Origin of the sequence: Sodalis sp. RH24, from assembly GCF_047324145.1 — a bacterium.
In the GTDB taxonomy this organism is placed as follows: domain Bacteria; phylum Pseudomonadota; class Gammaproteobacteria; order Enterobacterales; family Enterobacteriaceae; genus Acerihabitans.
The window spans coordinates 1,895,730-1,953,400 of the sequence record NZ_CP178729.1 but is presented as its reverse complement, the minus strand read 5'-3'; the positions used below and the strand labels follow the sequence as shown (position 1 = coordinate 1,953,400).

Here is a 57,671-nt window from a genome sequence, read left to right as displayed (position 1 = left end):
CAAGGGTTCCGCCCCTATGTGGTGCCGGTGGGCGGCTCCAATGTGCTGGGCGCGCTCGGCTATGTCGGCTGCGCGCTGGAAATAGCCCATCAGTGCGCCGGCCAGCTCGCCCCCGGTTATGTCGTCACCGCCTCGGGCAGCGGCGGCACCCATGCCGGACTGGCGCTGGGCCTGCAGGCGCTGATGCCGGAAACCCGGCTTATCGGCGTAACGGTTTCCAGGACCGACGCGCAGCAACGTCCGAAAGTGGCCGCCTTGCAGCGGCAATTGGCCGACGCGCTGGAATTCACCGCGCCGCTGGCGCCCATCCATCTTTGGGATGACTATTTCGCGCCCGGATACGGGGCGCCGAACGATGAAGGGCTGGCGGCCGTCAAGCTGCTGGCCAGGCTGGAAGGAATGTTGCTCGACCCGGTCTATACCGGCAAAGCCATGGCCGGGCTTATCGACGCCATCGACCAAAAACGCATCGGCCCGGAGCCGGTGATATTTATCCATACCGGCGGCGCGCCGGCGCTGTTTGCCTATCATCCCGGCGTATAAATGCCGTTGCCGCGCGCGCGGCGGCGTTTGCCTGATGCGGCCGGCGCGCGCTCATGATAATCTGCGCCCTGGGTTTTAAACAGTCGCCCCGCGGGGATAGTGACACGCGCTGATACGATCGGGAGTCGTAATGAGTACTATTGAAGTCAAGCAGCTGGTCAAGACCTTCAACGGCCAACGGGTGCTGAACGGCATCGACCTGTCAGTGAATACCGGCGACGTGCTGGCCATTGTCGGCCCCAGCGGCTCCGGCAAGACCACCCTGCTGCGCAGCATCAATTTACTCGAGGAGCCGGACAGCGGCACCATCCAGGTCGGGTCGATCGTCATTGACGGCGCCAGGCCGCTCAGCGCGCAAAAACGGCAAATCCGCGCCTTGCGCCAGCAGGTGGGCTTTGTCTTCCAAAGCTTTAATCTGTTTCCCCACCGTACGGTGCTGGAGAACATTATCGAAGGACCGGTGGTCGTCAAGGGCGAGCCGCGCGCCGAGGCTATCGAACGCGCCCGGGAACTGCTGGCCAAGGTGGGTCTGAGCGGCAAGGAAGACGCTTATCCCAAGCGCCTCTCCGGCGGCCAGCAGCAGCGGGTGGCCATTGCGCGCGCGCTGGCCATGCGCCCCGAGGTGATCCTGTTTGACGAACCCACCTCGGCGCTGGATCCCGAACTGGTGGGCGAAGTGCTGAACACCATCCGCGCGCTGGCGGAAGAAAAACGCACCATGATTATCGTTACCCATGAAATGAGCTTTGCCCGCGATGTGGCCGACCGGGCGATATTCATGGACCACGGCGTTATCACCGAACAGGGGTCGGCCAAGGCGATTTTTACCCATCCCGAGCACGAGCGAACCAAACAATTCCTGGATAAGTTTATTAATGCCCATTAATGTTTAGAGCATTTTTCTCTGGTTTTTCAGCAACAAAAGCCATGCGGGACGCCGGCTGGGCGGGGTAGATTACAGTTATTTACCTGATACCCATCCCATTTTGCCGGTAATTTTGCTACAATCCGTTCAATAGTTTTTGTCCGTTCACCATGGTAAGGCTTTGCCTCCCATCTGATTATCCCCCTGAGCGCAGACTGGACAGGCGACGTCGGGGCGGATCTGGAGTTTTTCATTATTATGTCATTTGAATCACTTGGCCTAAGTGCCGAGATTTTGCGTGCGTTATCCGAGAAGGGCTATGACAAGCCGACTCCGGTACAATCCCAGGCTATCCCGTTTGTGCTGCAAGGCCGCGATATCATGGCCAGCGCACAGACCGGCACCGGTAAAACCGCCGCGTTTACCCTGCCTATTCTGCAACTGCTGACCCAGCAGAGCCCGGCGGTGAAAGGTCGCCGTCCGGTACGGGCGTTGATCCTGACCCCGACTCGCGAGCTGGCCGCGCAGATTGGCGAAAATGTCGTGGAATACAGCGCCCATCTTTCCATCCGTTCGCTGGTGGTTTTCGGCGGCGTGAGCATTAACCCGCAGATGATGAAGCTGCGCGGCGGCGTCGATGTGCTGGTCGCCACCCCCGGCCGTCTGCTGGATCTGGCGCAGCAGCGTGCCGTCGATCTGTCCAGCGTGGAAATTCTGGTGCTGGACGAAGCCGACCGTATGCTGGACATGGGCTTTATCCACGATATTCGCCGCGTCATGAAACTGCTGCCGGCGAAAAAACAGAGCCTGATGTTCTCGGCCACTTTCTCCGATGACATCAAGGTGCTGGCCAATACCCTGCTCAGCAATCCGGCCGCGGTTGCCGTCGCACGCGACAATATCACCGCCGACCAGATTGAACAGCGTGTCCACCTGGTGGACAAAAAGCGCAAACACGAGCTGCTGTCTTATATGATTGGCAAGCACGACTGGCGTCAGGTGCTGGTATTTACCAAGACCAAGCATGGCGCCAATAAACTGGCGGAAGCGCTGAATAAAGACGGTATCACTTCGGCGGCGATCCATGGCAATAAAAGCCAGGGCGCACGTACCCGCGCCCTGGCCGATTTCAAAGCCGGCCAGGTGCGCGTGCTGGTGGCCACCGATATCGCCGCGCGCGGCCTGGATATCGATCTGCTGCCCCATGTCGTCAACTATGAGCTGCCGCTGATTGCCGAAGACTATGTGCACCGCATCGGCCGTACCGGCCGCGCCGCCGCCACCGGCGAGGCGCTGTCGCTGGTCTGCGTTGATGAACTCGGCCTGCTGCGCGATATCGAACGCCTGCTGAAAAAACCGATCCAGCGCATCGCGGTGCCCGGCTATGAGCCGGATCCGACCATTAAGGCCGAGCCGCTGCAAACCGGCCGCGGCAGCCGTTCCGGCGGACCGTCCCGTGGCGGCGCTTCCCGCGGTGGCCCGTCGTCCGGTAACGGCGGCGGCGCCCGCGACAGCGGCAACAGCGCGCGCGAAGGCGGAGCCCGCGAGGGTCGTCCGCCCCAGCGCCGCCGTACAGGCGAAGGCGCCTCGCAGCCGGGACGTGGCGCCGCGCCGCGCCGCCCGGCCGGCGGTTCCTCCGCTTACGCGGGTTCAGGCGCACGCGACAGCCGCGGCAAGAAATAAGCCGCGCCCCCTGGCCTGAAGCCCTGGTTTGACCCAGGGTTGCAGGCGGATCCTGGCGCCGCTTACCCGCGTTGGGCATCCGGTCATGCGACCGGCGGTATCCGCCCCGTATTTACCCCTGACACCCGATCAGCAGACCGCCCGCGCAAGCGCGGCGGTTTTTTTATAGGCGCCATTTGCCGCCGGGCAGGGCGGTAAAAGCGTTGATTTTGCCACCCCTCATCACCTACTATGGCGCTTCTTTCCGGCCGGGTACTTTATGCGCGTATTATTGGCACCGATGGAAGGCGTTCTCGATTCGCTGGTGCGGGAACTGCTTTGCGAGGTTAACGATTACGATCTCTGCATCACCGAATTTTTGCGGGTGGTGGACAGCCTGCTGCCGGTCAAATCCTTTTATCGCCTCTGTCCGGAACTGCATCATGCCAGCCGGACGCCCGACGGTACCCCGGTGCGGGTTCAGCTGTTGGGTCAATATCCCGAATGGCTGGCGGAAAACGCCTGGCGCGCGGTGCAGCTCGGCTCGCTGGGCGTGGATCTCAACTGCGGCTGTCCCTCCAAGACCGTAAACGGCAGCGGCGGCGGGGCCTCGCTGCTGAAAGATCCCGAGCTTATCTACCGGGGCGCCAAGGCCATGCGCGCCGCCGTACCGGCCCATCTGCCGGTGACGGTAAAAATCCGCCTGGGGTGGGATACCCCGCACCGCAGCATGGAAATTGCCGACGCGGTCCAGCAGGCGGGCGCCACTGAACTGGTGGTCCACGGCCGGACCAAGGAAGACGGTTACAAAGCGGAATGCATCGACTGGCCGGCGATTGCGGCAATCCGCCGGCGTTTAACCATCCCGGTGATCGCCAACGGTGAAATCCGCGACGGGAAAAGCGCCAGCGACTGCCTGGCGGTAACCGGCTGCGACGCGGTGATGTTGGGGCGCGGCGCGCTAAGCCTGCCGAACCTGAGCCGGGTAATAAAATATCGTGAACCCAGGATGCCGTGGCCGGACGTGGTTGATCTGCTGCAAAAATATGTGCGCCAGGAAAAGCAGGGCGACACCGGCCTGTACCATGTGGCGCGCATCAAGCAATGGCTGGGTTTCCTGCGCCAGGAGTATGACGAGGCCGCCACGCTGTTTGGCGACATCAGGGTTTTAAAAACCTCCGCGGACATCGCCCGGGTGATTGGCCGCCAGACGCAAGCCGGGAGCCGCTGCGCGTAACCATGCCGCCGCCATAGGCATTTTTTCCCTTCAAAAAGCCAACGTTTTGCTATGGTTATACAGGGTGTTAATCGGGGTTAACCCGGCTTTGCCGCCGGCATGGCGCGCGGGTCCGTTTGGCGGCACCAGGCCCACCGCGCAAGACCATAAACCTGATGGCCGTAACCCTCAAGGCCGCTATGGCCCATCGACACACTCTCCCTTTAACCTGTGGTGCATCAGGAGTATCTATGCTGCGTCGTCTGCTGTCCTTTCCCGGTATTACCGGTGTGGTTATCGCTCTTTTCGGCCTGGCGTTTATCGGGCTGGGAACCTGGCTGGCGACGCTTGGCGGCACGTTTTATTATCCGCTGGCTGGTGTGGCGCTCACCGCCTCGGGGATTATGATTGCCCGTCGGCAGGCGGCCGGCTGGTGGCTGTATCTGCTGGCCTTTATCGCCACCCTGGCCTGGGCGGTCTATGAAGTCGGCTTTGACGGCTGGCAATTGCTGCCCCGCCTGCTGGTGCCGGCGCTGCTCGGCTTGTGGTGCAGCATGCCGTTTATCACCCGGCCGGTATTCCCGTTGCGTTCCGACAGACGCCGGGCCACGGCGGCCGGGGTGATCTACCTGGCCGCTATCCTCGGCATTTTTGGGGCCGGCTTCCACGTCACCGAGACCCGGTTTGTCCATAACGCGGCGGTTGCGGCGCCATTGCCGCAAACGGCGACGTTCCCGGACGCGCAGCGTAACCAATGGCTCTATTACGGGCGCAATGCCGCCGGCGAGCGCTTTTCCCCCCTGGCGCAATTGACCCCCGCTAACGTCGGCCAATTGCAGCCCGCCTGGCGTTATGATACCGGCGATCTGCCGCGCGAGGGCGAGGATAAGGACGGCCGGGAATTTAATTTCGAGGTAACGCCGATTAAGATCCGCGATCGTCTGTATCTGTGTACCCCGCATCGTCGCGTTATCGCGCTGAACGCCACCACCGGCAAGCCCATCTGGAGCTATGACCCGCATACGGATACCGCCGCCAACGAATATCTCGCCTGCCGCGGCGTGGCGTATTATGCCGCGCCGGCCGATACGGGACAGGCCTGCGCCCGCCGCATAATCACCACCGCCGGCAATGCGCAAATGATGGCGCTGGACGCGGATACCGGCCGCCCTTGTGACGATTTCGGCGATCGCGGATTTGTCAGCCTGACCGACCAGATGGGCGATGTGCCGCCCGGCTTTCATTTTATTACCTCGCAGCCGCTGGTGGTGAAGGACCGGGTGGTGCTGGGAGGGTGGATTTACGACAACCAGGCGCGCGGCGAGCCGTCGGGCGTAGTGCGCGCCTATGATCCGGTAACGGGCAAACTGGCCTGGGCCTGGGATATGGGCCGGCCGGATCCCACCGCGCCGCTCAAGCCGGGCGAGACCTACACGCGCGGCACGCCGAACGGATGGGGCACCTATACCGCCGATACCGATCTCGGGCTGGTGTATATCCCGCTGGGCAACGCCACGCCTGATTACTACGGCGCCGCCCGCCGTCCGTTCGATAATAAATACTCGAGCGCGCTGGTCGCGCTGGATATCGAGACAGGCAAGGAGCGCTGGCATTTCCAGACCGTGCATCACGACGTCTGGGACTTTGATTTGCCCATCGGCCCTTCGCTGGTCGATTTGCCGTCGCCCGACGGCGTCGGCAGCGTGCATGCGCTGGTGCAAACCACCAAAATGGGCCAGCTGTTTTTGCTGGACCGCGCCACCGGCAAACCGCTGGCGCAGGTCATTGAAAAACCGGTGCCGACGCAGCCCTTGCTGCCGGGCGATACGCTGTCCCCCACCCAGCCGGACTCGGTGGGTATGCCGAACCTCTCGCCCGCCGATTTGAAAGAGCAGGATATGTGGGGCGCCACGCCGCTCGATCAGCTGTGGTGCCGCATCCAGTTTAAACGCGCCATCTATCATGGCCAGTACACGCCGCCCACGCTTGGCACCACTATCGCGTATCCCGCCTTTGACGGCGTGATGGACTGGTACGGCGCCTCCATCGACCCGGCGCGGCACCTGCTTATCGCCAATACCAGCTACATCCCCTTTACGGTGGAGACCATGCCCGCCGCCGAGGCGATCAACAAGGGGCTGATGAAACCCTGGGCGGGCTGGGGCAGCAAACAGCCCTATCCCAAACCCAAAGATTTTTCCGTCGGCCCGCAGTACGGCACCCCGTACGCGGCGGTGGTCAAACCCTGGCTGACCCCGCTCGGCGCTCCTTGCAGCGCGCCGCCCTGGGGGAAACTGGTGGCGATTGACCTGCAGACCCGGAAAATCGCCTGGGAGCGGCCGGTGGGCACCACGCGGGATATGAATATCTTTAATACCCATACCAATGCGCCGTTGCCGACCGGTATCTTCAGCATCGGCGGCAATATCATCACCGCCGGCGGCCTGGTCTTTATGGGCGCCACGGCCGATAACTATCTGCGCGCCTTTGACGAGGCTTCCGGCAAACAGCTTTGGCAGGCACGCCTGCCGGCGGGCGGCCAGGCGACGCCGATGACCTACCTGGGCGGGAACGGTCGCCAATATGTAGTGATTGCCGCCGGCGGCCATGGCGGCCTGCGTACCGAGCCGGGAGACGCCATCGTCGCTTATGCCCTGCCCAAGGATGCGGCGCGCTAGGCTATCCCGCGCCGGACCGATTTCTATCCGGACGCGGGACGCTAACGGCATGACGTCGGCCGCACCCTCCTTCGCACGGCCCTATCCGGCGTTAAAGGAACTATATTACCGGCGGTTCCTTGTCTTTTTCACCGGCAGGCTCTATTTTACGCTCATCCCCGCCGTGCCGGGTGCCCGGGGCCCTTGCCGCGGGCCAGCCGGTTATCGCCACGTTTACTAAGGTCCGGCCAGACACATGCGTTTTCTCCATCCCGTTAAGCACTATTTTACCGCGCGGCCCCGGCTGCTGATCGCCATCGCCGCCGGCGTGATCTGCTACTGGTGCCTGCCCGCGCAGTTTTCCACGCTGCTGCGCCTGATGATAAGCTGGAACGCCCTCGCCTGGCTGTATTTAGTATTCCTGTGGTGGGAGATGATGCGCGCCGGGCCGGAGGATATGCACGCCATCGCCTTGCGCCAGGACGAAAGCGCCAGCACGGTGCTGGCGTTGGTGACCTTGACCTGTATGGTCAGCGTACTGGTGATCCTGCTGGAGCTGAGCACGGTGAAACAGCTTTCCGGTTCGGTGAAAGCCTGGCATTTGATCCTGACCGGCGTGACGCTGGTGGTCTCCTGGGCGCTGCTGCCCACGGCGTTTGCCATGCACTATGCCCATCTGTTCTACCGCGATCGGGATGTTGCTGAAGTGCCGTTGCTGTTTCCCAAAGACCCGGAAAAACCGCTGTACTGGGATTTTCTCTATTTCTCGTTCACCATCGCCGTCGCCTCGCAGACCGCGGACATCGCCACCGGCACCACCGAGGCGCGCAAGGCAGCGCTGCTGCAATCGGTCATCTCTTTTATCTTCAACCTCGCCATCCTCGGCCTGTCGATAAACGTCGGCGCCGGCCTGCTGGGATAGCCTTGCGTCCATCTCCTGGCGCCTGCGGCGCCGCCCCGGCATCGTAGCGCGGTAGCTTCCGCGGCCGGGGATCTTGATTCCGTCATCTCATTGTCTTAAAACTGTCAAGCATGGCCCTTAGCATAGGGGCCACTTGCTGAAGCTGTGCAGAAGTCTATTTATGTTAAAACGCCTGTTTCCCTATTTGCTGCTCGCGCCCACCCTGATATTTTTAGCCGGCTTCACCTATTTTCCCCTGTTGCGCTCGCTGGTGGATAGCCTGTATGACTCGCGGCTTGCCACCGATAACCCGCCCTTTGTCGGCCTGGATAATTTTGTCCGCCTGTTCCAGGACCGGGTGTTCTGGCTCTCGGTCGGCAATAATCTGCTCTATATCCTGGTGACGGTGGTGCCCGGCGTGATCCTGGCGCTGTCGCTGGCGGTCTGGCTGGCGCGCAATACCCGGTTCAACCGGCTGCTGCGCGCGGCGTTTTTTTTCCCCACCATTATCCCGCTGGTCAGCGCCGCTACGCTTTGGACCTTTATCTTTATTCCCAACCTGGGCCTGCTGGACTATTACCTGGCTAAGGTCGCCGGCCCCATGGGCATTAATTACCTCGGCATGGGCAATAGCGCGCTGTTTGCCCTGGCGCTGGTCGGCATCTGGAAATTTGCCGGCTATTATATGCTGTTTTTCCTGGCCGCCCTGCAAGGCCTGCCCGCGTCGCCGCGCGAGGCGGCGCTGATGGAAGGGGCGTCGGAACGCCAGATATTCTGGTACATCCAGCTGCCGCTGCTCAGGCCGACGCTTAACTTTGTCATCATTATCGCCCTGGTGTATTCCATTACCCAAATCGATCATGTGGCCATCATGACCCAGGGCGGGCCCAATCACGCCAGCTCGGTGCTGTTGTATTACATCCAGGATCTGGCCAATAACAGCCATGATTTCGGCAAAGCCTCGGCCGCTACCTTTTTTACCGTGGTGGCGCTGTTTGTGATTTCCATCCTGAATCTGCGCACCCTGGAAAAAGGGGTGCACTATGAGCGCTAACCCGTCGTTTCCGCTGCGAACCTTATCCCTGCTGCTGGCGTGCGCCGCTTTCCTGTGGCTGTCGCCCCTGCTGTGGATGTTTTCCGCCGCCATCAGCCCGGACAGTTTTTCATCCGCGATGGCCTCGCTGGTGCCGCGCCGGCCGCTGACGCTGGCCACGCTTGCCGGGGCCTGGGACAGCGCCGACTGGCTGCGGCTGTATGCCAATACGCTGATTTTCGCGCTGGGGACCTTCCTGGTACAGCTGGTCACCATCACCACCGCCGGATATGTGTTCGCCTACCATGAATTCCGCGGTAAAACCCTGCTGTTTTACCTGCTGTTGATCCAGCTGATGATCATGCCGGTGATGCTGATGGTGCCCAATATGATGACCCTGCACCAGCTTGGCCTGCTCAACACCCTGACCGGCGCCATGATGCCGTACTTCGCGTCGGCCTTCGGCGTCTTCCTGATGCGCCAGGCCTTTCTGAATATTCCGCGCGAACTGGAGGATGCGGCCCTGATGGAAGGCAGCCGCTGGTGGCAGGTGGTGCTGTATGTGCTGCTGCCCATGACCCGTCCCGCGCTGATGGCGTTTGCCGCCGTGACCATTACCTATCATTGGAACGAATTTCTCTGGCCGCTGATGGTGCTTAACGATCCCGATAAGCAGGTGCTTACCGTGGGGCTGGCGTCCTTTGCCATGGGGGCGGAATCCGGCGGGCAGTGGGGCATGATCAGCGCCGGTTCGCTGATGGTCTGCCTGCCGCTGATGGTGGCGTTTATCTTATGCCAAAAGCACTTTCTCAGTGGTTTTGGTTTTTCCGGTATTAAATAAGGGGATAGCGATGTATCTCGCCCAATTGTCCGACATGCATTTCCGCAGCCGGGGAGCCCGGCTGTATGATTTTATCGATGTTAACGCCATGAACGCGGAAATCATCAACCGGGTCAACGCCCTCGCGGAACGTCCCGACGCGGTCATCATTACCGGCGATATGGTCAACTGCGGCGAACCCGCTGAATATCGCCTGGCGCGCCATATCCTCGGCCAGCTTGACTATCCGCTGTATCTGATCCCCGGCAACCATGACAATAAGGCCTTGTTTCTGGATGCCTTCAGCGAACTGTGCCCGCGGCTGGGCCACGATCCGGACAATATGGCCTATGAAGTCGATGAGTTCCCGGTGCGTCTGCTGTTTATCGATACATCGGTGGCCGGAGCGTCCTGGGGGCACCTGAGCGATTTTACCCTCGACTGGCTGGAAAAGAGCCTTTCCCGCGACGATAAGGAAAGCTACGTGTTTATGCACCACCCGCCGGTGGCGTTCGGCTCGGCGCAGATGGATCCCATCGCCTGCCGCAACGGCGAGGCGCTGCTGGCCCTGATAGAACGGTTTCCGCAGCTGACCCGGGTATTCTGCGGCCATGTCCACCGGATGATCGCCACCCAATTTCGCCAGGCGCTGATTTGTTCCGCGCCCGCCACCGTGCACCAGGTGCCCTATATGCATACCGATCCGCGTCCGCTTTACAGCCTGGAGCCGGGAGCCATGATGATGCATAACCTGGTGCCGGGCGTCGGCCTGGTGACCAGCTACCATTCCCTGGCCAATTACGCCGGTCCCTGGCTCTACGACTCGCGCATCAGTTGTCCGGGCGAGGGCTGCTGATGTCGGCCATTGTCGTCCAAGGCTTAGGAAAAAAATTTGGCGGGACCGATGTTCTGCGGGATATCGATCTGGAGATCAGGGACGGGGAGTTTCTGGTGCTGGTGGGACCGTCCGGCTGCGGCAAAAGCACGCTGCTGCGCCTGCTGGCCGGGCTGGATAGCGCCACCAGCGGGCAGATTCTGCTGGATGGCGTGGATATCAGCGCGCGTCCGCCCCGGGAGCGTAACTTTTCGCTGATCTTCCAGAATTACGCCCTGTTTCCCCATCTGACCGTCCGGGACAATATTCTGTTCGGCATGAAAATGCGCGGCGAGCCGAAGGCGCAGTTCCCGCAGCGGGTCGAGAAGGTCGCCGGGCTGCTGCAACTGCAGGCGTTGCTGGATCGCAAGCCGGCGCAGCTGTCGGGCGGCCAGCGCCAGCGGGTGGCCATGGCCCGGGCCATCGTGCGCGAGCCGGCGCTGTTCCTGATGGACGAGCCGTTGTCCAATCTTGACGCCAAGCTGCGCGGCGAAGTGCGCGACGGCATCATGGCGCTGCACCATACCCTGAAAACCAGCACCGTCTACGTGACCCACGACCAGATCGAGGCCATGACCATGGCCGACCGGATCGCGGTGCTCAACGACGGGCGACTGCAGCAGACGGGCACGCCCGAGGCGCTCTACCGGCAGCCGGCCAATATGTTCGTGGCCGGCTTTATCGGTACGCCGGCGATGAACATCCTGCGCCTTCCTGTGCATGACCAGCAGGTCTGGCTGATGGGGCAATCGATTGCCCGGCTGCCGGACTATGGTGAAGACGCGGTGTTTTTCGGTATCCGGCCGGAGCATTTGACGGAACACCCGCAGGAACCGGGTGCGGCGCTGCGGGGCCGGGTGCTGCGGCGCGAACTGCACGGCGCGGAATACCTTATCACGCTGGATACCCCGGCGGGGCGGGTGCAGTACCGTCGGGAAAACCGCGGCGCGGTTGCCGCCGTAGGCCAGGACCTGAACCTCTCTTTTTCGTCCCGCGACAGCTATCTGTTCGCGGTGTCGAGCCAACGCAATTTATTACAGGAGCAGTAAATGAAAAGATATGGCTGGCTAGTGATGCTGACCGGCATGGCGTTAAGCCATGGAGCGCTGGCGAAAGACACCATTGATTTTATGTTCCCGGCGCCGGTGGACGGCAAGCTGACCACCGAGATGACCCGCGTCATCAGGGAATACAATCAGTCGCAGGATCAGGTGGAGGTACGCGGTATTTTTACCGGCAACTACGACACCACCAAAATGAAGGCCGAATCGGCGGCCAAGGCTGGTTCGCCGCCGGCGCTGGTGATTATGTCGGCCAATTTTACCGTCGATCTGGCGCTGAAAAATGAAATCCTGCCGATGGACGAATTGTTTAAATTTGCGCCGCAAAAGCAGTCGGCCACCGACTTCCTGCAAAAAAACTTCTTCCCGGCGGTACAACAAAACGCCCAGGTGATGGGCCAGACTTACGCCATTCCCTTCCACAACTCCACGCCGATTCTGTATTACAACAAGGACATGTTTGCCAAGGCTGGCATCAGCCATCCGCCGCGCGACTGGGCGGAACTGGTGGCGGATGCCAAAAAGCTGACCGATAAAAATACCGGGCAGTGGGGCATCATGATCCCTTCCACCAACGATGATTACGGCGGCTGGATGCTCTCGGCGCTGACCCACGCCAACGGCGGTAATTTTAATAATGCCGCCTATCCGGGCGAAGTGTATTACAACAGCGCCAGCACGCGCGGGGCGTTGCAGTTCTGGCAGAACCTGGTGTATCGCGATGAGGTGATGCCGGCGGGAGTATTGAATTCCAAACAGATAGGCGCCGCGTTTTTCTCCGGCAAGCTGGGCATGGCGCTGCTCAGCACCGGGGCGCTGGGGTATATGCGGGAAAACAGCCGCGATTTCACCCTGGAGGTCGCGATGCTGCCGGCCAAGGAGCGGCAGGCGGTAATTATCGGCGGTGCCAGCCTGGTCAGTTTCAAAGGTATCAGTGAAGCGCAGAAAGAGGCGGCCTACCGGTTTATGACCTACCTGGTCAGCCCGGAGGTCAACGGCGCCTGGAGCCGTTTTACCGGTTATTTCGCCCCGCGCATGGCGGCCTACGACACGCCGGAAATGAAAGCGTACCTGGCCCAGGACCCGCGCGCGGCGGTGGCGTTGCAGCAGTTGCAATACGCACATCCCTGGTATGCCACCTATGAGACCGTGGCGGTGCGCCAGGCCATCGAAAACCAGCTGGCATCGCTGGTGACCGACAAATCGCGCAAGGTGGACGACGCGGCGCGCGATGCCCAGCAGGAGGCGGACGGGCTGATGAAACCCTATGTGGATCAAACGGCGCTGAAACTGCCGTAAGCACTTTATATTTCAGCGCGCGCCGCTTACGGCATCCCGTTGCGGCCATGGGCCAGATAGCCCGGACGCTGGCTGAGCCGTTCATAATAAGCGTTGACGGCGGGCAGTTCCGGATGGGTGATGGGGGTGGAGAACCAGCGGTTCACCGACAGGCCGATGGGAATATCCGCCAGCGTAAAGGCGTCTCCCGCCACGTAAGCGCCGGTGGCGGCCAACTGCCGGTCGAGGATGGTCATCGTCCCCGACCAGGCGGCGATCGACCCGGCAATGCGCTGCGCGTCGTTATGCGTGGCGAAGCGTTTTACCAGGGCGGTGAAGGCGTAGCTCCAGGACGGGTTGAGTTCGGCGGCCTGCCAGTCGATCCACTGATCCACCCGCGCCCGGCTTTTCGGCGGCGCCGGATATAACGCCTCGCCCCGGTAGGCCCGGGCCAGATAGCGGATAATGGTATTGGACTCCCACAACACAAAATCCCCGTCCAGGATGACCGGCACCATGGCATTGGGATTTAACGCCAGAAAAGCCGGGTCATGGGGATCTTTAAATCCGCTCCCCCAGTCTTCCCGTTCAAAATCGATACCCAGTTCCACGCAGGTCCATAAGACCTTGCGCACGTTGATGGAAGTTGACTTGCCCAGAATTTTCAGCATAGATGTCCTTCTAGTCGCCACGGTGCCGGTGAGATCGATATGGCATAATGGCATTGTTTTTCGCCAGATTAAATAGCCCGCGCGCGCCATGCCTATCCCGTCGTCCGGCGGGTTGGCGCATTTCCCCGCCGTGCGCGGCGCCTGAACTTGCAGCATAAGAGGGTAATATGACCACGGCATTACTGATTATTGATATGCAAAACCATATTCTCCACGGGCTGGCCGATGCGGCTCGCCAGCCGCTGCTCGATCGGCGGTTAGGCGAGGTGGCGCAGCGGCTGGCGGCATTGCAGCTGCGGGCGCGCGCCGCCGGGGCGCCGGTTATCCTGGTGCAGCACGACGGCGACGGCGATCACCGGCTGGCGCGGGGCGGGGAAGGGTGGCGCATCCGTGCGGACCTGGGGCCTGCGCCCGGGGATATCGTGGTGCATAAGCGCAGCTGCGATTCCTTTTATGCCACCGATCTGGCCGATTGTTTGCAGCGCCTGGGCGTCACGCGCCTGGTGGCGGGGGGATGCATGACGCAGTTTTGCGTCGATACCACCGTACGCCGCGCGGTTTCCCTGGGGTATGACGTGGTCCTGGCCGGCGACGGCCATACCACCGCGGACAGCGGCGCCCTCGGCTTTGCACAGATCATCGCCCATCATAATGCCCTGCTGGATGGATTTAACGCCGGGCCGCATAGCGTAAGCGTACGCCAGGCCGGCGAAATTGAGTTTTAAGGCGGTAATCGTCCCGCGCCAGGCCTATTGATAACAGGTTACCGTCATGAGGAAAGAATGATGCAGCAGTCCTTGATTATCGTCATGCCGCTTTACCCCGGCGTTACCCAGCTGGATTTCACCGGCCCGCACCAGTTCTTTTCCCGTCTGCCGGATACCCGGGTGATTGCCGCCTCGACGGCCGGCCGGCCGGTAAGCGCCGACGGCCTGGTATTTTCCGGCCTGGCCGATCTGGCGGCTATCGCGCGGTGCGATATCCTCTGCGTGCCGGGCGGCGCCGGCAGTACCGAGATGATAGCGGACCCGGTGTTTATGGCCGATATCCGCCGGCTGGCCGGCGGCGCCCGCTATATCACCTCGGTGTGTACCGGGTCGCTGATCCTGGGCGCTGCGGGGCTGCTAGTGGGTAAACGCGCCGCCTGCCACTGGGCCTGGCGTGATCTGTTAACGCTGTTCGGCGCCATACCCGACGCGGGCCGCGTGGTGCAGGACGGTAATATCATCACCGGCGGCGGCGTAACCGCGGGCATGGATTTTGCGCTGGCGGTGATTAACCAGGTCTTCGACCAGGCGACCGCCGAGGCTATCCAGCTGGGACTGGAATACGCGCCGGCGCCGCCGTTTAACGCCGGCCGGCCGGAAACCGCCCCCGGATCGGTGCGGGAACCGGTGGCGGCGCGTATCGCCGCCACTGTGGCGACGCGTCAACCCGTGGTTGCAGCAGCGGCCCGCGCCATGTTCGCCGCCCGGGACGGAAAATAACCGCCCGCAGGCGGCCATGCCGCGCGGCGGACAGGTCCGATCCGCCGTGCCGGCACGCAAGACGGCATCAAGGATGGTGAAAGGGTATGGCGAGCATAAGCCGTGCCCGCAGCCGCCGCGTGCCGCGGATAAACAGATCGGTGTCATTCATGGCTCGCGCCAGCGTTAACGCGCCCTGGATACCGGCGACGGTGTCCTCGGCCAGTTCGCCCGCCGCCGGAACTGCGACGCCGGCCCGTTGCAACGCCTGTTGCAGCGCGCTGATCCAGTGGTGGAAATACACGCCGATAGCATGGCCAAATCGATCGCGCGTGCCGTCCAGGGCAAAGGCCCCCATCAGGCAGATGCGCTGTCCGGACAGGAAATACGCATCCACCGCCCGCCACATGCCGTCAAGCGCGTCCGGCGCGTTATCCCGCGCCAGCGGCTGGAAAATGTGGCGGTGAAACCACGCCTCGACCTGGGTGAGTACCGCCGCCGCCATGGCGTCTTTGCCGCCGGGAAAAAAGTGGTACAGGCTGCCTTTGCCCAGGCCGGTGCGTTCGGTGATACGGCTCAGGGACGCGCCCTCGAAGCCGCATTCACGGAATACGTCGGCTATTTGCGCTACCAGCGCCGCGCTATCCGCGTTGTGGTCGGTCATCTAGAGGCCAAAGTCGGACAGACCGGGGTGATCATCCGGGCGCCGTCCCAGCGGCCAGTGAAACTTGCGGTCGCCGTCGGCGATGGGCAGATCGTTGATACAGGCAAAACGGCGGGCCATTAACCCCGCGGCATCGAACTCCCAGTTTTCGTTGCCATAGGAGCGAAACCAGTTGCCGCTGTCGTCATGCCATTCATAGGCAAAACGCACCGCAATGCGCGCGCCGGTAAACGCCCACAGTTCCTTAATCAGCCGATAATCCAGTTCTTTAGCCCATTTACGCGTCAGGAACGCCACCACCTCGTCGCGGCCGGTGACGATTTCCGCGCGATTGCGCCATTGCGTATCAAGGGTATACACCTGCGATACGCGCTGCGGGTCGCGGCTGTTCCAGCCGTCCTCCGCCATACGGACTTTAGCGGCGGCGGTGTCAGGGGTAAAGGGAGGGACCAGGTTTGCCATGATGGATGCCTTGTCAGGAGAACGGGAATCCTGACTGTACCAATCGGTACAGCGCCGGGCAAGCTATTTTTGTGGCGCGGGCAGGGAGCGGTCAGCGCTACTACCCCGCCCGGGGACGGCCGGCGGAGACGGTCAGTTTACCTGCCATTCCGGCGGCGTATGGGAAACCACATACGTGGCGATATCTTTCAGGTTATCCCAGGCTTCGCGCCAGGAGACCATTTCAACCGACAGCGTGATACCCAGCAGTCCGGTGACAAACCAGCAGGCCATGCTGATGCCGACGCCGCTGAAAATAAACGCCAGCGCATTGTGGCTGCTTTTACGGCAAAAGACATTTAACGTGCTGGCGAAAAACATCATCACCGCGCTGAGCAATTCCCAGCGCATCATCACGAAGCCTGCGGCAAGAGTACCCATGACAACCCACCCCCCATTTGTAAGATGGTGTAATTTTCTCCTGTTTGGTTGCATTGCGCTACAAAAATATGTGATCCAAGACACATTTTTAGGCCGATTTGTGCTTGCGCCTAAGATTGTGGCGATTTATTAGTCAATTGCACCGGCGTGTTTCCCGACTCCGCCGGACCAAAAACCGGGTAGTCGGGCAGCGTCATATTCTGATACGGCTCCCAGCCGCCGCCGAGCGCTTTATATAACGCCACCAGATCTGTGCCGGTCTGCACCCGCGCGCTGGCCGCCTGCTGCCGGGCCTGCGCCAGCTGCCGCTGGGCGTCCAGCACGTTGATAAAAGTGCTGATGCCCTGGCGATAGCTGGCGCTGGCGAGATCGAAGGCATTCTGCAACGAGGCGGCCGTTTGCTCCAGCCCCTCGACCCGCTGCCGATCGGTGCGGTAGCTGACCAGGGCATTTTCCACATCCTGCAGGGCGGTCAACACTGCCTGGCGATAGGCAAGCGCTTCATTGGCCTGCTGTACGCGCGACAGTTTCACGCTGGCCACCAGCCGGCCGCCCTGGAATATCGGCAGGGAAACCTGGGGACCAAAGCTGTAAAAATGGCTGCTCCAGTGGGTGAGGTAGTCCGCATCGGTATTGCGCATCCCGAACTGCCCGGTCAATGACAGATCGGGAAACAACTGCGCCACCGAAACCCCGATATTGGCGGTGGCCGCATGCAGGTTGGCTTCCGCCTGGCGGATATCCGGCCGCCGGCGCGCCAGCGTCGATGGCACGCCCACCGGCACCGCCGCGGGAACCGCCGGCAGGGGTTTGACGGGCGCCAGCTCGTGATCCAGGGTGCCGGGAGGCTGGCCCAGCAGCACCGCCAGGCCGTTCATGGCCTGGCGCTGCTGCGCTTCATACTGGGGCAGTTGCGCCCGCAGCGAACCAAGCTGGGCGTTGGCGTTTTCCACGTCATACTGCGGGGCCAGGCCGTGCTGCTGCTGGCTGCGCGTCAGTTCCGCCGATTGCTGGGCCACCGCAATTTGTGTTTCCAGGGTAGCGGCCACGCTCTGCGCGCCGCGCAACTGCAGGTAAGTCCGCGCCACCTCCGCCTCCAGCGAGACCAGCGCGTCGTTGCGTCCCTCGACCGCGGCCTGGGTTTGGGCGTTCGCCGCCTCCACCGAGCGACGTACCCGGCCCCACAGATCAATTTCCCAGCTGGCGTCGAAACTGCCCTGGTAAAGATTGACCGGCCTGAACAGGCTATCCAGCCCTGAGGCAATCTCCGGGCTGGTATTTTCATCGCTGAGGTTGACGCCGGAGGATTCAAGTTCACCCTTCAGGCCCAACTGCTGCCGGGTAGCCTTGGCGCTGGCGTTTACCGCGGGCAAACCGGCCGCCCCCGCCTGCACGCTTTGTTCACGCGCGCCGGCGATGCGCAGCACCGCCTGTTGCAGCGAAAGGTTGCCGGCGATGGCGCGCGCGATCAGGCTGTCGAGCTGCGGATCGTTGAAACTGCGCCACCAGGACGGGTCCGGCTGCGACGCCAGCGTGACCGCGGCGCCGGATTTATCGCCGGCCGGCGCAAAGGCGGCGGGGGTGACGGGATGGGGCGGCTGATAGTCCGGTCCTACCGCGCAGGCGGCCAGGACGAACGGCGCCACGCCGAGGCTGAAACGCCCTATCAATGAGCGATGCCGCCGCCGGGCGGCCAGGAAACAAACCGGCATATCAATGTGCTCCCGCATTGCCTTCGCTCTTGACGGGCGAAAGCAACAGACAAAAAGGTATAAGGATAAACGCCACCACCGCGCACAGGGAAAAGACGTCGATATACGCCAGGATCCGTGATTGGGATATCATCTGCTGATACATCTGGCCGGTCGCCAGCTGCATCGGATCGCCTATCTGGTGGGAAAAATCGCGGATTGCCGCCGCGGTGCGGTTCAGCGTCTGTTGAAACTGTTCGTTAAGCGGCGACATATTATGCACCATGGCGGCGCTATGGGCCTGGGATCGCTCGGTGATGGCCGCGGTGGACAGCGAAATGCCCACCGACCCCGCCACGTTGCGGAACATGGTAAACAGCGCCGAGGCGTCTGCATTCAGCCGCGGCGCCAGCGTGACGAAGGCGACGGTGGTCAACGGCACAAACAGGAAACCCAGCCCGATGGACTGCGCGCTGCGCATCATCACCAGGGTATTGAAGTCTACGTTGGGCACCAGATGGCGCGAATAGATAAACGACAGCGCCAGCAGCAGGAAGCCAAAGGCCACCAGCCAGCGGGTTTGCACGATCGGCATCAGCTTTAATACCAGCGGGATCGACAGGACAATCAGAATAGCCCCCGGCGACAGCACCAGCCCGGACAGGGTGGCGGTATAACCCAGTTCCTGTTGCGCCAGTTGCGGCATCACCACCGAGCTGCCGTAGAGGATCATGGCCATGCCGGCCATCAGCAGGCAGGCCACGGCGAAATTACGATCCTTCAGGCAGCGCAAATCCACCACCGGCTTTTTGGCATACAACAGCCAATAGACGGCGCCGACGATGCCGATGACGGTAAGCAGCGCGAACAGCCGGATAAAACCGGAGGTGAACCAGTCGTCGTCCTCGCCGCGGTCCAGCATTACCTGCAGGCAGCCCAGGCCCAATGCAATCAGGCCGATGCCGGTAAAGTCGATGCTGAGTTTTTTACCTTTCACCTTACGCTCCCAGGGGGGATCCTCCAGCAACTGGTAAATGGCCAGCAGGGTCAGCACGCCCACCGGGATATTGATCAGGAACACCCAACGCCAGCTGTAGTTATCGGTGATCCAGCCGCCGAGCGTCGGACCGACCACCGGCGCCACGATGATGGCGATAGACGACAGGCCGAACGCCTTGCCGCGATCTTCCGGCTTGAAATAATCCAGCAGTACCGATTGCTGGATCGGCTGCAGCCCGCCGCCGAAAAATCCCTGCAATACGCGAAACAGTATCATTTGCCACAGCTCGGTGGCGATACCGCACAGAAACGAGCACAGGGTAAACATGGCAATGCACAACAGGAAATACTGTTTACGGCCGAACACCCGGCTGAGGAACGCCGAAATAGGCAATACGATGCCGTTGGCCACCAGATAGGAGGTCAGCACCCAGGTGGATTCATCGTAACTGGACGACAGCGTGCCGGCGACGTGGGGCAGGGCCACGTTGACAATGGTGGTGTCGAGGATTTCCATAAACACCGCCAGCGTCACCACCATCGCCACCAGCCAGGGATTGCTGGCCGGCTGCCAGTTGCGTTCACCGCTCATTCCAGCAATACCTTCGGCGCCACCGACAGGCCCAGGGGCAGGGGGGTATTGGCGTCCAGTCCGCTGTCGATAACGATTTTCACCGGCACGCGCTGAACGATCTTGACGAAGTTGCCGGTGGCGTTTTCCGCCGGGAACGCCGAGAAGCGGGAGCCGGTGCCCTGCTGCACGCTGTCCACATGGCCCTGCAGCTTCATATCGGGAAAGGCGTCGACGGTAATCTCCACCTTATTGCCGGGGCGCATGCGTTCGAGCTGCGACTCTTTGAAGTTCGCCATTACCCAAATGTCGGGCGAGACCACTGAAAACAAGGCGCTACCCGCCTGCACCAGCATGCCGGGCTGGACATTACGCCGGGTCACATAGCCGTCGAACGGCGCGCGGACATCGGTATAGGAAAGGTTCAGATCGGCGGTTTCCAACTGGGCCTTCGCCTGGCGTACCTGCTGCTGCCGGGCTTCAACCGTGGCCTCGGCCTGGTTGATCTGCAGGGCGACCTGCGCGGCCACCTCCACCTGGGCGCGGGCGCTGGCGGCATCCGCGCGCGCGGCGCGCACCTGGGCGCTGGCGGTATCGATATTTTGCTGGGTGGTGGCGCGGGGATCCACGCCGCGCTGGCGGCGGAATTCCGCTTCGGCATTTTGCAGATTGGCGTCGGCCCGCGCCTGTTGGGCCTGGGCCTGGGCCAGTTGCGCCGGGTACTGCACCCTGGACAGCGCCAATTGCGCCTCGGCCTGGTGAAGCTGCGCCTCGGCCAGCCCCAACTGGGCCAGGGCCTGATCGTGCTGGGCACGATAATCCCGCGCATCGATTTGCAGCAGCAGGTCGCCTTTATGCACCCGCTGGTTATCCCTGACCGCCAGGTTAACCACGTAACCGCCGACTTTCGGCGCCACGGTCACCGCGTCGCTTTCGGTAAACGCATCATCGGTGGTTTCCTGGTTGCGGGTCGTCAGCCAAAAATAGAGGCCGACCACAATCAGGATCAGCACCACCACCCCAAGGATAATCAACGGTTTTTTACCGGGGCGCTTGCGCTGCGTTTCTTGCGCGCCGTCGCCGTCATCCCCGTGTGCCTCGTTGTCGCCGCCGGCGCTATCCCGTCCTGTGTCGTTATTCCTGCGGGTGTTCTGGTCGGCCCGATCCTGACTTTTTGGCGTCAGGTCGCCGCTGTCTTGTGATTGCCGGCCCGCCTGGCCGGCGTTTCCCTGTTGGTCATCGCCTTGGGCGGCGGCGCGCCTGGGCAATGCGTTATTGGATTCGCTATTGTTATTGCTGTCCATAGGCCTCATCAAAATATCGGCAGCGGAGTGCTGCGCCGGTGTTAAACAAGGGGTTAAGGGGGTAGTGAAACGAATTATAGCAAAGGGAAAAAAAGTCGCGGTTTTCCTGTGCTTGCCTTGGGGGCGTCAACAGGTGATTTATAACCTTATAAAAAACAATTAATTATCCTATTTGGTTTAAAAAGAAAGCCCGCGCGCGGGCAAAAAATGGGAAAAGCGTTAAAATTTATGTCAGGGCGTCAGGGTGCCGCTGGCGAAGAGCTATATGCCGGCCATGACGCGCTGCGATTCTCATGTCGCCGCCGTGGCAAAGGCAGGCGTAAACCGGGGTGTTTTAGGATTTTACTCATCCTGAAAATAAACACGATTAAAAAATATCATTTCTACGACGTTTAGAGTCAATAATGCTTTTCTGGTCTGTTTTATATCATAAATTAATTGCATTCAGAGCCTGAACGGCACATATTAATTTCCGGATTTAAGCCAAATAACCCTGCGTCAGTGCGCCATATAAACGCGGGTTGGCGATGGTTTTATTTTTTTTCTGGCGGCTGTTTTATCCTGAAACGGCGCTGTGCTTTACTTTTATGGCATTAATAAAAGCGCCCAGTCAATCTTTTAAGCTGATTTAAACAGGGTTTGTTACGCTATTTTTTCTGCCATGCTTCCGGGTAACAAGGATTATTTACGTTAACAGGAAGTTCACCGTCCGGGTATTGACGAACTGCTCCGTCTGTCAATTGTTACCGTGGCAAACCGTTAATGACACCCCCTGCGGGATACCGTTAATCATGACCAAGACCGCCATGCCCGCTATTGCCGCCGCCTTCCCCCTGCGTGATGATGACCCCGCGGGCGCGTTGCTGGCCCTGCCCGGGCGCAGCCGGGTGCGCCGGGTGATTATCCTCACCTATCCCGGCTGCTTTCTCGGCGAAATGGTCAAGCTGCTGGAAATGCTGGCGGGCTTAAACGATTTTGCCGTACGGCACGGCGGACAAAAAATACACTTCGTTACGCAGATCTACTCGGCGGTCGGCGGACGTATATCTTCGCCGGCCAGCCGGTTAATCCACGCGGAAACGCTGACGGTGCGCGGGCCGGTTCCGCTCAGTCCCGATCTGCTGATCATCGCCCACGGTACCCGGGCGGCCGCGGCCGCGCCCAATGAATTGTTATCCCGCTGGCTGCAGGCGGCTTGTCCCGGCGCCGGACAGATCGTCGCGCTTGGATCCGGCGTGCTGCGCCTGGCGGCGGCCGGGCTGCTGGACCATCGCCAGGCGACCACCCATTCCGCGCTGGCGCCGTATCTTGCCGAGCATTATCCGCTGGTCAATGTCAATATGCCGGCGGCGCTGCAAATTGACGGCAATATCCTGACCACCAGCGAACATATCAATTTGCGTGAACTGGCGTTGCTGCTGCTGAAAGGGCCGTTGCCGTTGGCTCGTCCCACCCAGGACGGCGAACGAATGCTGCGACTCGGCGATAATACCCCGGTCACGGCGCAGATATTCACCCGTCATGACACGATAGCCCATCGGGTGACGCTCTGGTGGCTGAAGCATATTGACGAGGATTTAAGCATGGAGCGATCGGCGCGGTTCATGACCATGAGCGAGCGCAGTTTTCGCCGCCATTTCACGCTCGAGGTGGGCTATTCGCCGTATCTTTTTTTGCTGCTGCTCCGGTTGGAATTAGCGCGTCAGGCACTGCTCGACAGCGCTTTGCCCATCGACAAGATCGCCCGGCGCGGCGGATTGCACGATGGCCAGCAACTGGCGCGCATGTTCCGCAAGTTTTTTAACGTCAGCCCGCACCAATACCGCACACAGCCCGGCACGCTTACGCCCACGCTTGATTACCCCTTGTATGCGGCCCTGTTTGACGGCCGCGCCATTCCCTCCTGGCTGCGGGAATTACAGGAAAACGCCGTTGTTGAGTAACCGCATTGGTTAATACCGGCAAAATCAAAATATAAACTGTAATTCATTCTATATAAGCTAGCGTAAAATAATGGTCAATCCAGCCGCTATTATTCCCATTCGGCCATTATCCCGCGCAATGGTTAATATTTTCCGCAGACAAAATGATTATTAATGGTTTTGGCCGTTAAAGCAGGTGTTCCGTCCGGATTTGCGATGGTTAACATTACCGCGCCTTCTTTTTAACGGTTAAAATAACCGCGAGAAATGGCCGGTTTAACGCGCCAAATCCATTCATATCGCATATCGCTTCTTTCAAGGAAATATCATGTCCAGCCAACGTCTTTTTAAAGTCGGTGCTTTGTCTCTGTTGTGCCTCGGCGCCACCGTGGCTTCTTCCGCTTTCGCGGCCGGTACGGCCACCACCAATATCGCGGTTACCGCCGAGGTGCAGTCAGCCTGTACTATCGCCACTACCGCCATGGCATTCCCGGCCTATACCGGTACCGACGCGGTAGATACCACCGCCACCTTATCGCTGACCTGTTCTAACGCGGCGCCGTATACGGTTGCGCTGGGCGCGGGCACCGGCACCGACGCCACCACCGCGGTGCGCGTCATGACCGGTTCAGTGGCCGGCTCGACGCTGAACTACGGCTTATACCAGAATATCGAACATACCACCAACTGGGGTGAAGCCACCGGCGACGATACCGTCGCGGGCGTCGGCACCGGCGGTGAGCAGAATATTACCGTGTACGGTGAAATCGCCGCCAACCAGCTCACCTCGGCGGTCGGTGACTATACCGATACCGTCGCCGTAACCGTTACCTATTAATACAAGATCAGCCACTATGCCCCGTAACAATCATTTTATCCGGGCGCTTATGCTGGCAAGCCTGTGGGCCATCGTGCCCCAGGTTTCTGCGCAGGCATTGGCTATCGTTCCCATCCGTCAGGATCTGTCGTCCGCGCACCGATCCGCCAGTTTTACCCTGACCAATAATGCCGATACCCCAAGCGTTATCCAGATCCGGGGATACAGCTGGGTGCAAAAGGGTAATAACGACAGCTTCGTCAGCACCAACAAACTGTCGGTAAGCCCGCCGTTCGCCACTATTCCCGCCGGAAAATCACAAACCGTCAGGCTGCTGCTGCGCGAGCCGGCAAGCAAAGGCGAGGAATCCTATCGTATTATTTTTGATCAGATCCCCGATCGCGCCAACGCGAAAGTGCAACTGGCGATACGCTTTACCGTGCCGGTATTTTCCCTGAGCGCGGAGCCGGCGGCGGCGGATGTGCAGTGGCGGATTGAGCGCCAGGGCGACGGCATGATGCTGGTGGCGAATAACCTGGGCCTTAAACACAGTATGCTCTATAACGTGAGCGCCACCACCGTCGGCGGCGAACGCTTGAAGCTGACCGGCCCCGGCATGCCCTATATCCTGGCGGGCAATCAACAGCACTGGCTTATCAGCGATCCCAAACATGTCTTGACCACCGGGACCCGGATACATGTGCAAAACCCCGGTCCCCAGGATAAATCGGATCAATGGGTCAATGTCGGCCCGACGCATTGACAGCCGCCGGGCGGCGTCGCCGGCCAGGCCGCATGCTGGCCCTGGCGCTGCTATGGCCGATACTGGCGTGGGGCGCTGAAACGGCGCCCGCGGCAGATGCCGGCCAAAGCCTGTTGCTCAATGTCGTGGTTAACGGGCGCATCCACGATAATATCCAGGAAGTCGCCGGCAAGCCGGGCGCCCTGCTGCTGACCCGCGCGCAGATTACCGCCTCCGGGCTGAAACTCACCGGCGCCTATACCGACACCGGCGGCGGCCTGATTGCGCTAAACAGCATCCAGGGCTGGACCTGGCGGCTGGATGAAAACGCCCAGATGCTGTTTTTACAGGTGCCGTCCGGCGACCAGATTGCCCAGCAGTTTTCGTCGGATAGCCTTTCCCCCGACGACAGCGCGCCCCACAGCGATCGGGGCGCGGTGCTGAACTACGACGGGCAGGTGACCGAGTATCATGGCGAAGAGAGCCATAGCCTGCTGGGCGATCTGCGGCTGTTCGGCGATAGCGGCGTGCTGGCCAACAGCGCCATTCAAACCCATAGTCCTTATCTCGACCGCACGGTTCGGCTGGAAAGCACCTACAGCTATTCCGATGTCGCCACCCTGCGTACCTGGAACGCCGGCGATTATATCAGCGGCGGCCTGGACTGGACCCGTCCCGTGCGCATGGGCGGCATGCAGATGACCACCAATTTCGGCCTGCGCCCCGATCTCGTGACGTTCCCCCGTCCGGGCATCAGCGGCGAGGTGGCGGTCCCGTCGTCGGTGGATATCTACGTCAACGGCCTGCATCAGATGACCCGCCAGGTGGATGCCGGGCCGTTTGACATCACCTCGCTGCCGGTAACCACCGGCGGCGGCGACGTCTCCATGGTGGTGAAGGACGCCAACGGCCGGCAGACCACGCAAACCCTGCCTTTTTACGCCAGCAACGCGATGCTGAGACAGGGACTGGAGTCCTTGTCGGTGGAAGCCGGCACGGTGCGGCGTGAGTATGCCAGCCGGTCCGCCGATTATACCGGCGGCGCGGCCTCGGTGAGCTACCGGCGGGGCGTATGGCCGGCGGTGACGCTGGAGACCCATCTGGAAGCCACGCAAAAACTGGTGATGGGCGGCGGCGGCGCCAATTTGCTGATCGGCGATGCGGGGGTATTGTCCGGTTCCCTGGCCGCCAGTCGTTATGGCGAAAAACAGGGGCAGCAGTACGGCATCGGTTTTTCCCATATGATGCACAGCTTCAGCTACGGCTTTAGCGCGCTCAGGGCGAATGCCGGCTTTTATGATATCGCCGCGGCCTATGGCGACAATACCGCCGGCACCACCCTGCGCGCCAGCCTTGGTTTCCCGGTCTATCCCGGCAACGGTTCGTTCGGCCTGGTCTATGCGCGCAAATTAGTTAATTACTACAACAGTTATAATTATGAGTCCCAACGGATAAGAACCTCGACCCTCTCGGCCACGTATTCGGCCCCGCTGCCGGTGTTGGCGGCGTTTGGCTATATCACGCTATTACATGATTTTGATTACGATAAGGGCAATAGCCTGTTTGCCGGCATCTCCATCCCTTTCGGCGCGCGGGCGAATATCAGTACCAGCGTAAGCGTCGGCCAGGGCGACAGCACGCAAACCTTGCAGGCGCAGCAATCAGCGGTACGGCACGGCGATATTGGCTGGAACCTGGCTGAGCAGCACGGCGCGGTGTCGCGGCAAAATGCCGGGCTGGAATATAAAGCCGACTGGGGGCTTATCGGCGCCGACGCCGAGCAGGGCAATGACGGCCACGCGGTCCGGGCTTCCGCCCGCGGCTCCCTGGCGGCCATCGGCGGTCATGTTTTTGCCGCCAATACCATTCAGGACAGCTTCGCGCTGGTGGATACCGACGGCTTACCCGGCATAACCGTCCTGCAGGAAAACCGCCCGGTGGGCAAGACCGACGGCCATGGACTGATGTTTATCGAGGATATCCGCGCCTACGAAAGCAACCGCCTGTCCGTCGACCCCAATGATGTGCCGATGGATGTCGCCCTCACCAATGACGTGCTGATGGTCAGGCCGGGCGATCGCGCCGGCGTGATCGCCCGCTTTCCCATCCGCCGCAGCCGCGGCGCCACCCTGCTGCTGGTGGACACGCAGCGGCATCCCCTGCCGCTCGGCAGCGTGGCGACCCTGGTGGACAGCGGCGCCCAGGCCATGGTCGGCTACGACGGCCAGACGTTTTTCGAGAATCTGGCGGAACACAACCGGCTTAAGGTCGAAACGTCGGGCAGGCCCGATTGTACCCTGAGCTTCGATTATCATCCCCAGGCCAATGTGCTGCCGCAAATCGGCCCCCTGACCTGTAATACGGGAGCCTGAATATGTTTTTAACACGCGTAAGGGGTGCCTGGTTCGTTATGCTTTGCGCCCTGTTCTCCGGTCCGGCGCTGGCCTACGATTGTTCCATCGCCGCCACGCCGCTGAGTTTCGGCGCGCTGGCGGGGGTCGACGGCGCCACGCGGCAGACCACCGCCACCCTGACCGTGGTCTGCCGTACCGGCGCGGCGGCGGCCAACGTCAGTTACCGGATTTTGCTTGACGGGCCGGCGGGGGAGGGGCAACGGCAAATGTCGGCCGGCGGTCATAACGCCGGTTATCAGCTCTATACCTCCGATAATTACCAGCAGGTGTGGGGAAACGGCGGCGGCGGGGCCATTACCGACGGCTACAGCCTGGCGGCCAACGCCACGGTAACCCGTACCTACACCGTTTACGCCAGGATGAGGGCCGGCCGCGACGATCGGCCGGGAAGCTATATCGCCACTACCCTTGTGCAACTGCTATATTAAACGCCAGGGGCGGCACGGTGTCGCCCGCGCCGGGCCGAGGTTGTCCGGCGGGAAAAAGGATATCCGCGTTCATGGCTTTCGCACAACGACAGCTTGGTTATGCCCTGGTGCTGGGCTCGCTGGCCGCGCTCGGCCCCTTATGTACCGATTTTTACCTGCCCGCCCTGCCGCAACTGGCAGGCTCGCTTGCCACTAATACCGCCTCCGCGCAGCTGAGCCTCACCGCCGGCCTGCTGGGCCTGGGGGCCGGGCAGCTTATTTTCGGCCCGCTCAGCGATAAGCTGGGGCGCATGAGACCGCTGCTGTTTTCCCTGCTAATACTGCTGCTGGCCTCCATCGCCTGCGCGCTGGCGCAAAATATCGGCCAGCTGCTGGCCGCCCGGCTGGTACAGGGGCTGGCCGGCGCGGGCGGCGCGGTACTGTCGCGCGCGGTGGCGCGGGATTTGTACAGCGGCATTGCGCTGACCCGGTTTTTTGCCCTGCTGATGCTGGTTAACGGGCTGGCGCCCATCGGCGCTCCGGTTCTGGGCGGCGCGCTGCTGGCCTGGCTGGACTGGCGCGGATTGTTTATCGTGCTGGCGGTGATGGCGTCGGCGCTGCTGGCGCTCAGCGCCTGGCGGCTGGAAGAAACCCTGCCCGCAGCCAGGCGCAGCCAGGCGCCGCTGCTCAGCGTTTTCGGCGGCCTGGGTCGCCTGCTGCGGCAGCGGCAGTTTATGGGGCTGTGCCTGACGCAGGGGTTCAGCATGGCGGGCATGTTCGCCTATATCGGCGCCTCGCCCTTTGTCTTGCAGCAGCTCTATGGCCTGAGCCCGCAGGACTTCAGCTTTTGTTTTGCCGTCAACGGCCTGGGCCTGATTGCCGCCTCGCAGATCGCCGCGCGCACCAGCGCCAGGATCGGCGAATACCGGGTGCTGACCTGGGGGCTGGGCGTGGCGGGGACGGCCTCCACCGCTTTACTCTTGTGCGGCCTGTTCGGTTTGCCGCTGTCCTTTATCCTGGCGGCCCTGTTTTTTTCGGTTATGATCAACGGCCTGATCGGAACGCTGGCCTCCTCACTGGCGATGCAAACCCAGGGCCAGAATGCCGGCAGCGCCTCCGCCATGATTGGCGTGGCGATGTTCGCCCTCGGGGCGGTAAGCGTCCCCATTACCGGCATCGGCGGCACGTCGGCGGTGACCATGGGGATAACCATCTGGGGCTGCCATATCATTGCCGGCGCGCTTTTCCTGCTACTGGTCAATAGAAAAGCCCCGCGTCCGCGGCCCGAATAAACATATTGCCTGTAAAAGGTAATTAACTCCGTTTACCGGAAAAAAGCCGGGCAATTGCCGCTATTCCCCGCCGATCGCCCGCTAAGCAAAATTGGCGGGCGATATCGCTGAATATTGCCTGTTTGTTATTCATTAATAGGTCATTAATTGATTAATTATGGTGAAATAATATCTTCTGCGATGTTGCGCAATGCTGAAAGTTGTCAATCAAGGCGCCGCCTTTTTTGGTGACAAAAAAATACAGGCGTTAAGCGATTTTCGTTTGGGGAGAATCGGATATACTATGTCGTCATCAACTGCGGTCCCGCAGTATCTTTCAGGTAATGGCTAATGTTATCTTTTTTTCGTGTCGCTTGTTTTGGCGTGTCTCTTTTAACGCTTACAAATGTGATGATTAACGATGCACAGGCCGCCGTCGACGCACAGGCGGCGCCCCTGGTTTCGCCGCTGGTAATTGCCTCCGGCAGCGCGATTGTTTTTGATATGACGGATAATCACCTGCTTTATTCTTCCAATGCGGATAAAGTGGTGCCTATTGCCTCGCTGTCGAAGCTGATGACCGCCATTGTGGTATTGGACGCGCAGCAGCCCATGGATGAAATAATTTCCGTGGATATCCATGAAACGCCGGAATTAAGGGGGGTGTTTTCAAGGGTGCGCGTAGGCAGCGAAATTAGCCGGCGCAATATGCTGCTGCTGGCGCTGATGTCTTCGGAAAATCGGGCCGCCGCCAGCCTGGCGCATCATTATCCCGGCGGTTATTCGGCGTTTATCGCCGCGATGAATGCCAAGGCGCGCTCATTGGGCATGATGAATACCCATTATGTCGAGCCTACCGGTTTGTCATTCAATAACGTGTCGACGGCGCGCGATTTGTCAAAATTGCTTATCGCCAGCCAGCAATACCCGATGCTTACCGAACTCAGCACGACGCACGAGACCATGGCGACGTTCAGCAATCCGTCCTATACCCTGCCGTTTCGTAATACCAATCATCTCGTTTATCGTCCGGACTGGACCATACAGTTAACCAAAACCGGCTTTACCAATCCGGCGGGGCATTGCCTGGTGATGCGCACCGTGATCAATCATCGCCCGGTGGGACTGGTGGTATTGGACGCCTTCGGTAAATATACCCATTTTGCCGATGCCAGCCGTATCCGCAATTGGCTGGAAACCGGCCAGGCCACGGCGCTGCCGTCGCAGGTCTATCCGAAAGCACCGGCGCTGCGCTCCACCCGCTCGGCCTATAAACCCGCGGCCCATCGCGCCCTGGCCAATAATAAACAGTCCGGCAATAAAGCGCTGAAACGCCATGCGACGGGGCAAACGGCGAAAAAGGCCGGCAACGCCAACGCTCTCCAGACGGCTGCCGTCCAAAAGGCCAGGCGCGGACAAACGGCCGCCTCCGGTAAAGCCAAACCCGGCCAGACGGCGTATAAAAAAACCAAAGCCGCCAAGCCCGGCCAGACGGCATTTAAGAAGTCCAAAACCCATCCGTCCGGACAAACGGCGAAAAATGGCGCCGGCGATCGGGACAAACAGGTCGATTAAGGTGCCAGCCGCGGCCGGCGCTACTCCGCCCGGCCGCGCAGATCCGCAATAATCTCTCCCTGGTTCGCCGACTCTTCCTCATGCGAGGCCTCGCGCCACTTCTCGGCCAGCGCATCCTGATACCATTGCGCCAGCGTGGGCAGCGCCAGCATGGTGCGGCACCATGCCTGCGCGGCGGCCGACAGCGGCAGGTCGTAGGTCTGCACCCGGAATACCACCGGGGCAAAAAACGCATCCGCGGCGCTAAATTCGCGGCCCGCCAAATACGGCCCGCCGAAACGGGAAAGCCCCTGTTGCCACAACGCATCCAGGCGCGTCAGATCGGCGCGCAGGGCGTCGGGAATCGCCCGCAAACGCACCCGCACGCCGCAGTTCATCGGGCACAGGCTGCGCAGCGTGCCGAACCCGGCATGCATTTCCGCCGCCGCGCAGCGCGCCCAGGCCCGGGCCTGGCGTTCTTCCGGCCAGATGCCCGCATGGGTATCCGCCAGGTATTCGGCGATGGCCAGCGAGTCCCATACCGCCATGGCGCCGTCATACAGCACCGGCACCCGCCCGGAGGGCGAAAAATGCGCGAAAAGATGATGATTGTCGCCCGACTGGAAAGGATGCAGCGCCTCGTCAAACGGAATATCCAGCGTCTTCATCAAGAGCCAGGGACGCAGCGACCAGGACGAATAATTTTTATTGGCAATATGCAATTGATACACGATGTCACGCTCCGTTGCTGTCGTGGGGTGGTAAGCCGCTGCCCAATACGCGCATCCCGCCGGCCTGCCGGGCCGCTACCTGGCGGCGGCCCGGCAGGGGGTCAGGGTAATGCGAAAACGCGGCGTTGGCTGACCGGGCAGCAGGCCGGTGTCGACCGTGCCCTCCGCGCGCGCGCCCATGCGCTGGTAAAAGCCGGCGGCAAGGGGATGGCAATCAATGAGCAACCGTTCGGCGCCGGCCCGGTGGGCGGCGTTGATGGACCAGCCGAACAGCATTTTGCCGATGCCGGTATTGGCGTTGTCCGGCGCCACGAACAGCCGTTCGAGCAGGGCGATTTCATCCTGGAGCAGCAACTGGGCGGCGCCAAGCAAGGCATTGCCGGCCTCGGCGACGCAAATCAGCGAGTTTTCCATATCCGCCGGGCGAAAAGTCAGCTTATCGCGGCAGGATTGCCGCAACGCGTCGTCATAGCCCAATAAGGCCGTCGACTGCACGCAGAGCTCGGTGAGTCGGCTCAACTCATCGATACGGGCCGCTCTGAGCCGGAACATCAACGGTTTTCCGTCCGACAGCGGTAAATCCGCAGGATAAGGTCGGTGGCGCGCCGGGCATCTATGCCCGCGGCCAACGGCGTATCGCCCCGCGTAACCGCCCGTTCGAAATCCTCGAGCACCGCTTCGTGGCGGGAGGTGTCGGTCACCGCCGGGTTGCTGGCGCCGTCATCGGGCGCCGGTTCCGCCTGCTCCGCCGGATTGTCGAGGCCGGCGATGTGCCAGGCGCTGATCCGGTCGTTCAGCAGGGTAAAGGTGCCTTTTTCACAGCTGACCTCCAGGCGCGGAGGGTATCCCGGCGGGGCGCAGGTGGAGGCGACGATGGTGCCGATCATGCCGTCGGCATGGCGCAACACCACGGCGCCGTGATCTTCGGCCTCCATCTGGTGCGCGAAGGTGTCCAGCTCTCCCTGCACCCGTTCCGGCATGCCGAAAAACCAGATGTAGTTATCGATATTATGGCTGGCCTGCTGGATAAAGACCCCGCCGCCGTCAACGGCGTAGGTGCCGCGGTATGCCGCGCTGTCGTAATACGCCTGATCGCGCCAGAAGCGGCAGCTCAGGTCGGCGGAATAGATTCGGCCGAACGCCTGCTGCTCAAGCAGGCGTTTAATGGCCCGGTTGTCCGGATTGGTGCGGCGCTGGTAGCTCACGGCCAACACCACCTGGTGCCGCGCGGCAACCCTTATCATATCGTCCATGGCGGCCTGGGTGATATCCAGCGGTTTTTCCACCAGCACATGCTTGCCCAGCTGCGCGGCCTCGATGGCGCTTTGATGATGCAGTGCGTTGGGCGTGGTGACGATAACGGCGTCAAACGGCCGATCGACTTGCGCCAGCGCCGGCCAGCAAGGTAATGCGTCAACGGTAGCGCCCGCCGCTTTGCTGCGGGATATATACCCCACAGCTTCGCTTGCCGGCAATGCGTCCAGCGCCTTGAGATAGGTGCGGCTGATGTTACCTGTACCCACGATGACATATTTCATAACAGAGTCGATGCCTTGTTGAAAAATGAAGAACCGATCGTCCCTGAATATCACGATTGCCGCTGAAGCGCGGCCGGCCTTGCCATCGGGCATCGGACGGCGCCGCATAACGGATTGTCAACGCCTGTATAGACCGATCATGACTTGTAACACTGCCAAGCAGTATTGCAAAGGTCATCGCGCTTGCCAAGCCCCCCGTGAAGGCGGCGCACGCCTGGGGGCGGAAAGCGTCGCCGTCAGGGCTGCTTTTGCTCCGCGCCGGGCTCGCGCCAAAGCTTTAGCCTGGAGGTCTTGCCGATGCCGGGATTAAAGGTATTGGTGGGATCGATCTGCCGGTAGAACGCCGCCAGCTGCGGCTTGGCCTGGTAAAGATGGCCAACGTTGTGTTCGGCCGGATATTCGGCGCCGCGTTGATTAAGCAACGCCAGCATCCGTGCTTTCAACGCATGGCTGTCGACCCCCTTACGCACAATATAATCCTGATGAAAGACGTGGCACATGAAATGACCGTAATAAAGCTTGGCCACCAGTTGCCGGTCAATGTCCGGCGGCAGGGTTTCGAACCACTGGGTTTCATTGCGCGGCAGGGCAATATCCAGGGCCAGGATATCCTCCACCTCATCGCTGTGTACCGCATGATAGCGCACCGCGGCCCCGGCGGCGGCGAAACGGTGCAGGAAAGCCTTGCCGCCCTCGTCGTCGGTGCAGATAAAATAATCCCCCGGCTCCACGGCAAAAAAGTTTTTCAGGTAGGCCTCGGCCTCGTTAATGCCGTCGCCGGACATTTTCAGCAGCAGATGATGCTCATAACGCTCGCGGAACGCCGTCATGCGCGGCGGCAAATGCTGCGGCCACAGGCGGCTTGCCAACTGCAGGAAACGATCGCTGAGCTGCGGCGGCAGCCAGGCCTGGGCGTTCAGAGTGGCGTCGATACGGCCTTTTAGCTGGAACAGCCACGGCATCCGGTCGGTGCCGAGCCGGTTAATCATGATAAAGGTGTCTTTGCCGTAGGTGGCGCTGATATCGTAACAATCGCGATGCATATACTCGCCCGCCACCGGCAGGTTGGCGAAGCCGGACAGGACGTCGCGGCGCAGCCGGGCCAGGACCTGCGGGTCGTTGGTGCCGATGTAGAAGACCTGCTGGCGTTCCTCGGCGGGAAACGTATCCAGGCGCACGGCGAACACCGCCACCTTACCGGCGCTGCCCGACGCCTCGAACAGCCGGCGCTGGTCGGCGTTAAATCGCGACGGGGTGGCGGCATCCACCTGGCGCACCCGTTCGGCGTAATCATGATCGGAGCAGGCATGCCCGGCCGGTTGAACGTCCGCCGCCGAATATTGCCGGTTCTCCAGCCGGGTGAGGATCTGCTCCGGCGTGGTGCCTAAATCGATGCCTAAATGGTTGACCAGCCGCAATTGGCCGTCTTCATCTCGCTGCGCGAACAGCGCCATTTCGGTATAGGCCGGGCCGCGCTTGACCAGCGATCCGCCGGAATTATTGCAAATGCCGCCGATGACCGACGCGCCGAGACATGAGGAGCCGATAACCGAATGCGGTTCCCGCTTCAGGGGCTTCAACGCCTTTTCCAGCGTATAAAGCGTACTGCCCGCCAGGGCCACTGCCTGCCGGCCCTCGTCGATCAGCTGTACGCCATCCAGGCGCCGGGTGCTGACCACCACCACCTCGCGATCGTAATCGGAGCCGTTGGGCGTGGAGCCTTCGGTCAGGCCGGTATTGGCCGCCTGCATGATAATCACTTTGTCGGCGGCCACGCAGGCTTCCAGCACCCGCCACAGCGAGAGCAGCGAGTCGGGCAGCACCACCGCCAGGGCCGGGCCGCTGCCGGAGCGGAATCCCTTGCAATAACGCTGGGTCTGGCGGCTATCGGTCAGGACATGACGCTTACCGACGATGGCGGTAAGCTGTTCTAAAAACGCATGCGATAGATAAGGCGAAGTGTGCGGCATAACGATATCCTTTTCTCTGCGAAGCAAACTGATTTTATACCCACGGACGGGATACGGACTCATGTAAACTGGCGCATATGGATAATGAATATACGCCCGGAGCGGCGTCAATGTGAACATAATGAGAAAGGCGCTTTGCCGGCAGCCGGTCCGGCCGCCGCGGCGTCGCCGGACGCATCCCGGGCGCGCGGCCGATTAACGATATTCTTATCCAGAAACAAACGCTTTCAATAATTTAACCTTACCCACTCGCGTTCGTGATGGTCTACACTGAGCACTGCGATGCCTTATGGCATATTAACCAGAATATCCGTAGCGGGCGCCGGGCCCGGTACGCTTTCGCGAGTATGAGAACAACGATATGAAATGGCTGTGTTCACTGAGCCTGCTTGCAGCATTATCGCTTCACCCCGCCCTGGCGGACGATACCCAGCTTCCTTCTCCCGATTTGCCCCGCGACGCTTATGTTAACGCGCTGCTGCAAAAAATGACCCTGCAGGAAAAAATCGGCCAGCTGCGACTTATCAGCGTCGGGCCGGAAAATCCGAAGGAAGCCATCCGGGAGATGATCAAAAACGGCCAGGTGGGCGCTATTTTTAATACGGTGACCCGCCAGGATATCCGCCAGATGCAGGATCAGGCCATGCAATTGCCCCGGCTGAAAATCCCGCTTTTCTTCGCCTATGATATCGTCCACGGCCAGCGCACTATTTTCCCCATCAGCCTGGGGCTCGCCTCCAGCTGGAACCTTGATGCGGTAGCCACCAGCGGACGCATCGCCGCCTATGAGGGCAGCGAAGACGGACTTAACATGACCTGGGCGCCCATGGTGGACGTCACGCGCGATCCGCGCTGGGGCCGGGTCTCCGAAGGGTTGGGCGAAGATACGTTCCTGACCGCGGAAATCGGCCGCACCCTGGTGCAGTCCATCCAGGGTAAGAATCCGGGCGATCGCCACGCGCTGATGACGTCGGTAAAACATTTTGCCCTGTATGGCGCGGTGGAGGGGGGACGTGATTACAATACGGTCGATATGAGCCCGCAACGCATGTTCCAGGATTATATGCCGCCTTATAAAGCGGCCCTTGACGCGGGCAGCGGCGGGGTGATGGTGGCGCTGAATACCGTAAACGGCGTTCCGGCCACCGCCGATGCCTGGCTGTTAAAGGATATTCTGCGCAAGCAATGGCATTTTACCGGCATCACCATCAGCGATCACGGCGCCATCAAGGAATTGATCAAACACGGCGTGGCCAGTTCGCCCATCGAGGCGGTAAAAATTGCGCTTAACGCCGGCATCAACATGAGCATGAGCGACGAATATTTTATCCGCTATCTGCCGCAGCTGGTGAAAAGCGGCGGGGTCAGCGAGCAGGAAATTGACGAAGCGGTACGCCACGTGCTCAATGTCAAATACGATATGGGCCTGTTCCGCGACGCTTACAGCCATTTGGGCCCCGTGGGCAGCGATCCGCAGGACACCAACGCCGAAAGCCGCCTGCACCGCGACGCGGCGCGCCAGGTGGCGCGCCAGTGCCTGGTATTGCTGAAAAACCGCCTGCATACCCTGCCGCTGAAAAAACAGGGCGTTATCGCCGTGGTGGGGCCGTTGGCGGACAGCCAGCGGGATATCATGGGCAGTTGGTCCGCCGCCGGGCGGCCCGAGCAATCCGTCACCCTGTTGCGCGGAATACGCAACGCCGTGGGGGACAAGGCCACCGTGGTGTATGCCCGGGGCGCCAATATTACCGATCATAAGGATATGCTCGCTTACCTGAATTCCTACGATCAGGCGGTGAAGAACGACCCGCGCGCGCCGCAGGCGATGATCGACGAAGCGGTCAAGGCTGCCCGCAAAGCGGATGTTGTCATCGCGGCGGTAGGGGAATCCCAGGGCATGGCCCACGAGGCGTCCAGCCGTACCAATATCACCATTCCAGACAGCCAGCGCGCGCTTATCGACGCGCTTAAGGCCACCGGCAAGCCGCTGGTGCTGGTGCTGATGAACGGCCGGCCGCTGGCGCTGGTGCGTGAGAACCAGCAGGCGGACGCCATGCTGGAAACCTGGTTCAGCGGCACCGAGGGCGGCAACGCCATCGCCGATGTGCTGTTTGGCGATTACAACCCGTCCGGTAAACTGCCGATGTCCTTCCCACGTTCGGTGGGGCAGATCCCAACCTATTATAATCACCTGCCCACCGGGCGGCCCTATCTGGCGGACAAACCGGATAAATACACCTCGCATTATTATGACGAGGCCAACGGCCCGCTTTATCCGTTCGGTTTCGGCCTGAGCTACACCACCTTCGACGTATCGGCGCCGGCGCTGTCAAGCACTACGCTTGGGCGCGACGGCAGTATCACCGTCAGCGTCACCCTGACCAATACCGGCCATCGCGACGGCGATACCGTGGCCCAGCTCTACGTACACGACATCGCGGCATCGTTAAGCCGTCCGGTGAAGGAATTAAAAGGCTTCCAGAAAGTGTTCCTCAAGGCCGGGGAAGCAAAAACGGTGACGTTCAGGCTGGATGCCGCCGCGCTGAAATTCTATGATCAGCAGATGCGGTTTGCCGCCGAGCCGGGCGAATTCGAGGTGATGGTGGGGCTGGATTCCGCCCGGGTCAAAACCGCGAGGTTTACCCTGCAGTAATCATCCTACCGTGAGCCTCAAGGGCCTGTCGCTGCGGACATGCTTTTTTGCAAAATATGCCGCTGCGTAACGTTTATTCCCCGCCGTTGCGCAGATTTTTACCATCATTGCCGCTAAAATAGGCGTCTGCAGGGGCTTAATGAGACACTATCATGGCGTTTACCGAAGTCGTCCTCGTCGATGAGCGCGATCAGTGCGTGGGCAGGATGGAAAAACTCCAGGCGCATCGCGAGGGGCTGCTGCATCGGGCGATCACGGTATATCTCTTTAATCCACGCGGTGAGCTGCTGCTTCAGCAGCGCGCCGCCGGCAAATACCACTGCGGCGGTTTATGGAGCAATACCTGCTGCGGCCATCCCATGCCCCACGAGGATACCCAGACCGCGGCCCGGCGCCGCCTGCATGAGGAAATGGGCCTGCGCTGCGCCCTGACGCCGGTGTTTAAGCTGCAATACCGCCTGCCGCTGGCCAATGGGCTGATAGAACATGAATTCGATCATGTTTTTTTCGGCGTCAGCGCGCAGGCGCCGACGCTTAATCCCGAAGAAGCCATGGCCTGTCGTTACCAGGCATTGCCGGCGGTGCTGGCGGATATCAAGGCGCGTCCGGCGCGGTACACGCCCTGGTTCAGGCTGACGCTGGCCGCCATTCCAGGCCATATAACCGAATTTATGCGCCTAAAGCGCGCCGGTTAAGGTTATTCTGCCCGCGATCTCCCCGCGAGCCTTAATGTTGTCTCCATACTTTCGGTTCTATTCTTATGCTTTCTTTTTTAATGAATAAATTCTAATTTGAACTATTCTTCCAAGAACATAATATCCGTTCAACCGCTGCGGATAATTTACCAATACCTCTGAGGGGAATGAAAATCATGGTCAATTTTTTTCATCACGGACGAGCGCTGTGTCTTGCCGCAGCCATGCTGGGTATGACCGCCGGCGCTCAGGCGGCCGATTCGCCGGTGCGGGTGGGATCGAAGATCGATACCGAAGGTTCGCTGCTCGGCAATATCATTGTCCAGGTTCTGGAGTCCCACGGCGTCAAGACCATCAATAAATCCCAACTGGGCACCACCCAGGTATTACGCGGGGCCATCACCGCCGGCGAAATAGATATCTACCCCGAATATACCGGCAACGGCGCGTTTTTCTTCAGCGATGAAAAAGATCCCGCCTGGAAAGACGCCAACGCGGGTTACCAGAAAGTCAAAAAACTCGATTATGACAAGAATCATATTGTCTGGCTGGAACCGGCGCCGGCGAATAATACCTGGACCATCGCCATCCGCGAGGACCTGGCCAAAAGTAAAAATATCAATTCACTGGCCGATTTGGGCGGTTATCTGAAAGCCGGCGGCAAATTCAAGCTGGCCGCCTCGGCGGAATTTATCGAACGCCCCGACGCCTTGCCCGCCTTTGAAAAAACCTATGGCTTTAAACTGCAGCAGGATCAGCTGCTGTCGCTGGCCGGCGGCGATACCGCCGTGACGCTGAAGGCCGCCGCCGAACAGACGTCCGGCGTCAACGCCGCCATGGCCTACGGTACCGACGGGCCGGTGGCCGCGCTCGGGTTGCATACCCTGGCCGATCCGCAGGGCGTACAGCCTATTTACGCGCCGGCGCCCATCATCCGCGAGGCGGTGCTCAAACAGCATCCTGATATCGCGGCCTGGCTGAAACCGGTATTCGCCTCGCTGGATACCCAGACGCTGCAAAAGCTCAATGCCGGCATCGCGGTGGAAGGACAGAATGCCAGCAAAGTGGCGGCGGATTATCTTAAACAAAAAGGGTTTGTCAAATCCTAACCCTCCCGGCGCCGGGGAGAGCCGCCCTGCGTGGTTAAAAACCGCGTCCTGCTGACCCTGTCGCTATTGGCGATTGCGGCGGGCGTTTGGCTGCCTTTTGTCAACTATGCGCCGAACCGCCTGATGTCAGGCCAGGGCATCGGGCTGGCCGCCCTGCTGGGCGGTGGGTGGTTACTGCTGCTGGCGCCGGTTGCCGCGCTGGTGGCGCTGTGTTTTGTCGCGCCCTCGCGCCGCGCGCAGCTGGCGGTTATGCTGCTGGCGGAGGTATTGCTGTGGTGCCTGGTGGCGCTGGCCGGCGACACGGCCACGCAACTGGCCGGGCGGGGCGGGCATCTGGCGCGCACCTCGTTCGGCAGCGGTTTCTGGCTGCTGCTCGCGCTGTGCCTGCTGATCGCCGCCGACGCCATCGGCCGCGCGACCGCCAGTCATACGCTGCGCGTCGTGGCCAATGCGCAAATCTGGCTGCCGCCGGTGGCGCTGATCTGGACCGGGCGGCTGGATCAACTGTCGTTATTTATCGAATATGCCAACCGGCGGGAGATTTTCCAGCAGGCGCTGGGCGAACATCTGACCCTGCTGTTCGGCACCCTGGTGCCGGCTATCGTTATCGGCATTCCGCTGGGGCTGCTTTGTCATCGCTCGGCGCGCTGGCGCCCGGCGCTGTTTTCCACCCTCAACATTATCCAGACGATACCGGCCATCGCCCTGTTCGGCCTGCTGATTGCGCCGCTCAGCGGCCTGGCCGCCGCCTGGCCGTGGCTGCGCGACGCGGGGGTAGGCGGTATCGGCCTGGCGCCGGCGCTGATTGCCCTGGTGCTGTACGCGCTGCTGCCGCTGGTGCGTAGCGTGAACGCCGGGCTGACGCAGGTACCCGCCGAGGTGATTGAAACCGCGCTGGGCATGGGCATGACCCGCGGGCAGATATTCCGCCGTATTCAGGTGCCGCTGGCGCTGCCGGTGATCCTCTCGGGCATCCGCATTATCGCCGTGCAGACCGTCGGCATGGGCATGATCGCCGCCCTGATCGGCGCCGGCGGTTTCGGCGCGCTCATGTTCCAGGGCCTGCTCAGCAGCGCGCTGGAGCTGGTCTTGCTTGGGGTGATCCCGGCTATCGCGCTGGCGGTGCTGGTGGACACGTTGTTTAAACTGATCATCTCTTTTCTTGAGACGGTACACCAATGATTCAATTTCAACATGTCAGTAAAATTTTTCACGGCAAACCGGCGGTGGAAGACCTGAACCTGAACATTGCCGAAAGCGAGTTTACCGTGCTGATTGGTACTTCCGGCTCAGGTAAGTCCACCACGCTTAAAATGATTAACCGTTTAATTGAACATGACCAGGGCAAGATTTTGTTCGCCGGCGATGAGATCCACAGTTTTAAACCGCAGGAACTGCGCCGGCGCATGGGTTACGCCATCCAGTCCATCGGCCTGTTCCCGCATTGGACGGTGGAGCAGAATATCGCCACCGTGCCGCAGCTGCTGAAGTGGCCGAAGGCTAAAATACGCGATCGCGTCACCGAATTGTTGGAACTGCTGCATCTGGACGCGGCGCAGTTCCGCGGCCGTTATCCCCACCAGCTTTCAGGCGGGCAGCAGCAGCGGGTGGGCGTGGCGCGCGCCCTGGCCGCCGATCCGGAGGTGCTGCTGATGGATGAGCCTTTCGGCGCGCTCGATCCGGTTACCCGCGCCGCGCTGCAGGCGGAAATTGCCCGTATTCACCAATTGTCCGGCCGCACGGTGGTGCTGGTGACGCATGATATCGACGAGGCATTGGCGCTGGCGGACCGCATTGTCTTGCTTGACCAGGGGCAGGTGATCCAGCAGGGTACGCCGCGTCATTTACTCACCCAGCCGGCCAATGTCTTTGTCAGGGATTTTTTCGGCCGCAGCGATATCGGCATTAAATTACTGGCGCTGGGCGCGGCGGGGAGCCATGCGCGCAAAGGCGAGCGCTTGCCCGGCAAACCGATAGCGGCCGCCATGACTCTGCGCGAGGCCCTGTCGGAGTTTGTCTCCCGCCAGACCGAACTGCTGCCGGTGGTGGATGAGCAGGGCGCATCGCTGGGCGTGCTCCATTTCCGCGATTTGGTCAAACCCGGGAAGGAGGAATAGCATGCTGCGCCGGGTAATTACCGATCCGCTGTTATGGTGCGCGCTGCTGCTGCTGGCGCTGATGTTCGGCATGACCAGGCTGGACTGGCTATTCTCGCAGTTGTTTCCGGCGCTGGATCGTCCGGTCTATCTGCAGGACAGCTTTGCTTCGCTGGCCTGGGCCCATGTCCAACTGGTATTGCTATCAAGCCTTATCGCCGTGGCGATTGGCGTCGGCGCCGGTATCGGCGTGACGCGGGCGGCCGGCCGGGAGTTTCGCTCGCTGGTGGAAACCATCGTGGCGGTCGGCCAGACCTTTCCGCCGGTGGCGGTGCTGGCCGTCGCCGTGCCGGTGATGGGCTTTAGCGAACAACCGGCGATTATCGCGCTGGTGCTCTACGGCCTGTTGCCCATTGTGCAGGGAACCATCACCGGCATTGAAACGGTGCCGGCATCCATTCTGGAAACCGCCACCGGCGCCGGCATGAGCCGCTGGCAAATATTGCGCCGGGTGGAGCTGCCGCTGGCCGCGCCGGTTATCATCACCGGCATCCGCACCTCGGTGATTATTAATATCGGCACCGCCGCCATTGCCTCCACCGTGGGCGCCAAAACGCTCGGTTCGCCGATAATCATCGGCCTGAGCGGCTTTAATACCGCCTATATTCTACAGGGCGCGATGCTGGTGGCCCTGCTGGCGGTCATCAGCGATATGCTGTTCGAACGCTGGCTGCGCTGTTTTCACCCTACCTGATGGCCGCAGGGACGTCCTCAGCTATGGACGATGACGATATAACCGGCCAGCATGACGCCGCCGATGGCGCCGAGGGCGCACAATGAGATCAGGCCGAACACGCCCGCTTTGATAAGATTCATACCCTTCCTTAAGGTCGCGATTCACTTCATTATAAGTGCTGCGCGCAGCGATACAAGCGCGATGGGGCGGCGCAGGTGACACCCCAGGCGTGGCTTATGCGCCTCAACCCGCCCGCGGCCCCTGGCCGTCTGGGCTGGATCCCGGTTCCAATACCGGTTGATAACTGCAGATATATACAGCATAAGGCTGACGCCGGAGCCGGTCTGTGGGACAATAACCCCATCCCGTATTGAGAAGATAAAGGCTCATGCCGCTGTCCGTCGCTACCAAAGCGCAAATCCATGATTGGTATAAAGCGCTGCAAAAACATATCCCGGATTTTATATCCCGCACGCCGCAGCGCCAGATGATTGCCGAAGTGGCGAAAGCGCTGTCCGGGGATATCGAACGCCATTTAGTGATTGAGGCGCCCACCGGCGTGGGGAAAACGCTGTCTTATCTCATCCCCGGCATCGCCATCAGCCGCGCCGAGGATAAGCCCCTGGTGGTCAGCACCGCCAACGTGGCGCTGCAGGACCAGATTTTCAGTAAAGACCTGCCGCTTTTGAAAAAGCTGATCCCGGATTTGAAATTTACCGCCGCCTTCGGCCGCAGGCGCTATGTCTGTCCGCGCAACCTGGCGGCCATGGCGGCGGACAACGTATTCCAGGGCGACCTGAAGCTGTTTCTCGATGACGGCCTGGTCCCCGCCGACGGTAAAGAGCGCACGTTATGCGGCAAAATGCAGCAGGACTTGGCCCGCTTCGCCTGGGATGGCCTGCGCGATCATTACCCCAAGTCGGTGAGCGACGGGCTGTGGGGTAAACTCAGTACCGATAAAGCGAACTGTCTCGGACGTAATTGCCATTATTTCCGCGACTGTCCGTTTTTTATTGCCCGCAAGGAAATTGAAAGCGCCGATGTCGTGGTGGCCAACCATGCGCTGGTGATGGCGGCGCTCGACAGCGAATCGGTACTGCCCAATCCCAAGCATATGCTGCTGGTGCTCGACGAGGGGCATCATTTGCCCGACGTGGCGCGGGACGCGCTGGAAATGAGCGGCGAAATCACCGCCGGATTTATCGCCCATCAGCTGGAGCTGTTTATGCGCCAGACCGAACAGACCCTGGCGCAGTTCAAGCCGGCCAAGCCGCCCCTGCTCAGCGGCGGTGAACGCCTGAAGAACCACTGCGCTGAAATCCAGGAACTGGTGGCGCTGTTCGAACGGCAGGCGGTCTTCGTGCTGCCCAGGGACAGCGTGGCGGGGGAGTTTCGTTTTGCCATGGGGCAACTGCCCATCGCCATGAGCGAGCTGGCCGCGCGGCTGTTCAAGCTTACCGACGCGCTGCGCATGCTGACTGAGTTCCTGCTGAATGATTTGAGCGAGAAAACGGGCAAGCAGGATATTGTGCGCCTGCACCAGGCGCTGCTTCATACCAGCCGCACCCTGGGTTATTGGGAATCGGCCAGCAGGTTATGGAAGCTGGCGGCGCAGGATAAGGCATCCAATGCGCCGATCTCCAAATGGCTGACCCGTGAAATGTCCGATGGAGGCGCGCATATCTTCCTGCACTGCGTCGGCATCCGCGTCAGCGATCAGCTGGAAAAGCTGCTCTGGTCGAAGATACCCCATGCGGTGGTGACCTCCGCCACCCTGCGATCGCTTAATAGTTTTGCCCGGCTGCAGGAGCTTTCGGGGTTGCAGGAACGGGCGGGGGATCGTTTTGTTACCCTCGGGTCGCCGTTTGATCATCGCCATCAGGGCAAACTGGTGATCCCGCAGATGCACAACGAACCGGTGATGGCGCGGGAGGGCGAACATCTGGCCGAAATGGCGGCCTTTTTCCGCGCTGAGCTTGCCGCCGGCGCGCATCGCGGCATGCTGGTCCTGTTTGCCAGCCATCGCGCGATGCAGCTTTTCCTGACCCATGTCGTCGATCTGCGGCTGCAACTGCTGGTACAGGGCGACCAGCCGCGCTATCGCTTAATTGAAGAACACCGCCGGCGCGTGGATCAGGGCAAGACCAGCGTACTGCTTGGCCTGCAGTCCTTTGCCGAGGGGCTCGACCTGAAGGGCGAACTGCTGACCCAGGTGCATATCCACAAAATCGCCTTCCCGCCCATCGACAGCCCTGTGATCCTGACCGAAGGGGAGTGGCTGAAAACCCAGAAACGGCATCCGTTCGAGGTGCAAAGCCTGCCCAGCGCCTCGTTTAACCTTATCCAGCAGGTGGGGAGGCTTATCCGCAGCCATGAATGCACCGGTGAAATCGTTATCTATGACCGGCGTCTTATCACCAAATCCTACGGCGCGCGGCTGCTGGCGGCGCTGCCGGTCTTTCCCATCGAGCAGCCGCCGATGCCGATGCCGGCCGATGCCAAGCCCGGGACTGTCACGGCCAAGGGCTGAGAAACCGGCGGGCGGCTGGATGAGCCGCCTGTTCAGGCACGGCTTTCATTGTCCAGCTTTTGCGCTATGGCATGTTCCGCGGCCAGGGTAACCCGCGCCACCAGCCCCGGACAGTTAAACAGCCTTTCGTACACCCGGTCGGCAACAGGGCGAATAAGGTCAGGGCAATCCATCTGATGGTTATTCATATACAGCCTTACCACCGCGACGGTGGACGTTGCGGAGCCGTTCTCAATGCGGGTGATATGGGCATATTGGCGCCAAATTCCCGTTTTGGTCATGGCCTGCTGGATAATATCCCGGTTAAACGTCGGGGTAAGATTCAACGGCTTATTTTCCTTAAGCCGGGCGTCCATGACCTGATCGATGGTTTTATTTATCTGCGCCGGAAGATAAAGTGCAAATTCATTTGATTTCCATTCTAGTTTATCTTTTTGTTCTTTCAATAAACCGGATTTCATTTCTTTCACTATGCCTTCCGCGGTTTGGCCAATAAAGGTTTCGCGATCGACCGGTCGGTCGTGTAATAATTCCAGCGGCAGATGCCTTTTCAACTGAAGCTGGTCGTAAGCGGCGTCCCTGTTTTTTTGCGCGGCGCTAAGATCATAACGTTTACTGTTACAACCGACGAAGGCCGGTATAAAAGATTTAACCCCTCGGCCTGGCGAGGAACCGCCGCCGTTCCTTGACTCTGACGCGGCTACGCTATCGTCGTCTTCCGCTAGCGCATTATAGCTTTCCTCGCTATCCATGCTGGATTTAGCTGCAGCCCTTGCCGAATAGCTCCTGATATTAACCAGTTTTTTGATCACGGACGTTAATACATGGGTCCTGAGTGTAACCTGGCCCTCATTCCATGATGTGATTTTCGTAAAGAAGGAGGAATTCATACCCGTTATATGCATAATGTTTTCCTGATAATAAATAACAAAATAGAAAGGTAAAAAAGTCATTTTTTTATATCACGCATCAATGTTGCATTCGATGTTTTTACTACTCATTGAGCGTTATCTACAAGTCCGGTTATAAAAGAGAGCCATTTTGGCCTTTTTAATTAAACTTCAGTAAAGAATATTAAATTTTTAGCGGCAAGGCGTGCCGCGCGAGCGACGGGCCCAGACCGGACATAGGACAGGTTATGCGCGGCATGGTCGCGGCGACGCTGAACCCGGTTATCCCTATCCCGGCGCTGTATTTGCTAGGAATAAGTTGAAGCACTTTATTAGCGCGTTAATGAAAGGTATTGTGGATTGAGACATCCGCGTGATCGCGGCGGATGGCAGAGGTTGAACTTTACATGCGTATTGGAAACGGTCGGTTATGGATTATAGCAAGGTCATAAAAGAAGTCGGACGGGGAAAAAATCATGCCCGCGATCTGGAGAGATCCACCGCTGTTGCACTCTATCGCGCCATCCTGGCCGGAGAGGTGCCGGAGCTGGAGCTCGGCGGGCTATTAATTGCCTTTCGTATCAAAGGCGAGGCCGAAGAAGAGATGCTGGGCTTTTATGAGGCGATGCAGGAGCGGGTGATGGCGCTGCAGGCGCCGGCGGATATGCCGCCGCCGGTGGTTATTCCCAGCTATAACGGCGCGCGCAAACAGGCCAACCTGACGCCATTGCTGGCGATGGCGCTCGCGCGCCTCGGCTTTCCGGTCGTGGTGCACGGCGTTACCGACGATCCGGGCCGGGTGACCAGCGCGGAAATTTTCCGCGCCCTGGGCATAGCCTGGCACGATAACCCTCTGGCGGCGCAAAGCGCGCTGGTCATGGCGCGTGCGCCGGTATTTATCCCGGTGGGCCATCTGTGCCCGGCGCTGGACGCCCAGTTAACGCTGCGCTGGCGCATGGGGGTACGCAACAGCGCCCATACGCTGGCCAAACTGGCGACGCCGTTCCATCATCATCTGCACTGGCGCCTGTGCAGCGTATCGCATCCGGAATATATCACCCGTATCGCCGCCTTTTTCAACGCCATCAACAGCAGCGCCCTGCTGATGAACGGCACCGAGGGCGAAACCTACGCCAATCCGCAGCGTCTGGCGAAAATCTATGCCCTGCACCAAGGGCGGCAGCAGGTCATACTGGACCCGCTGGCCCATCCGCTGCCGCCGCTGGAAAATCTGCCGCGCGCGCGCGACGCGCTGACCACCGCGCGCTGGACCGAAGCCTGCCTGCGGGGCGAATTCGCCTTGCCGGAGGCTATCCGGCTGCAGTTGGCCGCCATATTGCTTGCCACCGGGCAAGCTCCCGCGCTTGACCAGGCGCTGGCGACTGTCGATCGCGCGATACCCCACGACTGACGGCGTACCCTGAACCAGAGCGGCATGGGCAAGCGCCTTTCGCCCTGACTGAGAAATGAAGCAATACCTGTTATCAGGAGATGTTATGCAACAGGCAGTAGCGTATTTTAACGCGCTGAACCGCGATTACCTGGCGGTTCATCAGACCAAGGAAGACCTTTTCTGGCAGCATTATATGGCCATCGGCGGCGAGGACGTCGCGGATCGTTTCGCCGCGGCGGAACAAGCGTATAAGCGGTTTATCGCGGCGCCGGCGCGCCCGGCGGAAATTCGCCGTCATATCGCCGCGCTGGAACTGCTGCCGCCAGGCCGGGAACGTGACGACACCCTGCACGGACTGCGCGGCTGGTTGCGTTTTTTTGACTGCAACGTGATTGAGGATGCCCGGGCGCAGACCCTGATGGATGACCTTATCGCCGCGGAAAACGACCTCTACGCCCGGCGCAAAACCCTGGCGCTGACCCATATCAACGATAAGGGCGAACGGGTGGCGGCCTCGTTGGGCGAACTGATGACCAATCAGGCCAATAACGCCGATGAATCAGCGCGCCAGAGCTCGCAGCAGGCGCTGCGCGAGCTGGAGCAATGGCTGTTGCATAACGGTTTTCCGGCGCTGGTGCGCCTGCGTAACCGCTTTGCCCGCCAGATGGGCTATCGCAATTACTTTGACTATAAGGTCAATAAAACCGAGCGGATGACGCCGGAACAGCTGTTCGCCATTCTGGATCGGTTTGAACGGGAGACGCGGGAGGGTAATTTACGCAGCCTGCGGCAATTGGCGGCGGTAAAAGGCGAGAACGCGCTGCAACCCTGGAATATCCGCTACCGCACCGCCGGCGACGTGACCCGCCAGCTGGATCCCTACCTGCCGTTTGCCGAGTCCCTGGGCCGCTGGGTGGACAGCTTTAAACGGCTGCATATCGGCTTTAACGGCGCGCGGTTGCAGCTCGATCTGCTGGTGCGCAAGGATAAGTACGAAAACGGTTTTATGCATGCCCCCGTGCCGCCGTTCCGGCGCCAGGGCGAGTGGGTCCCGGCGCGCATCAATTTTACCAGCCTGGCCAAACCGGACCAGATCGGCAGCGGCATCAGCGGTATCAATACGCTGTTTCACGAGGGCGGGCACGCGGCGCATTTTGCCAATATCCGCCAGAACGCCCCGTGTTTTTCCCAGGAGTTTCCGCCCACCTCTATGGCCTACGCTGAAACGCAGTCCATGTTTTGCGACAGCCTGCTGGACGACGCCGACTGGCTGAAACGCTATGCCCTTAACGGCAACGGCGAGCCGCCGCCGGACGCGCTGATCCAGGCCGCCATCGCCGCGCGCCAGCCTATGCGCGCCTTTAACGAGCGCCATATCCTGCTGGTGCCTTATTTTGAATGGGCGCTGTATCAATGGGACGATGACCAGCTGACGCCCGACGCCATTACGCGGCTGGCGCGGGAAACAGAACAACGCATCCTGGGGATTGACGGCAGCCCGCGGCCGACGATGGCGATTCCGCATCTGTTATCGCAAGAGTCCGCCTGTTCTTATCAGGGCTATCTGCTGGCGCTGATGGCCGTGGAGCAAACCCGGCAGTTTTTCCTTAAGCGCGACGGGTATCTCACCGATAACCCGGCCATCGGGCCCGATCTTGCCGCCCATTACTGGCATCCGGGCAATAGCGTCGCCCATGACGATACGCTCAGGAGCCTGACCGGGGAGGGATTTAATCCGCTGTATTTGGCGGCGGCCTGCAACCAGACGGCGGATCAGGCTTGGCGTCAGGCGCAGGAGACCATCGCGCGCGGGATGGCGCGGCCGCAGCCGGCCGCCGATTTTGCCCTGGACGCCGTCATCACCGTTATCGACGGCGAGCGGGTGCTGGCATCCAACGCGCAGGGCGATGAGCAGATGTGCCGGGAGTTTGCCGCGGCGATTCGTCAGGCGTATTGATCCGCGGGTAAGCCGCTGCGATCAGTTTTTATGATAAACCGGGCTGTAGCCTTCGATAGCCTGGTTTTTTTCCGGGGAAAAAACCTGGCGCGGGCAATTGCCGGCGGTACTGGCGGTGGTTTTATTGATGCAGGCGCTGTCCGCGCGCGGGTTGCGCGGCATATCCGGCAGCCGATAGGCGGGCAGGGCGTAAGCCGCAGCGCTGAGCATCACAAGCAGACTGGCAAGGATTGTACGTTTCATAATAATCACGCTGTAAATAATATCATATCGGATGCTTATGATACGCTTGTTACATGGATTTTACAGCCGTGATTATTGATAAATTGCATCAGTAAATTTGATGGACAGTGACCGGCGTGTCTTGACGGACAAAGCGGCCGCCGCCCTGGTGTTAACGCGCGGGGCGATCGTCCGGACGCACTTTATCAAAGCGCTGCTCGTCCGAAATGCCGTAATACGCGCTCGGCCCTCCGGCGCGCAGTATGGGATGCGCGGCGGCGGTTTGGTATACGCCCTGCTCGTTAAACAGCTTTTTATCAATATGTACCGCTACGACTTCACCCAATATCAGCCAGCTTTCGATTAATCCGCCCTGGGCGTCCTGCAACTGGATGCATTGGGTTAACTGGCACTCAAAATTGACCGGGCTTTCGGCGACCCGGTGCGCGGCCACCCGCGTTCCCTTGATGGGCGTCAGGCCGGCAAAGCTGAATTCGTCCTGTCCTGCGGGCAGCGAGGCGGAGCTGTTATTCATCGCATCGGCCAGTTCGCGGGTCGCCAAATTCCAGACAAACTCCCCGGTGGCGGTGATATTGGCCACGCTGTCCTTCCAGCCGACGCTGCAAAATCCGATGATCGGCGGATGGTAGTTAAAACCGTTGAAAAAACTATACGGCGCCAGGTTGCGCTGCCCTTGCTTATCGACCGAGGCAATCCAGCCGATAGGCCGCGGACCGATAATAGCGTTAAACGGATCGTGCGGCAGGCCGTGCCCGTGACGCGGTTCATAATAATAACGGGAAGATGAACTCATGGTTTCTCCAACACTATGGACATTTACGCCGGCGACGGGCATCGGCTTCTGTGCCGCCGGTAGCGGGCTTCGCACCGTGGTTAACACGTGGGATCGCGTGGGAAAGGGCGGCAATCCCCGGCGTGGCGAGGTTGCAATAATAGTGTACTCAGGGAGCGCTCAGCGCAACTGGCTGTCTTTACTTCCCCGGCGGTTATAGCCACTGTGGGCCAGCTGTTTTTTATCTTGTTCGGACTGGCAATGCACGCACAGCTGCACACCGGGCAACGCCGCGCGCCGCGCCTGCGGAATAGGTTCGCCGCACTCCTGGCAATGATGGGCGCTTTCTCCTTGCAGCAAAGCGCTGCGCGCCCGCTGCACCGCGTCGTTGATGGTGGAATCGATTTGATCTTGTACCGCGCCTTCCGGCGCCCAGCCGCTTGCCATGGGATCGCTCCTCCCGTTAAGCCGGTGTGAAAAGTCAAAAAAGCCGGCAAGGTCATTACGCTGCCGGCTTTTGCTGCATTCAACTGATTAGCCGGCGCTAGTGCATCGCACCCACCGGCGAAGCAAGGTATTATTCGATATTAGACTCGATAAACCACAAGAATTTATCCAGATCGCGCGAAGCGGCGGTCAAGATATCAGCAGTATCTTCGTCGTCTTCTGCTTCGGAAATCGCCTTGCGGGTGTCGTTCGCCACCACGCCATAACGATCCGCCAGCGCTTTCAGATGATCCTGAACGCTGTGGATATTGGTCGGATAGCTGGTCAGCGGGGTCTTGTCATTGGTGACCTGTACGGTACCCAAGGCGACGCCGCCTAGCTGGACCACGCGTTCGGCGATGGTGTCCTGATGATCCTGGATAACGGTACGGAAACCATCAAGCATTTCGTGTACCGCGATAAAATTCGCGCCGCGCATGTTCCAATGGGCTTGCTTGGTGATCAGCGCCAGGTCGACATACTCGATCACCAGACGGTTTAACAGCGCGATACTGGAGACCTTGACCGACTCTTCCAGATCGTTACGCGTATAAATAAGTTCGGAAGATTTCGTTTTAACCAGTTTAGCGGTACTCATCATTAATCATCCTCTTAATTGATCATTATTAATTTCGTTCAGGCATAAAGTATAACAGCGTTTCGCAATCCTGCATCCTATCACTCATATCGCCGATACCTCTCAGTGTCGCCACCGCTGAACGCATTAAACAGCTTAGCAGGATAAAAGACATCAACCATGAGAGTACTCCCGGCATCACAACCGCGTTTTGTTGTTTCGGGCCGGTAATACAAATGGTTTTCATTTAAAATAATGCCTCTAATAATTATTATAGCAAAAAGTCTCTGGTTCAGCACAGCGTGCCGCAGAAACAGGCGCTGAAAATCAGGCAGAACGGCTGTGAAAGGAGATGCATTTTGTGTTCCAAAATGCCGTAATAACATAATTAAATAGTAGTGGCGGTTTTTATGAGCAGAAAATATGAGGGCGGCGACATGAGTTGTGAAAAAAAATCACGCGCATTGCACGATAGTGGTCTATTTTTTAGTCATTCAGTTCGGATTAATCTGGATATGTTGTAAGGATACGTAAAGTCTGATTTGTGACATATAGCACAAAACATAAGTAAAATGAATGGGATAGAAAGCTTTGAAAACTTATGTTACACGATACGTTTACTTGGACAACATTTATTAAGCAGAGTTTCGTGCTACTTTTTGTTATATTTTCATGGTTAGGACGTAAATTCACATTTGAGGTGGTTATGAACAAAATTGCATGTCTTTCAGCGTTAGCTTGTGTATTGGCAGTAGCGGCGGGTTCGGCGACTGCGGGCGAAAGCACCGTTTCCGCGGGTTATGCCCAAGGTGATATGCAGGGCGTCATCAACAAGGCATCGGGTTTTAACCTGAAGTACCGTTATGAAATGGATGATAGCGCGCCTTGGAGCATGATCAGCTCCTTCACCTACCTGGAAAAGAACCAGGCTGAACAAGGCACCTACGAAAAAGGCACTTACTACGGCATCACCGCCGGTCCGGCTTACCGCATTAACGATTGGGCCAGCGTATACGGCGTAGTCGGCATGGGCGTGGGCCAATTTACCGACAACGCGCAAGACGGCCGCGATTCACACCGCACCAGCGACGTTGGCGTAGCATACGGCGCAGGCTTGCAGTTCAACCCGATGGAAAATGTCGCGTTTGACGTTTCCTACGAACAAAGCCGCATCCGCAGCGTAGACGTTGGCACCTGGATCGCAGGCGTTGGTTACCGCTTCTAATTTCCCTTCTGCGATCGGGCGGCGCCGGTTTTCCGGTTAACGACCCCGGTGTGGACATGATAAGCATGGCTGAGCATTTCAGCCATGCTTTTTTTTATCCCGGCCGCGCCCTCCCTACTTGGGCAGCGACACTTGTCCCGTATCGCCCATCCACCCTCCGGCCCGTATCAGGGCGCGCATGCTGTTCATAGCGCCGCTGCGTTTTTATATTCTTCCTGCCGCCAGAGCAGTATTTTAAAGAAGGGCAATGGTGAGCCGGGAATAATGGGCTATGGCATGCCACACCGCTATAGTGTCTCTCTTTTATCCTGCCTGACGGGACGCCCTTATTTATCGGTTATGCATTATTAGCGGTCGCCCTGGCGGGATGCTGGCGAAATGACACTGTATTTATCCTGCTCGGCGGGTAAATAAGGTATACCCTTATGATATGACAACCCTGATATTTATTGATGATGTTAATATGACAAAATATTAAATCAAATAATAATGCCTTATATTGGTTAGCGGGCCGAAAGAGGCGCGTAAGTTGCGGCCATCAGGGGCCGTTTTGCCGGCCGCGAACGCGGGCCGCGGTGCGCCAATCGGGCTCGGGGCCGCGTCGGGCACGCCAATTTTAATGCTTATGGCCATGGGTGCACACAGAGAGAGCAATTTTACAGCGGAGTGTGGCATAATGTGGTTAATGTCACGTTTTTAATGAAGAGTACCTCCTTTTGCTAATCTGTAACAACATCACCATGCAATTCGGTAGCAAACCGCTATTCGAAAATATTTCCGTAAAATTTGGCGGCGGCAATCGCTACGGCCTGATTGGCGCCAACGGCTGCGGTAAATCCACCCTGATGAAAATCCTGGGGGACGACCTGGTGCCCAGCGGCGGCCATGTCAGCCTTGACCCGAATGAACGCCTGGGCAAGCTGCGCCAGGATCAGTTTGCCTTTGAACAGTATACCGTGCTTGATACCGTCATCATGGGCCATGCCGAGCTCTGGGCGGTGAAAGAAGAGCGCGACGCCATCTACGCCATGGCCGAGATGAGCGAGCAGCAGGGCTATCGGGTTGCCGATCTCGAAGTTCTGTACGGCGAGATGGATGGTTATACCGCCGAGGCGCGCGCCGGTGAGCTTCTGTTGGGCGTCGGCATTCCTCTTGAGCAGCATTACGGTCCGATGAGCGAAGTGGCGCCTGGCTGGAAACTGCGCGTGCTGCTGGCGCAGGCGCTGTTCGCCAATCCGGATATTCTGCTGCTTGACGAACCTACCAATAACCTGGATATCAATACCATCCGCTGGCTGGAGCAGGTATTGAACGAGCGCAACAGCACCATGGTCATTATTTCCCATGACCGGCACTTCCTGAATATGGTCTGCACCCATATGGCGGATTTGGATTACGGTGAACTGCGCATCTATCCCGGCAATTACGACGATTATATGACCGCGTCCACCCAGGCGCGCGAACAGCTGATGTCCGGCAACGCCAAGAAAAAGGCGCAGATTGCCGAATTGCAGTCCTTTGTCAGCCGCTTTAGCGCCAATGCGTCCAAATCACGCCAGGCAACCTCCCGCGCCCGCCAGATTGAAAAAATCAAGCTGGACGAGGTGAAGGTGTCCAGTCGCCAGAATCCATTTATCCGCTTCGAGCAGGATAAAAAATTGTTCCGCAACGCCCTGGAAGTACAGCAGCTGACCCAGGGTTATGACGGCCAGCCGCCTCTGTTCAGTAAAATAAACCTGATGCTGGAAGTGGGCGAAAAGATGGCGGTGCTCGGTCCCAACGGCATCGGTAAAACCACCCTGCTGAAAAGCCTGGTGGGCGAGCTGCCGCCGGTGGGCGGCACCATCAAGTGGTCCGAGAACGTCAGCATCGGTTATTATGCCCAGGATCATTCCAGCGAGTTCACCGAAAACATTAACGTGTTTGACTGGATGAGCCAATGGAAACAGCCCAGCGACGACGAACAGGCGGTGCGCAGCATCCTTGGCCGGTTGCTGTTCAGCCAGGACGATATCAATAAACCGGTCAGCGTCTTATCCGGCGGCGAAAAGGGCCGCATGATGTTCGGCAAGCTGATGATGGAAAAACCCAATATCCTGCTGATGGACGAACCCACCAACCATTTGGATATGGAATCCATTGAGTCGCTGAACTCGGCGCTGGAACTGTACCAGGGGACGCTGATATTTGTGTCCCATGACCGCGAATTCGTCAGTTCGCTGGCGACGCGCATCCTGGAATTAACGCCGGAAAAAGCGATAGATTTCAGCGGTAACTATGAAGATTACCTGCGCAGCCAGGGTTTAAACTAAGCTGATGACGGTTTAAACGCCGTTTTAAGCGCCGGCCCTGGTTGCGCGGGGCCGTTCCATTTCTCCTATTGCCGCGCAGTGTTCGCCGGAGCAACGCCGCCCGCGCCAAACGCGATTTCCCTCTCAGCCGGGCGACGCCGTCCCACACACGGCGCAATGCGGATCCCGCGGCAGCACCATCTCCCGAAACTGCAGCGTCATGGCGTCATACATGACCAGCCGGCCGGCCGGCGGCTTGCCGAACCCTGTCAGCAGCTTGATAGTCTCCATGGCCTGCAACGAGCCGATAATGCCCACCAACGGCGCCATCACGCCGGATTCCGCGCAGGTGAGGCTGCCTGCGCCGAACAATCGGCTCAGGCAGCGATAGCAGGGTTCGCCGGGCTGGTAGGTAAAGACGCTGATTTGCCCCTCCATACGGATCGCCGCACCGGACACCAGCGGCGTCTGGCGGGTGAAACACAGCCGGTTGAGCTGCTCGCGCGTCGTCACGTTATCGGTGCAATCCACCACGACGTCATGCTGCGCGATAAGCTCGGTCAGCGACTCGTCGTCCAGGGCGGCGTTGCGCGTGGCGATAGTGACATGGGGGTTAACCGACGCCAGGGCAAGGGCGGCGGAATCGACTTTAGCCATGCCGATGCGCCGATCGTCGTGCAGTATCTGGCGTTGCAGATTGGACAGCGCCACAATGTCGAAATCCAGCAGGGTGAGCTGTCCTATGCCCGCGGCAGTGAGATACAGCGCCGCGGCGCAGCCCAGCCCGCCCAGGCCCACCACCAGCGCACCCGCGTTTTTCAGCCGTTCCTGGCCGTCAAAATCAAAGCCGCGCAGCATGATTTGCCGGTTGTAGCGCAGCATTTCCGCATGAGTTAATTCGTCCGCCACGGTCCGGCCCTATGATAACAACAGATGATTAAAGGGTTCGATATCCACCCATTCGCCCACGGCCACGTCATCCTGCTCGGCCGGCAGCACGATAAAACAGTTGGCGGCGCTGAAGGAGCTGAAAACATGGGATCCCTGCGCGCCGGTGCCGGCGACCTCGATATCGCCGCGGGGCGTGGTATGGAACACGCCGCGCTGAAAATCCATCCGGCCGGGCGTTTTTTTAAGCCGCGTCAGCGTTCTGGCGCGCAGCCGGGCGGGTAACCGCCAGTGCGCCCGCCCGGCGAGCCTGGCTATCAGCGGCTGCACCAACTGGTAAAACGTCACCGCCGCCGACACCGGATTGCCCGGCAGACCGCAGAACCAGGCGTGCTCCAGACGGCCGAAGGCAAAGGGTTTGCCGGGTTTCATCGCCAGTTTCCAGAAGCTGATTTCACCCAGTTCTTCAAGGATGGTTTTGGTATAGTCCGCTTCACCCACCGACACGCCGCCGCTGGTAATCACCAGGTCGGCCCGGCTGTCCGCCTGGCGGAATGCGGCGCGCAGGGCCTGGGCGTCATCGGCGATAATGCCCAGATCGATAACCTCGCAGCCCAGCTGGCGCAGCATCAGGCGTACGGCGAACCTATTGGTGTCGTGGATTTGCCCGGCGGCCAGGGGCGCCCCTATGGGCTGTAATTCGTCGCCGGTGGAAAACAGCGCCACCCGTGGCCGTCGCACCACGTTGATGTCCGCTATGCCCAGCGACGCCAGCAGCGGCAGCTCGCTCACCCCCAATGCGCGACCGGCGGACAGGACCTGGTCACCCAGGCGGATATCGTCGCCGATACGGCGAATATTCTGTCCCGGTTTTACCGGGGCGGTAAAACACACCCCATCGCCGGATAATTCGGCCTGCTCTTGCATTATTACCGCCTCCGTCCCGGGGGGAACGGGCGCGCCGGTCATGATGCGCACCACGCTCCCCGGCGGCCAATCGGCCGCGAAGGGCTTGCCGGCAAACGCTTTACCGGCTACCGGCAGCGGCGCGCCGGCGGCGATATCGGCCAGGCGCACCGCATACCCGTCCATGGCGGAATTATCAAACGGGGGAACGTTTACCGGGGAAATTACCGCGGCGGCGGTGATGCGCCCGGCGGCGTCGGTCAGCGCCAGCGTTTCGCGTTCGGCGAGCGGCCCGACCCGGGAAAGCATTTTTTCCAGCGCCTGTTCAAGCGTAAGCAGGGACGAATTCAAGGATGCCATATCAACTCCTGTAGCGTCGGCCGTTAATCCAGCGGCCGGAAGGGCAAGTATGCCGTGGCTTATTATGCCAGAAAACCTATGCCAAAAAATAAGGCGGGGAAGTAAATGCGCAAGGGATTGGCTTTGCCGCTTTTTAGCTAAGCTTAAGCGGCGATTTTACCTAACGAAAGGCCATTATTGTTGATGCCGTCAATAGTGACATTTCCGCTTTACACTGGCGGGCTGGGTTAATATAGTCAAAAATAATAACTAAATAGTTCTATGTCACATTTATTTAATTAACAACTAAAGATTGTCCGGGGCCTTCGCTGCTTCGCCAGCCGGACGCCCCGTCCCTTGACCACCGATTGCAGGGTACGTTATTTGATGAGCAAAGCAGTCATAGTTATCCATGGCGGCGCCGGCGCCATTGCGCGCCAGGCCATGAGCACCGAGAAAGAACAGCACTATCGCCAGGCGCTGGCCGGTATCGTCGAGCGCGGACAGGCTATCCTGGCGGCGGGCGGCGCCGCCCTCGACGCGGTGACCGAGGCTGTGCGCCTGCTTGAGGAGTGCCCTTTGTTCAACGCCGGCAAGGGCGCGGTGTTTACCCACCAGGGCGGTCATGAGCTCGATGCCAGCATTATGGACGGCCACACGCTTGCCGCCGGCGCCGTATGCGGCGTGACCCATATTCGTAATCCCATCCTCGCCGCCCGCGCGGTGATGGAGCACAGTGCGCATGTGATGTTTACCGGCGATGGCGCGGAAGCCTTTGCGTTTGCCCGCGGCCTGGAGCGGGTGGAACCGGAATTTTATTATACCGCCGAACGCTACGCCCAACTGCAGCGCGCCCTGGCCGATGACGCCGGCGCCATTCTCGATCATGATGCCCCGTCAGGCGGCGATCCCCTGGATCCGGACCGAAAATTCGGCACCGTGGGCGCGGTGGCCTGCGATAGTTTCGGCCATCTGGCGGCGGCCACCTCCACCGGCGGCATGACCAACAAACAGACCGGCCGGGTGGGAGACTCGCCGATTATCGGCGCCGGATGCTATGCCGATAACGCCACCGCCGCCATCTCCTGTACCGGCAGCGGTGAAGTGTTTATGCGCGGCGTGGCCGCTTATGACGTGAGTGCGCGCATGGCGTACGGCGGACTGTCGCTCCAGGAAGCCGCCGGGCAGGTGATTTTCGATAAGATCCTGGCTCTTGGCGGCTCCGGCGGGCTGATTGCGGTGGATGCTGCGGGCAACGTGGCGCTGCCGTTCAATAGCGAAGGTATGTACCGCGGCGTCGGTTATGTCGGCGCTACGCCCGATATCGGCATCTACCGCTGATGGTCGATCCTATGGCAACA

General features: G+C 60.1%; 50 protein-coding genes and 2 pseudogenes (2 of these 52 cut by a window edge). 33 read left to right on the top strand and 19 right to left on the bottom strand.

All coding sequences use genetic code 11. From position 1 onward, the window contains the following. From ACL2XG_RS08955 to ACL2XG_RS08905, 11 genes are all read left to right on the top strand, one after another. Positions 1–543: the 3' portion of a D-cysteine desulfhydrase gene (locus ACL2XG_RS08955; protein ID WP_410015997.1), read on the top strand. Its footprint begins 447 nt before the window's first position; only the last 543 of its 990 coding nucleotides appear in the window; its start codon lies off the left edge, out of view; its stop codon occupies positions 541–543. 130 nt (positions 544–673) lie between these two features. Further along, positions 674–1,429 carry an L-cystine ABC transporter ATP-binding protein TcyN gene (gene tcyN / locus ACL2XG_RS08950; protein ID WP_413722338.1) on the top strand — a complete coding sequence of 252 codons (756 nt, stop codon included), beginning with the start codon at positions 674–676 and terminating at the stop codon, positions 1,427–1,429. Positions 1,430–1,666: 237 nt separating this feature from the next. After that, a complete protein-coding gene (gene rhlE, locus ACL2XG_RS08945; RefSeq protein ID WP_413722339.1) occupies positions 1,667–3,091 on the top strand; it encodes an ATP-dependent RNA helicase RhlE in 1,425 nt (474 codons plus the stop codon). Positions 3,092–3,350: 259 nt separating this feature from the next. Next, complete coding sequence (gene dusC, locus ACL2XG_RS08940; protein ID WP_413722340.1) at positions 3,351–4,307, top strand: tRNA dihydrouridine(16) synthase DusC; 957 nt, start codon at positions 3,351–3,353, stop codon at positions 4,305–4,307. A 230-nt stretch (positions 4,308–4,537) separates the two neighbouring features. Further along, positions 4,538–6,964 carry a membrane-bound PQQ-dependent dehydrogenase, glucose/quinate/shikimate family gene (locus ACL2XG_RS08935; protein WP_413722341.1) on the top strand — a complete coding sequence of 809 codons (2,427 nt, stop codon included), beginning with the start codon at positions 4,538–4,540 and terminating at the stop codon, positions 6,962–6,964. Between the two features lie 235 nt (positions 6,965–7,199). Then, complete coding sequence (locus ACL2XG_RS08930) at positions 7,200–7,865, top strand: DUF1345 domain-containing protein (protein WP_413722342.1); 666 nt, start codon at positions 7,200–7,202, stop codon at positions 7,863–7,865. 160 nt (positions 7,866–8,025) lie between these two features. Further along, complete coding sequence (locus ACL2XG_RS08925) at positions 8,026–8,898, top strand: carbohydrate ABC transporter permease (protein WP_413722343.1); 873 nt, start codon at positions 8,026–8,028, stop codon at positions 8,896–8,898. Further along, positions 8,888–9,718 carry a carbohydrate ABC transporter permease gene (locus tag ACL2XG_RS08920; RefSeq protein WP_410015991.1) on the top strand — a complete coding sequence of 277 codons (831 nt, stop codon included), beginning with the start codon at positions 8,888–8,890 and terminating at the stop codon, positions 9,716–9,718. The genes ACL2XG_RS08925 and ACL2XG_RS08920 overlap by 11 nt, the downstream gene beginning before the upstream one ends. A gap of 10 nt (positions 9,719–9,728) precedes the next feature. Continuing rightward, positions 9,729–10,553, top strand: coding sequence for a phosphodiesterase (locus tag ACL2XG_RS08915; protein ID WP_413722344.1), 825 nt, complete (start codon positions 9,729–9,731; stop codon positions 10,551–10,553). Then, a complete protein-coding gene (locus ACL2XG_RS08910; RefSeq protein ID WP_413722345.1) occupies positions 10,553–11,620 on the top strand; it encodes an ABC transporter ATP-binding protein in 1,068 nt (355 codons plus the stop codon). Before ACL2XG_RS08915 ends, ACL2XG_RS08910 begins: the two co-directional genes overlap by 1 nt. Then, positions 11,621–12,931, top strand: a complete 1,311-nt coding sequence (locus ACL2XG_RS08905) for an ABC transporter substrate-binding protein (protein WP_413722346.1) — start codon at positions 11,621–11,623, stop codon at positions 12,929–12,931. Positions 12,932–12,957: 26 nt separating this feature from the next. On the opposite strand, the gene ACL2XG_RS08900 is transcribed toward ACL2XG_RS08905, so the two are convergent. Beyond that, positions 12,958–13,581, bottom strand: a complete 624-nt coding sequence (locus ACL2XG_RS08900; protein WP_410015987.1) for a glutathione S-transferase family protein — start codon at positions 13,579–13,581, stop codon at positions 12,958–12,960. 167 nt (positions 13,582–13,748) lie between these two features. Here ACL2XG_RS08900 and ACL2XG_RS08895 point away from each other — a divergent pair, with 167 nt between their 5' ends. Next, complete coding sequence (locus tag ACL2XG_RS08895) at positions 13,749–14,306, top strand: isochorismatase family protein (RefSeq protein ID WP_413722347.1); 558 nt, start codon at positions 13,749–13,751, stop codon at positions 14,304–14,306. A gap of 60 nt (positions 14,307–14,366) precedes the next feature. Beyond that, complete coding sequence (locus tag ACL2XG_RS08890) at positions 14,367–15,068, top strand: DJ-1/PfpI family protein (protein ID WP_410016596.1); 702 nt, start codon at positions 14,367–14,369, stop codon at positions 15,066–15,068. Positions 15,069–15,135: 67 nt separating this feature from the next. On the opposite strand, the gene ACL2XG_RS08885 is transcribed toward ACL2XG_RS08890, so the two are convergent. The 6 genes from ACL2XG_RS08885 to ACL2XG_RS08860 all read right to left on the bottom strand — a co-directional run bounded on the left by ACL2XG_RS08885 (position 15,136) and on the right by ACL2XG_RS08860 (position 21,158). After that, complete coding sequence (locus tag ACL2XG_RS08885) at positions 15,136–15,711, bottom strand: TetR/AcrR family transcriptional regulator (RefSeq protein WP_410015985.1); 576 nt, start codon at positions 15,709–15,711, stop codon at positions 15,136–15,138. Continuing rightward, complete coding sequence (locus ACL2XG_RS08880; protein WP_410015984.1) at positions 15,712–16,173, bottom strand: DUF1348 family protein; 462 nt, start codon at positions 16,171–16,173, stop codon at positions 15,712–15,714. A 132-nt stretch (positions 16,174–16,305) separates the two neighbouring features. Further along, positions 16,306–16,593: a YjcB family protein gene (locus ACL2XG_RS08875; RefSeq protein WP_410015983.1), complete on the bottom strand. Its 288-nt coding sequence runs from the start codon at positions 16,591–16,593 to the stop codon at positions 16,306–16,308. A 110-nt stretch (positions 16,594–16,703) separates the two neighbouring features. Then, positions 16,704–18,323 carry an efflux transporter outer membrane subunit gene (locus tag ACL2XG_RS08870; RefSeq protein ID WP_413722348.1) on the bottom strand — a complete coding sequence of 540 codons (1,620 nt, stop codon included), beginning with the start codon at positions 18,321–18,323 and terminating at the stop codon, positions 16,704–16,706. Continuing rightward, positions 18,307–19,875: a DHA2 family efflux MFS transporter permease subunit gene (locus ACL2XG_RS08865; protein WP_410015981.1), complete on the bottom strand. Its 1,569-nt coding sequence runs from the start codon at positions 19,873–19,875 to the stop codon at positions 18,307–18,309. The genes ACL2XG_RS08870 and ACL2XG_RS08865 overlap by 17 nt, the downstream gene beginning before the upstream one ends. Further along, a complete protein-coding gene (locus ACL2XG_RS08860) occupies positions 19,872–21,158 on the bottom strand; it encodes an efflux RND transporter periplasmic adaptor subunit (RefSeq protein WP_410015980.1) in 1,287 nt (428 codons plus the stop codon). Before ACL2XG_RS08860 ends, ACL2XG_RS08865 begins: the two co-directional genes overlap by 4 nt. A 791-nt stretch (positions 21,159–21,949) precedes the next feature. Between ACL2XG_RS08860 and ACL2XG_RS08855 the strand changes: the two genes are divergently transcribed. The 7 genes and pseudogenes from ACL2XG_RS08855 to pbpG all read left to right on the top strand — a co-directional run. Further along, positions 21,950–23,101, top strand: a complete 1,152-nt coding sequence (locus tag ACL2XG_RS08855; RefSeq protein ID WP_410015979.1) for a helix-turn-helix domain-containing protein — start codon at positions 21,950–21,952, stop codon at positions 23,099–23,101. A 307-nt stretch (positions 23,102–23,408) separates the two neighbouring features. After that, positions 23,409–23,918, top strand: coding sequence for a spore coat U domain-containing protein (locus ACL2XG_RS08850; RefSeq protein WP_410015978.1), 510 nt, complete (start codon positions 23,409–23,411; stop codon positions 23,916–23,918). A 16-nt stretch (positions 23,919–23,934) separates the two neighbouring features. Further along, a complete protein-coding gene (locus ACL2XG_RS08845) occupies positions 23,935–24,660 on the top strand; it encodes a molecular chaperone (RefSeq protein WP_410015977.1) in 726 nt (241 codons plus the stop codon). Continuing rightward, a complete protein-coding gene (locus ACL2XG_RS08840) occupies positions 24,633–27,011 on the top strand; it encodes a fimbria/pilus outer membrane usher protein (RefSeq protein WP_413722349.1) in 2,379 nt (792 codons plus the stop codon). The genes ACL2XG_RS08845 and ACL2XG_RS08840 overlap by 28 nt, the downstream gene beginning before the upstream one ends. 2 nt (positions 27,012–27,013) lie before the next feature. After that, entirely contained in the window at positions 27,014–27,481 is a 468-nt protein-coding gene (locus tag ACL2XG_RS08835) for a spore coat protein U domain-containing protein (protein WP_410015975.1), read from the top strand. Positions 27,482–27,552: 71 nt separating this feature from the next. Then, positions 27,553–28,752: a multidrug effflux MFS transporter gene (locus ACL2XG_RS08830; RefSeq protein ID WP_410015974.1), complete on the top strand. Its 1,200-nt coding sequence runs from the start codon at positions 27,553–27,555 to the stop codon at positions 28,750–28,752. Between the two features lie 390 nt (positions 28,753–29,142). Beyond that, positions 29,143–29,955: pseudogene (pbpG, locus tag ACL2XG_RS08825) on the top strand (D-alanyl-D-alanine endopeptidase); the annotation flags it as partial. Between the two features lie 371 nt (positions 29,956–30,326). Here the strand turns inward: pbpG and ACL2XG_RS08820 are convergent. The 4 genes from ACL2XG_RS08820 to dld all read right to left on the bottom strand — a co-directional run bounded on the left by ACL2XG_RS08820 (position 30,327) and on the right by dld (position 34,524). After that, entirely contained in the window at positions 30,327–31,016 is a 690-nt protein-coding gene (locus ACL2XG_RS08820) for a glutathione S-transferase family protein (protein ID WP_413722350.1), read from the bottom strand. A gap of 75 nt (positions 31,017–31,091) precedes the next feature. Beyond that, a complete protein-coding gene (locus ACL2XG_RS08815) occupies positions 31,092–31,568 on the bottom strand; it encodes a GNAT family N-acetyltransferase (RefSeq protein WP_413722351.1) in 477 nt (158 codons plus the stop codon). Next, on the bottom strand, positions 31,568–32,554 hold the full coding sequence (locus tag ACL2XG_RS08810) for a Gfo/Idh/MocA family protein (RefSeq protein WP_413722352.1): 987 nt from the start codon (positions 32,552–32,554) through the stop codon (positions 31,568–31,570). Before ACL2XG_RS08810 ends, ACL2XG_RS08815 begins: the two co-directional genes overlap by 1 nt. A 236-nt stretch (positions 32,555–32,790) precedes the next feature. Then, positions 32,791–34,524, bottom strand: coding sequence for a D-lactate dehydrogenase (gene dld, locus ACL2XG_RS08805; protein ID WP_413722353.1), 1,734 nt, complete (start codon positions 34,522–34,524; stop codon positions 32,791–32,793). 361 nt (positions 34,525–34,885) lie between these two features. Here dld and bglX point away from each other — a divergent pair, with 361 nt between their 5' ends. The 6 genes from bglX (at position 34,886) to ACL2XG_RS08775 (ending at position 41,831) form a co-directional block, all read left to right on the top strand. Next, a complete protein-coding gene (gene bglX, locus ACL2XG_RS08800; protein ID WP_410015969.1) occupies positions 34,886–37,177 on the top strand; it encodes a beta-glucosidase BglX in 2,292 nt (763 codons plus the stop codon). A gap of 152 nt (positions 37,178–37,329) precedes the next feature. Beyond that, complete coding sequence (idi, locus tag ACL2XG_RS08795) at positions 37,330–37,872, top strand: isopentenyl-diphosphate Delta-isomerase (protein ID WP_413722354.1); 543 nt, start codon at positions 37,330–37,332, stop codon at positions 37,870–37,872. 176 nt (positions 37,873–38,048) lie between these two features. Continuing rightward, positions 38,049–38,981 (top strand): ABC transporter substrate-binding protein, encoded by a 933-nt coding sequence (locus tag ACL2XG_RS08790; protein ID WP_413722355.1) that lies wholly within the window; start codon positions 38,049–38,051, stop codon positions 38,979–38,981. Between the two features lie 30 nt (positions 38,982–39,011). After that, positions 39,012–40,163, top strand: a complete 1,152-nt coding sequence (locus ACL2XG_RS08785) for an ABC transporter permease (protein WP_410015966.1) — start codon at positions 39,012–39,014, stop codon at positions 40,161–40,163. Further along, positions 40,160–41,098 (top strand): ABC transporter ATP-binding protein, encoded by a 939-nt coding sequence (locus ACL2XG_RS08780; protein ID WP_410015965.1) that lies wholly within the window; start codon positions 40,160–40,162, stop codon positions 41,096–41,098. Before ACL2XG_RS08785 ends, ACL2XG_RS08780 begins: the two co-directional genes overlap by 4 nt. Position 41,099: 1 nt before the next feature. Continuing rightward, the gene (locus ACL2XG_RS08775; protein ID WP_410015964.1) at positions 41,100–41,831 is read left to right on the top strand and encodes an ABC transporter permease; all 732 of its coding nucleotides are present in this window, start codon (positions 41,100–41,102) and stop codon (positions 41,829–41,831) included. 17 nt (positions 41,832–41,848) lie between these two features. Here the strand turns inward: ACL2XG_RS08775 and ACL2XG_RS08770 are convergent, their stop codons facing one another. Beyond that, on the bottom strand, positions 41,849–41,953 hold the full coding sequence (locus tag ACL2XG_RS08770) for a hypothetical protein (protein WP_410015963.1): 105 nt from the start codon (positions 41,951–41,953) through the stop codon (positions 41,849–41,851). A gap of 248 nt (positions 41,954–42,201) precedes the next feature. On the opposite strand from ACL2XG_RS08770, the pseudogene dinG reads away from it, so the two are divergent. After that, positions 42,202–44,298 (top strand): annotated as a pseudogene (dinG, locus tag ACL2XG_RS08765) (ATP-dependent DNA helicase DinG); the annotation flags it as partial. 77 nt (positions 44,299–44,375) lie between these two features. Here dinG and ACL2XG_RS08760 read toward each other — a convergent pair. Next, complete coding sequence (locus ACL2XG_RS08760) at positions 44,376–44,813, bottom strand: hypothetical protein (RefSeq protein WP_413723589.1); 438 nt, start codon at positions 44,811–44,813, stop codon at positions 44,376–44,378. 850 nt (positions 44,814–45,663) lie between these two features. Here ACL2XG_RS08760 and ybiB point away from each other — a divergent pair. After that, positions 45,664–46,644 (top strand): DNA-binding protein YbiB, encoded by a 981-nt coding sequence (gene ybiB / locus ACL2XG_RS08755; protein WP_413722357.1) that lies wholly within the window; start codon positions 45,664–45,666, stop codon positions 46,642–46,644. An 85-nt stretch (positions 46,645–46,729) separates the two neighbouring features. Next, positions 46,730–48,583, top strand: coding sequence for a M3 family metallopeptidase (locus ACL2XG_RS08750; RefSeq protein ID WP_413722358.1), 1,854 nt, complete (start codon positions 46,730–46,732; stop codon positions 48,581–48,583). A 21-nt stretch (positions 48,584–48,604) separates the two neighbouring features. Here the strand turns inward: ACL2XG_RS08750 and ACL2XG_RS08745 are convergent, their stop codons facing one another. The 4 genes from ACL2XG_RS08745 to dps all read right to left on the bottom strand — a co-directional run bounded on the left by ACL2XG_RS08745 (position 48,605) and on the right by dps (position 50,682). Beyond that, positions 48,605–48,826, bottom strand: coding sequence for a hypothetical protein (locus tag ACL2XG_RS08745; RefSeq protein WP_410015959.1), 222 nt, complete (start codon positions 48,824–48,826; stop codon positions 48,605–48,607). 151 nt (positions 48,827–48,977) lie between these two features. After that, positions 48,978–49,619, bottom strand: coding sequence for a flavin reductase family protein (locus ACL2XG_RS08740; RefSeq protein ID WP_410015958.1), 642 nt, complete (start codon positions 49,617–49,619; stop codon positions 48,978–48,980). Between the two features lie 159 nt (positions 49,620–49,778). Continuing rightward, the gene (locus ACL2XG_RS08735) at positions 49,779–50,045 is read right to left on the bottom strand and encodes a DksA/TraR family C4-type zinc finger protein (protein WP_410015957.1); all 267 of its coding nucleotides are present in this window, start codon (positions 50,043–50,045) and stop codon (positions 49,779–49,781) included. Positions 50,046–50,175: 130 nt separating this feature from the next. Further along, the gene (dps, locus tag ACL2XG_RS08730; protein WP_410016595.1) at positions 50,176–50,682 is read right to left on the bottom strand and encodes a DNA starvation/stationary phase protection protein Dps; all 507 of its coding nucleotides are present in this window, start codon (positions 50,680–50,682) and stop codon (positions 50,176–50,178) included. Between the two features lie 685 nt (positions 50,683–51,367). Between dps and ompX the strand changes: the two genes are divergently transcribed. Both ompX and ACL2XG_RS08720 read left to right on the top strand, forming a co-directional pair. Next, positions 51,368–51,886 (top strand): outer membrane protein OmpX, encoded by a 519-nt coding sequence (gene ompX, locus ACL2XG_RS08725; protein WP_410015956.1) that lies wholly within the window; start codon positions 51,368–51,370, stop codon positions 51,884–51,886. A gap of 716 nt (positions 51,887–52,602) precedes the next feature. Beyond that, positions 52,603–54,198, top strand: coding sequence for an ABC-F family ATPase (locus ACL2XG_RS08720; RefSeq protein WP_410015955.1), 1,596 nt, complete (start codon positions 52,603–52,605; stop codon positions 54,196–54,198). A 123-nt stretch (positions 54,199–54,321) separates the two neighbouring features. On the opposite strand, the gene moeB is transcribed toward ACL2XG_RS08720, so the two are convergent. Next, on the bottom strand, positions 54,322–55,086 hold the full coding sequence (gene moeB / locus ACL2XG_RS08715) for a molybdopterin-synthase adenylyltransferase MoeB (protein WP_413722359.1): 765 nt from the start codon (positions 55,084–55,086) through the stop codon (positions 54,322–54,324). A gap of 9 nt (positions 55,087–55,095) precedes the next feature. Further along, entirely contained in the window at positions 55,096–56,331 is a 1,236-nt protein-coding gene (gene moeA / locus ACL2XG_RS08710; RefSeq protein ID WP_413722360.1) for a molybdopterin molybdotransferase MoeA, read from the bottom strand. Positions 56,332–56,697: 366 nt separating this feature from the next. On the opposite strand from moeA, the gene ACL2XG_RS08705 reads away from it, so the two are divergent. Both ACL2XG_RS08705 and ACL2XG_RS08700 read left to right on the top strand, forming a co-directional pair. Then, entirely contained in the window at positions 56,698–57,651 is a 954-nt protein-coding gene (locus tag ACL2XG_RS08705) for an isoaspartyl peptidase/L-asparaginase family protein (RefSeq protein WP_413722361.1), read from the top strand. 11 nt (positions 57,652–57,662) lie between these two features. Then, positions 57,663–57,671: the 5' portion of a dipeptide ABC transporter ATP-binding protein gene (locus tag ACL2XG_RS08700; protein ID WP_413722362.1), read on the top strand. Its footprint extends 1,929 nt past the window's final position; 9 of the gene's 1,938 nt are visible here — the first part of the coding sequence; the start codon lies at positions 57,663–57,665; its stop codon lies off the right edge, out of view.

Excerpts from the sequence above, each read along its gene's own strand:
- ybiB (WP_413722357.1), top strand. The coding sequence starts at position 45,664 with ATGGATTATAGCAAGGTCATAAAAGAAGTCGGACGGGGAAAAAATCAT.
- ACL2XG_RS08750 (WP_413722358.1), top strand. The coding sequence starts at position 46,730 with ATGCAACAGGCAGTAGCGTATTTTAACGCGCTGAACCGCGATTACCTG.
- ACL2XG_RS08915 (WP_413722344.1), top strand. The coding sequence starts at position 9,729 with ATGTATCTCGCCCAATTGTCCGACATGCATTTCCGCAGCCGGGGAGCC.
- ACL2XG_RS08905 (WP_413722346.1), top strand. The coding sequence starts at position 11,621 with ATGAAAAGATATGGCTGGCTAGTGATGCTGACCGGCATGGCGTTAAGC.
- tcyN (WP_413722338.1), top strand. The coding sequence starts at position 674 with ATGAGTACTATTGAAGTCAAGCAGCTGGTCAAGACCTTCAACGGCCAA.
- ACL2XG_RS08870 (WP_413722348.1), bottom strand. The coding sequence starts at position 18,323 with ATGCGGGAGCACATTGATATGCCGGTTTGTTTCCTGGCCGCCCGGCGG.
- ACL2XG_RS08865 (WP_410015981.1), bottom strand. The coding sequence starts at position 19,875 with ATGAGCGGTGAACGCAACTGGCAGCCGGCCAGCAATCCCTGGCTGGTG.
- ACL2XG_RS08910 (WP_413722345.1), top strand. The coding sequence starts at position 10,553 with ATGTCGGCCATTGTCGTCCAAGGCTTAGGAAAAAAATTTGGCGGGACC.
- ACL2XG_RS08810 (WP_413722352.1), bottom strand. The coding sequence starts at position 32,554 with ATGAAATATGTCATCGTGGGTACAGGTAACATCAGCCGCACCTATCTC.
- dps (WP_410016595.1), bottom strand. The coding sequence starts at position 50,682 with ATGAGTACCGCTAAACTGGTTAAAACGAAATCTTCCGAACTTATTTAT.
- ACL2XG_RS08925 (WP_413722343.1), top strand. The coding sequence starts at position 8,026 with ATGTTAAAACGCCTGTTTCCCTATTTGCTGCTCGCGCCCACCCTGATA.
- dld (WP_413722353.1), bottom strand. The coding sequence starts at position 34,524 with ATGCCGCACACTTCGCCTTATCTATCGCATGCGTTTTTAGAACAGCTT.
- ACL2XG_RS08855 (WP_410015979.1), top strand. The coding sequence starts at position 21,950 with ATGACCAAGACCGCCATGCCCGCTATTGCCGCCGCCTTCCCCCTGCGT.
- ACL2XG_RS08875 (WP_410015983.1), bottom strand. The coding sequence starts at position 16,593 with ATGGGTACTCTTGCCGCAGGCTTCGTGATGATGCGCTGGGAATTGCTC.
- ACL2XG_RS08920 (WP_410015991.1), top strand. The coding sequence starts at position 8,888 with ATGAGCGCTAACCCGTCGTTTCCGCTGCGAACCTTATCCCTGCTGCTG.
- rhlE (WP_413722339.1), top strand. The coding sequence starts at position 1,667 with ATGTCATTTGAATCACTTGGCCTAAGTGCCGAGATTTTGCGTGCGTTA.
- ACL2XG_RS08850 (WP_410015978.1), top strand. The coding sequence starts at position 23,409 with ATGTCCAGCCAACGTCTTTTTAAAGTCGGTGCTTTGTCTCTGTTGTGC.
- ACL2XG_RS08885 (WP_410015985.1), bottom strand. The coding sequence starts at position 15,711 with ATGACCGACCACAACGCGGATAGCGCGGCGCTGGTAGCGCAAATAGCC.
- dusC (WP_413722340.1), top strand. The coding sequence starts at position 3,351 with ATGCGCGTATTATTGGCACCGATGGAAGGCGTTCTCGATTCGCTGGTG.
- ACL2XG_RS08840 (WP_413722349.1), top strand. The coding sequence starts at position 24,633 with ATGGGTCAATGTCGGCCCGACGCATTGACAGCCGCCGGGCGGCGTCGC.
- ACL2XG_RS08845 (WP_410015977.1), top strand. The coding sequence starts at position 23,935 with ATGCCCCGTAACAATCATTTTATCCGGGCGCTTATGCTGGCAAGCCTG.
- ACL2XG_RS08740 (WP_410015958.1), bottom strand. The coding sequence starts at position 49,619 with ATGAGTTCATCTTCCCGTTATTATTATGAACCGCGTCACGGGCACGGC.
- bglX (WP_410015969.1), top strand. The coding sequence starts at position 34,886 with ATGAAATGGCTGTGTTCACTGAGCCTGCTTGCAGCATTATCGCTTCAC.
- ACL2XG_RS08780 (WP_410015965.1), top strand. The coding sequence starts at position 40,160 with ATGATTCAATTTCAACATGTCAGTAAAATTTTTCACGGCAAACCGGCG.
- idi (WP_413722354.1), top strand. The coding sequence starts at position 37,330 with ATGGCGTTTACCGAAGTCGTCCTCGTCGATGAGCGCGATCAGTGCGTG.
- moeA (WP_413722360.1), bottom strand. The coding sequence starts at position 56,331 with ATGGCATCCTTGAATTCGTCCCTGCTTACGCTTGAACAGGCGCTGGAA.
- ACL2XG_RS08775 (WP_410015964.1), top strand. The coding sequence starts at position 41,100 with ATGCTGCGCCGGGTAATTACCGATCCGCTGTTATGGTGCGCGCTGCTG.
- ACL2XG_RS08790 (WP_413722355.1), top strand. The coding sequence starts at position 38,049 with ATGGTCAATTTTTTTCATCACGGACGAGCGCTGTGTCTTGCCGCAGCC.
- ACL2XG_RS08815 (WP_413722351.1), bottom strand. The coding sequence starts at position 31,568 with ATGTTCCGGCTCAGAGCGGCCCGTATCGATGAGTTGAGCCGACTCACC.
- ACL2XG_RS08880 (WP_410015984.1), bottom strand. The coding sequence starts at position 16,173 with ATGGCAAACCTGGTCCCTCCCTTTACCCCTGACACCGCCGCCGCTAAA.
- ACL2XG_RS08860 (WP_410015980.1), bottom strand. The coding sequence starts at position 21,158 with ATGGACAGCAATAACAATAGCGAATCCAATAACGCATTGCCCAGGCGC.
- ACL2XG_RS08930 (WP_413722342.1), top strand. The coding sequence starts at position 7,200 with ATGCGTTTTCTCCATCCCGTTAAGCACTATTTTACCGCGCGGCCCCGG.
- ACL2XG_RS08900 (WP_410015987.1), bottom strand. The coding sequence starts at position 13,581 with ATGCTGAAAATTCTGGGCAAGTCAACTTCCATCAACGTGCGCAAGGTC.
- ACL2XG_RS08745 (WP_410015959.1), bottom strand. The coding sequence starts at position 48,826 with ATGAAACGTACAATCCTTGCCAGTCTGCTTGTGATGCTCAGCGCTGCG.
- ompX (WP_410015956.1), top strand. The coding sequence starts at position 51,368 with ATGAACAAAATTGCATGTCTTTCAGCGTTAGCTTGTGTATTGGCAGTA.
- ACL2XG_RS08835 (WP_410015975.1), top strand. The coding sequence starts at position 27,014 with ATGTTTTTAACACGCGTAAGGGGTGCCTGGTTCGTTATGCTTTGCGCC.
- ACL2XG_RS08705 (WP_413722361.1), top strand. The coding sequence starts at position 56,698 with ATGAGCAAAGCAGTCATAGTTATCCATGGCGGCGCCGGCGCCATTGCG.
- ACL2XG_RS08895 (WP_413722347.1), top strand. The coding sequence starts at position 13,749 with ATGACCACGGCATTACTGATTATTGATATGCAAAACCATATTCTCCAC.
- ACL2XG_RS08890 (WP_410016596.1), top strand. The coding sequence starts at position 14,367 with ATGCAGCAGTCCTTGATTATCGTCATGCCGCTTTACCCCGGCGTTACC.
- ACL2XG_RS08830 (WP_410015974.1), top strand. The coding sequence starts at position 27,553 with ATGGCTTTCGCACAACGACAGCTTGGTTATGCCCTGGTGCTGGGCTCG.
- ACL2XG_RS08770 (WP_410015963.1), bottom strand. The coding sequence starts at position 41,953 with ATGAATCTTATCAAAGCGGGCGTGTTCGGCCTGATCTCATTGTGCGCC.
- ACL2XG_RS08735 (WP_410015957.1), bottom strand. The coding sequence starts at position 50,045 with ATGGCAAGCGGCTGGGCGCCGGAAGGCGCGGTACAAGATCAAATCGAT.
- ACL2XG_RS08935 (WP_413722341.1), top strand. The coding sequence starts at position 4,538 with ATGCTGCGTCGTCTGCTGTCCTTTCCCGGTATTACCGGTGTGGTTATC.